Origin of the sequence: Streptococcus sp. A34 (genome assembly GCF_043674115.1) — a bacterium.
GTDB classification, from domain to species: Bacteria; Bacillota; Bacilli; order Lactobacillales; family Streptococcaceae; genus Streptococcus; species Streptococcus suis_V.
Genome location: NZ_JBIMJM010000007.1, coordinates 1 through 56771, shown reverse-complemented (window position 1 = coordinate 56771; position 56771 = coordinate 1). Strand labels below are relative to the sequence as shown.

At 43.6% G+C, this 56771-nt stretch carries 62 protein-coding genes, 3 pseudogenes and 1 other annotated feature (1 of these 66 running past the window's edge); of the genes and pseudogenes, 17 read left to right on the top strand and 48 right to left on the bottom strand.

What is annotated here, in order from left to right:
- The 13 genes from ACHBGV_RS03670 to ybeY form a co-directional block, all read right to left on the bottom strand.
- Positions 1–958, bottom strand: the 5' portion of a protein-coding gene (locus ACHBGV_RS03670) for an ABC transporter ATP-binding protein (RefSeq protein ID WP_394735655.1). Its footprint begins 674 nt before the window's first position; 958 of the gene's 1632 nt are visible here — the first part of the coding sequence; its start codon is at positions 956–958; its stop codon lies off the left edge, out of view.
- Positions 959–1149: 191 nt separating this feature from the next.
- Positions 1150–1308 carry a hypothetical protein gene (locus tag ACHBGV_RS03665; RefSeq protein ID WP_161948278.1) on the bottom strand — a complete coding sequence of 53 codons (159 nt, stop codon included), beginning with the start codon at positions 1306–1308 and terminating at the stop codon, positions 1150–1152.
- Between the two features lie 241 nt (positions 1309–1549).
- On the bottom strand, positions 1550–2017 hold the full coding sequence (gene smpB / locus ACHBGV_RS03660) for an SsrA-binding protein SmpB (RefSeq protein WP_002935771.1): 468 nt from the start codon (positions 2015–2017) through the stop codon (positions 1550–1552).
- 2 nt (positions 2018–2019) lie between these two features.
- A complete protein-coding gene (rnr, locus tag ACHBGV_RS03655) occupies positions 2020–4389 on the bottom strand; it encodes a ribonuclease R (protein WP_394735654.1) in 2370 nt (789 codons plus the stop codon).
- A 279-nt stretch (positions 4390–4668) separates the two neighbouring features.
- Positions 4669–4902 (bottom strand): preprotein translocase subunit SecG, encoded by a 234-nt coding sequence (gene secG, locus ACHBGV_RS03650; protein WP_105110659.1) that lies wholly within the window; start codon positions 4900–4902, stop codon positions 4669–4671.
- 46 nt (positions 4903–4948) lie between these two features.
- A complete protein-coding gene (rpmG, locus tag ACHBGV_RS03645; RefSeq protein WP_105122613.1) occupies positions 4949–5098 on the bottom strand; it encodes a 50S ribosomal protein L33 in 150 nt (49 codons plus the stop codon).
- Positions 5098–6303 (bottom strand): multidrug efflux MFS transporter, encoded by a 1206-nt coding sequence (locus ACHBGV_RS03640; protein WP_105122612.1) that lies wholly within the window; start codon positions 6301–6303, stop codon positions 5098–5100. The genes rpmG and ACHBGV_RS03640 overlap by 1 nt, the downstream gene beginning before the upstream one ends.
- Positions 6290–6892, bottom strand: a complete 603-nt coding sequence (coaE, locus tag ACHBGV_RS03635; protein WP_125265850.1) for a dephospho-CoA kinase — start codon at positions 6890–6892, stop codon at positions 6290–6292. The genes ACHBGV_RS03640 and coaE overlap by 14 nt, the downstream gene beginning before the upstream one ends.
- Positions 6885–7712, bottom strand: coding sequence for a DNA-formamidopyrimidine glycosylase (mutM, locus tag ACHBGV_RS03630; RefSeq protein WP_394735653.1), 828 nt, complete (start codon positions 7710–7712; stop codon positions 6885–6887). The genes coaE and mutM overlap by 8 nt, the downstream gene beginning before the upstream one ends.
- 1 nt (position 7713) lies before the next feature.
- Positions 7714–8151 (bottom strand): GNAT family N-acetyltransferase, encoded by a 438-nt coding sequence (locus ACHBGV_RS03625; RefSeq protein ID WP_394735652.1) that lies wholly within the window; start codon positions 8149–8151, stop codon positions 7714–7716.
- 459 nt (positions 8152–8610) lie between these two features.
- Positions 8611–9510, bottom strand: a complete 900-nt coding sequence (era, locus tag ACHBGV_RS03620) for a GTPase Era (RefSeq protein WP_394735651.1) — start codon at positions 9508–9510, stop codon at positions 8611–8613.
- 17 nt (positions 9511–9527) lie between these two features.
- The gene (locus ACHBGV_RS03615; protein ID WP_105110652.1) at positions 9528–9929 is read right to left on the bottom strand and encodes a diacylglycerol kinase family protein; all 402 of its coding nucleotides are present in this window, start codon (positions 9927–9929) and stop codon (positions 9528–9530) included.
- On the bottom strand, positions 9910–10407 hold the full coding sequence (gene ybeY, locus ACHBGV_RS03610; RefSeq protein WP_105110662.1) for an rRNA maturation RNase YbeY: 498 nt from the start codon (positions 10405–10407) through the stop codon (positions 9910–9912). The genes ACHBGV_RS03615 and ybeY overlap by 20 nt, the downstream gene beginning before the upstream one ends.
- 102 nt (positions 10408–10509) lie before the next feature.
- On the opposite strand from ybeY, the gene ACHBGV_RS03605 reads away from it, so the two are divergent.
- Positions 10510–11319: a MurR/RpiR family transcriptional regulator gene (locus tag ACHBGV_RS03605; RefSeq protein ID WP_125265846.1), complete on the top strand. Its 810-nt coding sequence runs from the start codon at positions 10510–10512 to the stop codon at positions 11317–11319.
- 60 nt (positions 11320–11379) lie between these two features.
- Positions 11380–13077, top strand: a complete 1698-nt coding sequence (locus ACHBGV_RS03600) for a M3 family oligoendopeptidase (protein ID WP_394735650.1) — start codon at positions 11380–11382, stop codon at positions 13075–13077.
- A gap of 28 nt (positions 13078–13105) precedes the next feature.
- Here the strand turns inward: ACHBGV_RS03600 and ACHBGV_RS03595 are convergent, their stop codons facing one another.
- Complete coding sequence (locus tag ACHBGV_RS03595; protein ID WP_125265844.1) at positions 13106–13453, bottom strand: helix-turn-helix domain-containing protein; 348 nt, start codon at positions 13451–13453, stop codon at positions 13106–13108.
- A 158-nt stretch (positions 13454–13611) separates the two neighbouring features.
- Here ACHBGV_RS03595 and ACHBGV_RS03590 point away from each other — a divergent pair, with 158 nt between their 5' ends.
- From ACHBGV_RS03590 to ACHBGV_RS03575, 4 genes and pseudogenes are all read left to right on the top strand, one after another.
- Entirely contained in the window at positions 13612–14151 is a 540-nt protein-coding gene (locus tag ACHBGV_RS03590) for an NADPH-dependent FMN reductase (RefSeq protein WP_394735649.1), read from the top strand.
- A gap of 167 nt (positions 14152–14318) precedes the next feature.
- On the top strand, positions 14319–14939 hold the full coding sequence (locus ACHBGV_RS03585; RefSeq protein ID WP_394735648.1) for a thioredoxin: 621 nt from the start codon (positions 14319–14321) through the stop codon (positions 14937–14939).
- Positions 14940–14953: 14 nt separating this feature from the next.
- The gene (locus ACHBGV_RS03580) at positions 14954–15355 is read left to right on the top strand and encodes a nuclear transport factor 2 family protein (RefSeq protein ID WP_172063209.1); all 402 of its coding nucleotides are present in this window, start codon (positions 14954–14956) and stop codon (positions 15353–15355) included.
- A 101-nt stretch (positions 15356–15456) separates the two neighbouring features.
- Positions 15457–16305 (top strand): annotated as a pseudogene (locus tag ACHBGV_RS03575) (VOC family protein).
- A 26-nt stretch (positions 16306–16331) separates the two neighbouring features.
- Here ACHBGV_RS03575 and ACHBGV_RS03570 read toward each other — a convergent pair.
- The gene (locus ACHBGV_RS03570) at positions 16332–17471 is read right to left on the bottom strand and encodes a glycoside hydrolase family 3 N-terminal domain-containing protein (protein ID WP_394735647.1); all 1140 of its coding nucleotides are present in this window, start codon (positions 17469–17471) and stop codon (positions 16332–16334) included.
- Positions 17468–18256 (bottom strand): pyruvate formate-lyase-activating protein, encoded by a 789-nt coding sequence (gene pflA / locus ACHBGV_RS03565; RefSeq protein WP_105110643.1) that lies wholly within the window; start codon positions 18254–18256, stop codon positions 17468–17470. The genes ACHBGV_RS03570 and pflA overlap by 4 nt, the downstream gene beginning before the upstream one ends.
- A 312-nt stretch (positions 18257–18568) precedes the next feature.
- Here pflA and ACHBGV_RS03560 point away from each other — a divergent pair.
- Positions 18569–19180 (top strand): annotated as a pseudogene (locus tag ACHBGV_RS03560) (helix-turn-helix domain-containing protein); the annotation flags it as partial.
- Between the two features lie 4 nt (positions 19181–19184).
- Here ACHBGV_RS03560 and ACHBGV_RS03555 read toward each other — a convergent pair.
- The 8 genes and pseudogenes from ACHBGV_RS03555 to ACHBGV_RS03520 form a co-directional block, all read right to left on the bottom strand.
- Positions 19185–19528 (bottom strand): annotated as a pseudogene (locus ACHBGV_RS03555) (transposase); the annotation flags it as partial.
- Between the two features lie 500 nt (positions 19529–20028).
- A complete protein-coding gene (gene mutY, locus ACHBGV_RS03550; RefSeq protein ID WP_172059328.1) occupies positions 20029–21180 on the bottom strand; it encodes an A/G-specific adenine glycosylase in 1152 nt (383 codons plus the stop codon).
- Between the two features lie 73 nt (positions 21181–21253).
- Positions 21254–23002, bottom strand: a complete 1749-nt coding sequence (locus tag ACHBGV_RS03545; protein ID WP_394735646.1) for an ABC transporter ATP-binding protein — start codon at positions 23000–23002, stop codon at positions 21254–21256.
- Entirely contained in the window at positions 22971–24707 is a 1737-nt protein-coding gene (locus ACHBGV_RS03540) for an ABC transporter ATP-binding protein (RefSeq protein ID WP_394735645.1), read from the bottom strand. Before ACHBGV_RS03540 ends, ACHBGV_RS03545 begins: the two co-directional genes overlap by 32 nt.
- Before the next feature lie 4 nt (positions 24708–24711).
- Positions 24712–25698, bottom strand: a complete 987-nt coding sequence (pta, locus tag ACHBGV_RS03535) for a phosphate acetyltransferase (protein ID WP_125265836.1) — start codon at positions 25696–25698, stop codon at positions 24712–24714.
- 20 nt (positions 25699–25718) lie between these two features.
- Positions 25719–26612 (bottom strand): RluA family pseudouridine synthase, encoded by an 894-nt coding sequence (locus tag ACHBGV_RS03530; RefSeq protein ID WP_394735644.1) that lies wholly within the window; start codon positions 26610–26612, stop codon positions 25719–25721.
- Positions 26612–27430, bottom strand: coding sequence for an NAD kinase (locus ACHBGV_RS03525; protein ID WP_105110661.1), 819 nt, complete (start codon positions 27428–27430; stop codon positions 26612–26614). The genes ACHBGV_RS03530 and ACHBGV_RS03525 overlap by 1 nt, the downstream gene beginning before the upstream one ends.
- Positions 27414–28085 carry a GTP pyrophosphokinase family protein gene (locus tag ACHBGV_RS03520; protein WP_105110636.1) on the bottom strand — a complete coding sequence of 224 codons (672 nt, stop codon included), beginning with the start codon at positions 28083–28085 and terminating at the stop codon, positions 27414–27416. Before ACHBGV_RS03520 ends, ACHBGV_RS03525 begins: the two co-directional genes overlap by 17 nt.
- 81 nt (positions 28086–28166) lie before the next feature.
- Between ACHBGV_RS03520 and ACHBGV_RS03515 the strand changes: the two genes are divergently transcribed.
- The 6 genes from ACHBGV_RS03515 (at position 28167) to ACHBGV_RS03490 (ending at position 32358) form a co-directional block, all read left to right on the top strand.
- Complete coding sequence (locus ACHBGV_RS03515) at positions 28167–28742, top strand: CYTH domain-containing protein (protein WP_105161139.1); 576 nt, start codon at positions 28167–28169, stop codon at positions 28740–28742.
- A gap of 112 nt (positions 28743–28854) precedes the next feature.
- Positions 28855–29826: a ribose-phosphate diphosphokinase gene (locus tag ACHBGV_RS03510; protein WP_172059332.1), complete on the top strand. Its 972-nt coding sequence runs from the start codon at positions 28855–28857 to the stop codon at positions 29824–29826.
- Positions 29827–29841: 15 nt separating this feature from the next.
- Positions 29842–30957: a cysteine desulfurase family protein gene (locus tag ACHBGV_RS03505; RefSeq protein ID WP_394735643.1), complete on the top strand. Its 1116-nt coding sequence runs from the start codon at positions 29842–29844 to the stop codon at positions 30955–30957.
- Position 30958: 1 nt separating this feature from the next.
- A complete protein-coding gene (locus ACHBGV_RS03500; RefSeq protein ID WP_105110632.1) occupies positions 30959–31303 on the top strand; it encodes a DUF1831 domain-containing protein in 345 nt (114 codons plus the stop codon).
- A 1-nt stretch (position 31304) separates the two neighbouring features.
- Positions 31305–31505 (top strand): DUF4649 family protein, encoded by a 201-nt coding sequence (locus ACHBGV_RS03495; RefSeq protein ID WP_105110631.1) that lies wholly within the window; start codon positions 31305–31307, stop codon positions 31503–31505.
- Positions 31506–31716: 211 nt separating this feature from the next.
- Positions 31717–32358: a redox-sensing transcriptional repressor Rex gene (locus ACHBGV_RS03490; protein WP_105161138.1), complete on the top strand. Its 642-nt coding sequence runs from the start codon at positions 31717–31719 to the stop codon at positions 32356–32358.
- A 44-nt stretch (positions 32359–32402) separates the two neighbouring features.
- Here the strand turns inward: ACHBGV_RS03490 and radC are convergent, their stop codons facing one another.
- The 3 genes from radC to gyrA all read right to left on the bottom strand — a co-directional run bounded on the left by radC (position 32403) and on the right by gyrA (position 36357).
- Positions 32403–33083, bottom strand: coding sequence for a DNA repair protein RadC (gene radC, locus ACHBGV_RS03485; protein WP_105122590.1), 681 nt, complete (start codon positions 33081–33083; stop codon positions 32403–32405).
- Between the two features lie 74 nt (positions 33084–33157).
- Positions 33158–33901, bottom strand: a complete 744-nt coding sequence (locus ACHBGV_RS03480) for a class A sortase (RefSeq protein ID WP_394735642.1) — start codon at positions 33899–33901, stop codon at positions 33158–33160.
- Complete coding sequence (gene gyrA / locus ACHBGV_RS03475; protein WP_394735641.1) at positions 33901–36357, bottom strand: DNA gyrase subunit A; 2457 nt, start codon at positions 36355–36357, stop codon at positions 33901–33903. The genes ACHBGV_RS03480 and gyrA overlap by 1 nt, the downstream gene beginning before the upstream one ends.
- A 192-nt stretch (positions 36358–36549) precedes the next feature.
- Between gyrA and ACHBGV_RS03470 the strand changes: the two genes are divergently transcribed.
- Positions 36550–37533: an L-lactate dehydrogenase gene (locus tag ACHBGV_RS03470; RefSeq protein ID WP_105110897.1), complete on the top strand. Its 984-nt coding sequence runs from the start codon at positions 36550–36552 to the stop codon at positions 37531–37533.
- A gap of 32 nt (positions 37534–37565) precedes the next feature.
- On the opposite strand, the gene ACHBGV_RS03465 is transcribed toward ACHBGV_RS03470, so the two are convergent.
- From ACHBGV_RS03465 to ACHBGV_RS03425, 9 genes are all read right to left on the bottom strand, one after another.
- Entirely contained in the window at positions 37566–38099 is a 534-nt protein-coding gene (locus ACHBGV_RS03465) for a dihydrofolate reductase family protein (RefSeq protein ID WP_105110898.1), read from the bottom strand.
- Positions 38100–38156: 57 nt separating this feature from the next.
- Entirely contained in the window at positions 38157–39110 is a 954-nt protein-coding gene (locus ACHBGV_RS03460; RefSeq protein WP_105110899.1) for an ABC transporter permease, read from the bottom strand.
- A gap of 1 nt (position 39111) precedes the next feature.
- Positions 39112–40173: an ABC transporter permease gene (locus ACHBGV_RS03455; RefSeq protein WP_105110900.1), complete on the bottom strand. Its 1062-nt coding sequence runs from the start codon at positions 40171–40173 to the stop codon at positions 39112–39114.
- Positions 40166–41701, bottom strand: coding sequence for an ATP-binding cassette domain-containing protein (locus ACHBGV_RS03450; RefSeq protein ID WP_172063185.1), 1536 nt, complete (start codon positions 41699–41701; stop codon positions 40166–40168). Before ACHBGV_RS03450 ends, ACHBGV_RS03455 begins: the two co-directional genes overlap by 8 nt.
- A 173-nt stretch (positions 41702–41874) precedes the next feature.
- A complete protein-coding gene (locus tag ACHBGV_RS03445) occupies positions 41875–42945 on the bottom strand; it encodes a BMP family ABC transporter substrate-binding protein (protein ID WP_172095278.1) in 1071 nt (356 codons plus the stop codon).
- A 78-nt stretch (positions 42946–43023) separates the two neighbouring features.
- Complete coding sequence (locus ACHBGV_RS03440; protein ID WP_105122586.1) at positions 43024–43413, bottom strand: cytidine deaminase; 390 nt, start codon at positions 43411–43413, stop codon at positions 43024–43026.
- Positions 43400–44062 (bottom strand): deoxyribose-phosphate aldolase, encoded by a 663-nt coding sequence (gene deoC, locus ACHBGV_RS03435; protein WP_394718062.1) that lies wholly within the window; start codon positions 44060–44062, stop codon positions 43400–43402. The genes ACHBGV_RS03440 and deoC overlap by 14 nt, the downstream gene beginning before the upstream one ends.
- Positions 44063–44078: 16 nt before the next feature.
- Entirely contained in the window at positions 44079–45356 is a 1278-nt protein-coding gene (locus ACHBGV_RS03430; RefSeq protein ID WP_394735640.1) for a pyrimidine-nucleoside phosphorylase, read from the bottom strand.
- A complete protein-coding gene (locus tag ACHBGV_RS03425) occupies positions 45353–45943 on the bottom strand; it encodes a class I SAM-dependent methyltransferase (protein WP_105122583.1) in 591 nt (196 codons plus the stop codon). The genes ACHBGV_RS03430 and ACHBGV_RS03425 overlap by 4 nt, the downstream gene beginning before the upstream one ends.
- Before the next feature lie 154 nt (positions 45944–46097).
- Between ACHBGV_RS03425 and coaA the strand changes: the two genes are divergently transcribed.
- Entirely contained in the window at positions 46098–47018 is a 921-nt protein-coding gene (gene coaA / locus ACHBGV_RS03420; RefSeq protein ID WP_394735639.1) for a type I pantothenate kinase, read from the top strand.
- Between the two features lie 58 nt (positions 47019–47076).
- Complete coding sequence (gene rpsT, locus ACHBGV_RS03415) at positions 47077–47325, top strand: 30S ribosomal protein S20 (protein WP_170239180.1); 249 nt, start codon at positions 47077–47079, stop codon at positions 47323–47325.
- 61 nt (positions 47326–47386) lie between these two features.
- Here the strand turns inward: rpsT and ACHBGV_RS03410 are convergent, their stop codons facing one another.
- From ACHBGV_RS03410 to ACHBGV_RS03380, 7 genes are all read right to left on the bottom strand, one after another.
- On the bottom strand, positions 47387–48745 hold the full coding sequence (locus ACHBGV_RS03410) for a sensor histidine kinase (RefSeq protein WP_394735638.1): 1359 nt from the start codon (positions 48743–48745) through the stop codon (positions 47387–47389).
- Complete coding sequence (locus ACHBGV_RS03405; RefSeq protein WP_105122580.1) at positions 48735–49409, bottom strand: response regulator transcription factor; 675 nt, start codon at positions 49407–49409, stop codon at positions 48735–48737. Before ACHBGV_RS03405 ends, ACHBGV_RS03410 begins: the two co-directional genes overlap by 11 nt.
- 448 nt (positions 49410–49857) lie before the next feature.
- Positions 49858–50217, bottom strand: coding sequence for a 50S ribosomal protein L20 (gene rplT, locus ACHBGV_RS03400; protein ID WP_105110910.1), 360 nt, complete (start codon positions 50215–50217; stop codon positions 49858–49860).
- A 52-nt stretch (positions 50218–50269) separates the two neighbouring features.
- Complete coding sequence (gene rpmI / locus ACHBGV_RS03395) at positions 50270–50470, bottom strand: 50S ribosomal protein L35 (RefSeq protein WP_024375714.1); 201 nt, start codon at positions 50468–50470, stop codon at positions 50270–50272.
- A gap of 27 nt (positions 50471–50497) precedes the next feature.
- Entirely contained in the window at positions 50498–51004 is a 507-nt protein-coding gene (gene infC, locus ACHBGV_RS03390) for a translation initiation factor IF-3 (protein WP_105110911.1), read from the bottom strand.
- A gap of 40 nt (positions 51005–51044) precedes the next feature.
- Positions 51045–51173, bottom strand: a sequence feature (ribosomal protein L20 leader region).
- A 26-nt stretch (positions 51174–51199) separates the two neighbouring features.
- The gene (cmk, locus tag ACHBGV_RS03385) at positions 51200–51877 is read right to left on the bottom strand and encodes a (d)CMP kinase (protein ID WP_125265821.1); all 678 of its coding nucleotides are present in this window, start codon (positions 51875–51877) and stop codon (positions 51200–51202) included.
- A gap of 8 nt (positions 51878–51885) precedes the next feature.
- Positions 51886–52416 carry an SAG1386/EF1546 family surface-associated protein gene (locus ACHBGV_RS03380; protein WP_172021670.1) on the bottom strand — a complete coding sequence of 177 codons (531 nt, stop codon included), beginning with the start codon at positions 52414–52416 and terminating at the stop codon, positions 51886–51888.
- A 48-nt stretch (positions 52417–52464) separates the two neighbouring features.
- Here ACHBGV_RS03380 and ACHBGV_RS03375 point away from each other — a divergent pair, with 48 nt between their 5' ends.
- On the top strand, positions 52465–52659 hold the full coding sequence (locus tag ACHBGV_RS03375; RefSeq protein WP_105110914.1) for a ferredoxin: 195 nt from the start codon (positions 52465–52467) through the stop codon (positions 52657–52659).
- Here ACHBGV_RS03375 and ACHBGV_RS03370 read toward each other — a convergent pair.
- From ACHBGV_RS03370 to ACHBGV_RS03350, 5 genes are all read right to left on the bottom strand, one after another.
- On the bottom strand, positions 52627–53136 hold the full coding sequence (locus ACHBGV_RS03370) for an EbsA family protein (protein ID WP_172067252.1): 510 nt from the start codon (positions 53134–53136) through the stop codon (positions 52627–52629). The two genes, ACHBGV_RS03375 and ACHBGV_RS03370, sit on opposite strands and share 33 nt — an antisense overlap.
- 146 nt (positions 53137–53282) lie before the next feature.
- A complete protein-coding gene (locus tag ACHBGV_RS03365) occupies positions 53283–53537 on the bottom strand; it encodes a hypothetical protein (RefSeq protein WP_170239173.1) in 255 nt (84 codons plus the stop codon).
- A gap of 28 nt (positions 53538–53565) precedes the next feature.
- Positions 53566–54507 (bottom strand): Rpn family recombination-promoting nuclease/putative transposase, encoded by a 942-nt coding sequence (locus ACHBGV_RS03360; RefSeq protein WP_105161123.1) that lies wholly within the window; start codon positions 54505–54507, stop codon positions 53566–53568.
- Positions 54508–54693: 186 nt separating this feature from the next.
- A complete protein-coding gene (locus ACHBGV_RS03355; protein WP_172080043.1) occupies positions 54694–55623 on the bottom strand; it encodes a glycosyltransferase family 2 protein in 930 nt (309 codons plus the stop codon).
- Positions 55589–56431, bottom strand: a complete 843-nt coding sequence (locus ACHBGV_RS03350) for a hypothetical protein (RefSeq protein ID WP_394735637.1) — start codon at positions 56429–56431, stop codon at positions 55589–55591. The genes ACHBGV_RS03355 and ACHBGV_RS03350 overlap by 35 nt, the downstream gene beginning before the upstream one ends.
- Positions 56432–56771 lie beyond the last annotated feature (340 nt).

The window sequence follows — 56771 nt, the reverse complement described above, 5'->3', positions numbered from 1 at the left end:
CTACTGACTCCTCATGCTTAAAAAATTCCTGCAATCGTGGCAAAGCGACATCAGCTTGTTGTTTTAACCGATTCAGCGTTGCGATGCTAAAAACAGGATCTAAAATCCAATGTGTATAGGACTGCAAGGTAAATAAACTGCCTAGAGTCAACTTCCCTTGTAATACTAGATAGACACCAACTCCTAGAATCGTGATGGGAATAATGGAATAAAAGAAATTCATAAATGCACTATCTAAGGACGACACTCGCAATACTTGTGTTTTTGAAACCAGATAGCGATTTAAAGAATCTTGAAAACGTCTCTTAAAAAATGTATCTTTCAGACCGAGTTTAATAGTTTCTCGACCTTGCAATAATTCGACTGTATCCTCCATTACCTTAGAATAAGATTCGCTTTCAGTCTGAATTCTGGGCTTAATACTCTTATTGAGAGCTAAATAGATATAAGTATAAGATACAAAAATACCAAAGATAATGACTGTCAGTTCAAAACTAGTTACAAAGAAAATACTATAGATGATCAGCAGGCGCGTCATAAAAATAATGATCTCTGGAATCAAATAGACCAAGTATTTTGCATAAGTCTCACTATCATTCAGAATTTTATTGAGTTTATCACCATTTTCCTGATGACTGAAGGAAGATAGAGGCTCTCCCAAAGCAGCTGACATGACATGATAACGCATAAGCATAATCCCTTTTGCCAGAGTCTGTTGAAAGAAGAAATCTTTTATATAATAGATTAAAAAATCTAAGATAGAAACTAGTACTAGTAGAAAGATTGTATGATAGATGGCATCCATTCTCTCCCCTTGATTGATTTGACTAATTTGGTCAATCAAGTAGCCAATCAAGACAGGTTGGCTAAGGGAAAAGAGAATCGATAGTAATTGAAAGAAGAAGGTTACCAATCTCTGTATCCGAATCGGCTTTAAAGTCTGTTTAAAAGTAGTCATCGCTTCCTCCTTTTGGCTCTCTAACTTAATATATCACAATTCACTCTACATTTCTACCCGATTACTCCATGAAAAAATACTGAGATTTCTCCCAGTCTTAACGACTATTGATGGCGGCAGTTGAGCATGACCTAGCTCGCTCTGTTTTGCGCTGGCGGAATCAACTCTGGGCTTTATCCCGCTCTATTTACCTATAGATTGCCCTTAACAAGAAAAATAGTTGTCCAAATAGATAAAAAATAAACAGGATCACCCCAATCCAAAAAATCCATAGCAAGACGACTAAATTGAACAAAAAAGGCTGGAGGATGAAGTTTAGAATGAGAACAAGTCCCCAGCGTTGCCCCCATGTTAGCTTTCTTTGAATAAACCATTCTAAAAAGTCTTATCTGGGATGACTTCTTGTTTCAACATAATCATTTTTTATACTTAGAAAGAATCCTTTCAAGAGTCCACTTCCTTTCCCTTTATATAGAAGTCCTCAATTTAAGTTCTATTCGTTTTTTACTACGATACCATACCAAACCTAAAATATCAAAGCGTTCTGTATTTTCTGAGAAATATCAAAAAGACCAGGATTTCTCCCAGCCTCTATCGACTATTGATCGCCTTCATGGTTCGTTTGATATCACGGTCTTGCTCACGGCGTTTGATGGACTCCCGCTTATCGTAGTCGTGCTTCCCTTTGGCAAGCCCTATCAGGACCTTTGCAAAGCCGTCCTTGATATAGACCTTGAGGGGAACCAGGGTCATCCCTGTTCCCTTGACCTCATTGCCCAAGGACTCGATTTGCTTCTTCCGCAAGAGGAGCTTGCGGGTCCGCGTTGGCTCCTGGTTCCAGATATTGCCCTCATCATAGGGAGCGATATGGACATTGACCAACCAAGCCTCGCCCTGCTTGATTTGGGCAAAGCCGTCCTTGAGGTTAATCCGCCCCGCACGAATAGACTTAATCTCCGTCCCCGTCAGGACCATCCCCGCCTCCACTGTATCGACAATGGTATAGTCGTGGCGGGCTTTTTTATTCTGTGCAATCACATTGCCCTCACCCTTGGCCATGCCTATCTCCTTTTCTTCTTGTTCTTTTTAGCCATTTCTTTGTAAAATGGTTTCTTTTTCTTGTCTTTTTTGCCACTTTTTGACTTGTGGTCTTTTCCAGACTTGTGATGTTTGCTGTCGCGACCAGCAGCTTCTTGTTTGTGGTGCTTGCCCCGTCCTCGCCCTGACCGATCATCACGGTCACGGTTGGAGTGACTGGCCGTTCTCCGCTTGGCTTTCAAAGCTTTTTCCACAATATCCAGCTCGGACGGCACGTGGGCAAAATCGATTTCCCCTGTCATCTTGTCCGCCCGCGTTAGCTTGATACGGATTGGCTGACCGACACGGAAGACCCGACCTGATTTCTCACCCTGCAAAGTCAAAGTCCTCTCGTGGAACTGGTAGTATTCGTTGAGGTTGGTGATATGAATCAGACCTTCAACCGTATTTGGTAACTCGACAAAAAGCCCAAACTTGACTACGCTAGACACCACACCGTCAAACTCTTGCCCAACAAATTCTTGCATGAATTCTGCCTTCTTCATGGCTTCGACTTCCCGCTCTGCCTCAATGGCACGGCGTTCTAAACTGGACGAAGACTTGGCAAGCTCAGGAATAACCTGCTCAAAATGCTCTGCTTTTTCCGCAGGATTGTGACCATATTCCCGCACCATGCGGTGAACCAGCAAGTCGGGATAACGGCGGATAGGACTGGTGAAGTGGGTGTAGAACTCGGCACCCAGTCCGTAGTGGCCGTGGTTGTGCTCCGAGTAGCGTGCCTGCTGCATGGAACGCAGCAACATCATGTTGAGAACATCCGCATAGGGCTGGTCCTTGACCCGCTCCATGAGGTCCTGTAGGGCATCCTGGCTGATAGAGCTAGCCGTTCCATAGACGGTCAGACCAAAGCTGGTCGCATAGTCGATGAACTTCTGCAGCTTGTCCGACTTGGGCTCCTCGTGGATCCGATAGATGAAAGGCAGGTCCAACTTAGCAAAATGCTCGGCAACGCACTCGTTGGCCGCCAACATGAAGGACTCAATCATCCGCTCGGCAATGCCCCGCTGACGCAGTTGAATATCGACTGGCAGACCGTCCTTGTTGACGATGATTTTGGCTTCTGTCGTGTCAAAATTGAGGGCACCGCGTTTGTAGCGCATGGTTTCCAGCGTCTCATGGAGTTTGACCATGAGCTCAACACTTGGCACGATTGCCTTGTATTTGTCCAGCTTTTCCTTGTTGCCTGCAATCATATCATTGACATCGGAATAGGTCATGCGGAAGGTGGTTTTAATAACTGTTTGGCCAATCCAGTGCTTGACCACCTTGCCCTTGCGGTCAATTTCCATAATAGCCGACTGGGTCAGGCGATCCACATTTGGATTAAGGGAACAGATACCGTTTGACAGGCGTTCTGGCAACATTGGCACCACACGGTCGGTCACATAGACAGAAGTCCCACGCTTAACAGCTTCCTGATCCAAGGCAGAGCCTTCGGTCACATAGTAGCTGACATCAGCGATATGAACACCCAGCTCCAGATTGCCATTCTTGAGTTGCTTGATATGGACCGCATCGTCCAAGTCCTTGGCATCTGCACCGTCGATAGTGAAGATGATTTCATCCCGCAGATCCAAGCGGCCTTCAAAGTCCTGTTCAGACGGACTTTCTGGCACCCGATTGGCCTCTGCCAAAACTTCATCAGGGAATTCCGACACGATGTCCATGGATTCCAAAACTTCCAAGACATCGATTCCCACATCGTCCTTATGCCCCACCACATCCCGAATGGTCGCGACAAAGTGGTCCCGTTTCTTATTGGGATAGGCTTCAATATCAACTTTTAGGATTTCCGTTCCGGTCAATACCAGAGGTGACTTCTTGATATAAATCTTCTGAGCGATTTTCTGGTTTTTAGACTTGATGTAGCCTGCATATTCTGACTTGTCTTCGTCAAAGACAATCAAGCCCACCGCTGTTTTCAGGCTATGTTCCAAAATATCAATGACTTCCGCTTCTGCGGCAGTTCCCTTGAGTCTGTCCGCCACTTTCTTGATAGCCACTTCCACTCGGTCGCCCTCGATAGCGAAGTTGACATCGTCACGGCTGACAAAGAGGTCATCTTCCTCTTCATCAATAGTCACAAAGCCAAAACCAGAATTGTGGGCACGAAAAATCCCCTGTAAAGTGACCTTGTTTTTGGATACTTTTGGAGCTGGGAGAGCAATTCGACCCGCATTGTCAAAGACAAGCTGACGGCTACCTTCCATGCTCGAAACCAGCTTGACCAAGTCAGTAAACGCCTTGGCTGAACTAGCCTGCAAGTGGTCCGCTAGTTGGTCCATGGTCACAGGACCTGCTTCTGTAATATAGTTTAAAATATCATTTTTCATTTGTCTTTACCAAAGTGCTAGGAATATCCCTAGCTCTACTTTTCTAAATTTGCATCTTCATTTCAGCGCAGTGGTTGATTGGAAATTTTGTTCGCATTTTATGCTCCAAAATTTCCTAATCAACTGTACAGGGTGTGAGTAAAATGATCTGGGAATAGACCGTTTTAGCCTGAACCTAGAAACACGAGAGTTCAGTTGAACTTCTTTTGATTAGTCAAATTCTGTCCCACTCCCAAAAAAATAGACCAAGAGCATTGTCCCAGTCTACATTTGATTCTATTAATTACTTGAAATGATAACCAGAACCAGCGCATTGAGCAACCAAAGGGCAACTAGAATGGCTGTAAAACGCTGCATCACTGCCTCAAACCCACGCGCCTTTGTCCGCTCAAAAAGAGCACCACTAGAAGCATCAAAGACATTACTTGATTGGTTTTTAGCTGGCTGAATAAAAATCACCGCCACAAGAATAACAGATAAAATCAACAGAATGGTTAATAATACTTGATACATACTTTTTTCACTTTCTTAAATAACTCCTGCTATTATACCACAGAATCTATTTCGTTTCAAGGTGGAGGGTTACTTTTCTCTCCTTGGGGCAGTATTTCAAGACCTGGATTTTATCCGGATGGGTCTTGGCATTCTTGCTAGTCAAATAATTCTTACTGCCACATTCAGAACATTGCAAATTGATTTTTACTCTCACTAGACTTCCCTTACTTTCAAGTAGTTTCTAAAATTCACCAAGGACCAAATCAGATTAAACAAAACCAGAGCGCTAGACACATAAAACACCCAATCATAGCCTAGATGAGCAGCAGTCGTTGACCCAATCATGGGCCCCACAACCGAACCTAGATTATTAAAAATCTGATTGTAGGAGAAAATGCGCGAAATCCCTTCTTTGGGCGTCAGCTTGGTCAAGAGGGAATTGACCGACGGCAATAGAGCTCCCGTACCAAAACCATAGAGAAAGCGCAGTACACCTAGCTGGAAAGGACTTTGGGCAAAGACGCAGAGGACATTGATCAAGAGACTGTAGGCCAAGGCCATGAGCAGCAACCTGTGATTGCCAATTCGGTCCCCCAATTTCCCCAAAGGACCTGAAGTCACCAGCGAGGCCATGCCCGGCAGGGAAATAATAAATCCAGCTACAAAAAGCAGATTGTCCGTCTGACCCAGATGCCGCACATAAAGAGTCAAAATCGGCACGACAGCCTGAGCCGCCGCAATGATAATCATGGAAGTGATAAACAGCCCCACCATCATCTGCTTGTCCTTGATTTGATGAAAGAGCTCTGCAATCATCATCTGCTGCCCCTTTTCCATCGGCTTGAAATCTTCACGAATATATAAAACGGTCAAAACCGCCACCAAGAGATAGAGCAAACCGACCAGCAGAAAGACATTGTGAATCCCCACTATTTCCGCCAAAAAACCACCCAGAGTCGGGCCAATCAAGTTACCCGCCACAGCCCCTGTTGACAAGGTCCCCAGAGCATAGCCTGTCTTGTCCTTGGGCACCTGACTGGCCACTAGAGCCGTCGCATTGGGAATATAGCCGGTAAAAATCCCATTCAGCACACGCAGGACAATCATCCAAAAAACATTTGGCACAAAAGCCATCCCACCCATGGTGAAAATCATAGCAAAAGCCGCCCGCACCATCATGGGCTTGCGACCATAACGGTCCGCCAAACTCCCCCAAATCGGCGCCATAATAGCTGCCGCCAGGGCATTGGTCGACACAGCCAGACCAGCAAAATACTCCACCTGACTGCCAATCACTCCCAACTCCTCCACAAAGACCGAGATAAAAGGCATGACCAAGGTAAAACTAACCCCCGTCAAAAAATTCCCAATCCAGGCCACCTTCAAATTCGGCTTCCAGTAACTACTACCCTCGTCCATTTCCAATCTCCTCCACCAAAGACGCCACCTGCGCCAAGGTCGCCTCCCGCGACCCACTGTTATCAATCACCTTATCTGCCCGTTCTTTTTTCTTTTCTAAAGAAAGCTGCGCTGCCAAGCGATTCTCCGCCTCCTGCAGGCTATAGCCGTTGCGAGCCATGAGCCGTGCCAACTGCTGGCGATCATCGACATAGACCAGCCAGACCTCATCGACCTCCCCGCTATAATCCAACTCGTAGAGCAGGGGAATATCCATGAAAACAACTTCTTCTATCTGTGATAGCAAATCCCGTCGTACCAACAGTTCTTGCCGAATAATCTGGTCCTGCAGTTCAGATAAGCGGGCCCGCAACTGGCTATCCGCAAAGACCTGCTGACCCAATTTTACTCGGTCCAATTGACCATCAGCTGCTAGAATTGCCGGACCAAACTCCTCCAGCAAGACCTGATAGAGCCGTCCGCCCTTTTTCTGCAAGTCATGAACCACCCCGTCTGCATCGATGACCTGATAGCCCTTCTCTCGTAAAAAAGCTGTCACTGTTGACTTACCCGACGCGATACCGCCTGTTAATCCGATTACCTTAGCCATGCTTCACCTGACACTGGGGACAGAAATGCGTGCCCCGACCGCCCAGCTGGATTTTGACAATCTCCGTCTGGCAACGCGGACAGGCCTGCCCCTGCTTTCCATAAACTTGTAAATAATCCTGCATGGTCCCATCCATGCCTAAGGCATTTTTGTAGGTCCGAATGGTCGAACCGCCCTTTTCAACTCCCAGAGCCAAAACATCAATGGTGGCTTGGCGAAGGCCCGCCACCTGTTCTGCTGTCAAGGTTGAACTTCCCTGGGCAGGATGAACCTGTGCTCGGAAAAGCACCTCATCGACATAGATATTGCCTAGACCAGCCACTAGGGTTTGGTCCAGCAGGTGCGACTTGATTGGCTTTTTGGACTTAGCTAATTTGGTCTGAAAAACAGCCACATCAAAGTCTTCTTCCGTCGGCTCAGGACCTAATTTTTTAGATAAGAAATAGGCATCCAAGTCCACTTCCCGCAACAATTCCATGGTGCCAAACTTGCGGACATCTTGGTAAACCAAGGTAGAACCGTCTGACAATGCAAAAAAGACATGAAAGTGCTTGTTGATAGGCACCACATCATAGAAGAGATTATACTTGCCCTCCATACGCAGATGGGAAATCAGCACAAAATCTGTCAGATAGAGGAGCAAATATTTACCCCGACGGTCCACCTCCATGATGGTTTGACCAACCAACTGCTCACGAAAGCTGTCCGCACCAGTCACAATCATACGAGGATAGTCCACCCGGACACGTTCAATTTTCTTACCTTTGACAAGACGATTGAGCCCACGACGAACCGTCTCAACCTCTGGAAGTTCGGGCATACTATTCCACCTCAACCTTTCTGACATAATGTATATTTCTACTTACTTCTCTGAAACCATTCTTGGTATGAAAAGCCTGACTGTGGCTATTTTCAAAATCCGTATCAGATGCCAGTTCCCGTGCTCCATGAGATTTAGCCCACGAATCTGCAAAATCGAGTAATTCGGCAGCAATCCCTTGTCCACGATAATCAGGATGAACAAAAATTCCTTCTACATAGGCAACTGGACTAAACTGACAGCCTTCCACATAATCATGACGGAGTGACAAACTTATCCATGCCACCGCTATGCCTGACGAAGAATAATAAAGAAACTCAAATGGAAGCTTACCCTCAGCAAATTGTTCCATCAAAACTTGTTTACCTGTCTGCCATACCGAACTTGCAAATGAACCCCAAACAGAAACTGTTTCTTCCGTAACAGATTTTATTGACATACTTTCTCACCTTTGCGACGTAAAACACCACTAACGTGGTGTCTAAATGTTTCTTTATATGTTTTTACATAAAAGATGTAGCAACATGGCATTATTGCGTCACTTTCGCATTTCTGGGATCGGAATATTAGAGACTATCCATAGGCTCACAGCCGTCTTCTTACTTCAAGGCTAGTGGGCTATTAAGGTCACTCCCTGACTGCCTCGCTCTCCTATTTTCAAGCTCGGGTTCAATTCGCCAAAGTTGAATGCATTAAAACGCTACTCAACTAACGGCAATTCTCTGCGGAATTGCCTAGGCGACTTACTAGTTTCTAACATCCACTGGACTGCTTCGCTCCCCCGAACCTTCCTCGCTCTCCAATTTCTAGGCTCGGGTTTTCACATGGTCACTTTCGCATTTTTAGGTGACCAGCTGAAACAGTCTATTCCCAGACTGTTTCACTCCCCCGGACGTTTTTAATACTCTTTCTCATTATAACCAAAGTCTGCCAGATCGAGTTTTTTGTCACGCCAGTTTTTCTTGACTTTGACCCAGGTTTCCAGGAAGACCTTGTCCCCCAGCATGAGTTCAATATCGCGTCGGGCCATGGAGCCGATTTTCTTGAGCATGGCTCCTTGTTTGCCAATGATAATGCCTTTTTGGCTATCGCGTTCGACCATGATGGTCGCGCGGATATGAACCTTGTCTGTAAATTCATCCCGTTTCATGGACTCGATAACCACTGCCACCGAATGCGGAATTTCCTCGCGAGTTAGGTGCAAGACCTTCTCGCGAATCATCTCGGACACCAAGAAGCGCTCTGGATGATCGGTAATCTGGTCTGCTGGGAAATATTGGAAACCTTCATCCAGATTTTCCTTGAGAATTTCCATCAAGCGATTGACATTATTGCCTTGGGTTGCAGAAATAGGCACAATTTCCTTGAAACCCATCTGCTGGCGGAAATCATCAATCTGCTCCAATAGCTGGTCCGGATGGACCTTGTCAATCTTGTTGACCACCAAAATAACCGGTACCTTGGCCTGACGCAGACGCTCCATAATCATATCATCACCCTTGCCCCGTTTTTCATCGGCAGGCACCATGAAGATGACCGTATCCACCTCACGCAAGGTGCTGTAAGCAGACTCAACCATGAAGTCTCCCAAGGCCGTCTTTGGCTTGTGAATACCTGGCGTGTCGATAAAGACAATTTGTTCCTCGTCTGTTGTATAAATCCCCATAATCTTGTTACGGGTTGTCTGAGCCTTGTCGCTCATGATAGCAATTTTTTGCCCCATTACATAGTTGAGAAAAGTCGATTTCCCCACATTTGGACGACCCAAAATCGCCACAAAACCTGACTTGAAAGTCATAGATTCTCCTTATTTTCCTAAAAAATCAAATCCCAAATCTTAGGGATAAAAATAATCAATCCTGTCAAAAGGGCAAAGCCTGAGACAAAAAGGACCGCTCCTGCCGCCATATCCTTGGCATTCTTGGCCAAAATGTGAAAATGATAGTCCGAGGCCAAATCCACCACGCTTTCAATAGCCGAATTCATGATTTCGAAGGCAATCACCAGGCTAATGCTGAGCAGGAGAAAGAGCCATTCTGTAGCCGATACCTGAAAAATCAAGCCAGCCAAGACCACCAAAAAGGCCGTTGCCGCATGCTTTTTCATATTGCGCTCTTCCTTAAAGGCCGTTATCAAGCCGGAAACCGCAAAATCCATACTGGCTACCAGATTCTGATTCTTCCAGCGTTTCTTTGAATTATTCTCTCGTAAGTCCATAAGCCGTCAAAATCTCTTCTTGCAAACCAAACATCTCCGCCTCTTCCTCAGGCGTGTAGTGATCATAGCCGTTGATATGGAGGAAGCCGTGCACAGCCAAAAAGCCCATTTCGCGGTCAAAACTATGGCCGTAGTCCTCTGCCTGCTCACGCGCCTTGTCAATGGAAATAAAGAGCTCACCGATGTAGGCATCAAAATCTTCCATCATCTCAGCCAATTCAGGATTGTCCAGCAAATCTTCCTCATCAAAGACAATCTCCTGCTCCGGCTTGTACTCTAGGCTGACTACATCCGTCGGACGGTCAATCCCCCGGTACTCTAAATTCACTTCATGGACACGCGCATTATCCACAAAGGTCACAGCCATTTCCTTGTTTTGCTTGCCGATTTTCTCCGCCGCAAATTGGAGCAAGTCTGTAATCTGCTCTTGCATCTGAGCAGAAACCTGCCCTGTTTCATCAATCATTTCAATATACATGGTCATACATTCCCTTTACTATTTAACATTATATCACAAATGGCAGAAAGAATCGTTTTTATGGTATAATAGAAATATACTATATTATTACAGGGAACTACTATGAAAGCTGAACAGAATATCATTGCGATTATCGATAACAATTTAGAGCAAATGACCAGACTGGAGAAGGACATTGCAGCCTATTTTATTGCCCTGGATACCAAAACAATGGACCTAAGATTAGAAATTGTAACCCAAAAACTACATATCTCTCCTTCAGCTCTAACCCGATTTGCCAAAAAATGTGGATTCTCAGGTTATCGTGAATTCGTCTTCGCCTTTCAAAATCAGAAACTACAATTAGACGAGCAGCTTGAACATGTAAAAAACAACTTGACCAAAAAAGTGTTGATTGATTACGATGAGATACTAACAGCAACCAACCAACTGATTGATGAAGTAAAATTACAAGAAATTGCCCACCTGATTGACCAAAGCAAGCGGGTTTATTTCTACGGCACCGGCAGTTCAGGTCTTGTTGCCATGGAGATTAAGTCCCGTTTCATGCGCCTGGGAGTTGTCTGTGATGCCATAACTGACCGCAATAATCTCATATGGACGACAAATATCTTAGACCCCAACTGTCTTGTCATCGGACTTTCTTTGTCGGGTCACACAGAAGATATTATCGATCATTTGACTTTGGCGGCAAGCCGTGGCATTCAGACAGCTCTTCTAACAACTAGAGAATTTGAAACAACACCAATTGAAACGATAATCCCTGTTGCCTCTGTTCGTAATCTAAATTATGGCAATCGTATTTCACCACAAATCCCGTTATTGATCATGTTAGATATTCTCTACGCATACTTTCACGCAATAGATCAAGAGAAAAAAGAAAGCATATTTAAACAAACAATCGTTGACTAGATTTGCCAAACGTTTTCAAAAAGAGTAAGATAGAAGGTAGCAATACAAAAGGAGAATCATATGAAATTTTCAGACTATACCTATGTCCGTCCCGATTATGAAGCCATCAAGGCTCAATTTACTGACCTGACAGACCAGTTGGCTCAGGCAAGTGACTTGGAAACAACTCGTACACTTGTGACAGACGTTACCAAATTACTCAACTTGATCGATACCCAGTACAACCTCTGGATGATCCGTCATACTATTGACATGAATGATGAGTTTTACAATGAAGAAACCAAGTTTTGGAATGAGTATTCTCCACTTTTTGAAGAATTGACCACCAACTACTACCGTGTCATTGTCCAGACCCCTTACAAGGAAGAGTTGTCAGACATCTTGCCTAAAACCTTCTTCATGCAGGCTGAGAATAAGCTCAAGACATTCTCATCAGACGTCATTCCATTACTGCAAAAAGAAAATGAATTATCTGATGAGTACAGCAAACTGATTGCGGGTGCGGAGATTGATTTCCAAGGACAGACTTACAACCTGGCACAAATGGGGTCATTTGGTCAATCAACCGACCGTGAAGTCCGCAAGGCTGCTTCTGCTGCTACAACTGCCTTCTTTGAAAGCAAGGAAGCTGATTTCGACCGCGTTTACGATGAATTGGTCAAAGTCCGCACAGAAATCGCCCACAAACTTGGCTTCAAGGACTATGTGGAATACGGTTACCTCAAGATGAACCGTTTCGATTACAATCGTGACATGGTCAAGGTGTACCGTGAGGAAATCCTCAAACACATCGTACCGATTGTACAAAATCTGCGTCAACGCCAAGCCAATCGCCTGCAAGTTCCAAGCCTCAAACACTACGACCTCAATCTTGAGTTCTTGGACGGAAATGCAGTCCCACAAGGTGACCCTGATTTTATCGTCAGCCAAGCCCAAGACATGTACCGCGAATTGTCCGCAGAAACAGGCGAATTCTTCGATTTCATGATTGAGCATGAACTCTTAGACTTGGTCGCAAAACCAGGCAAAAACAGCGGTGGCTACTGTACCTATATCCCTGACTTCAAGAGCCCATTCATCTTCTCCAACTTCAATGGAACCAGCGGTGATATTGATGTCTTGACCCACGAAGCAGGTCACGCCTTCCAAGTCTATCGTTCGCGTTGGATTCAAAGTCCAGAAGTTGTTTGGCCAACCTATGAAACCTGTGAAATCCACTCCATGTCTATGGAATTTATGACCTGGCCTTGGATGGACCGTTTCTTCAAGGAACAAGTCGATAAATATAAATTTACTCACTTGGCAAGTGCCCTTCTCTTCTTGCCTTACGGTGTCTTGGTGGATCACTTCCAGCACGAAGTCTATGAACACCCAGAGATGACTCCAGCTGAACGAAAGGCGACTTGGAAAAAACTCCAAGACCTCTACTTGCCAGACCGTGATTATTCGGAGTCAGAAGCCCTCAACCGTGGTATTTTCTGGTATCGTCAAGGGCACATCTTTGCTAGCCCATTCTACTACATTGACTACACCTTGGCCCAAGTTTGTGCCCTTCAATTCTGGAAACGCACACAGGTGGACCACGATGAAACAGCTTGGGAAGACTACATCCGCATCTGTGATTTGGGTGGCACCAAGTCCTTCTTGCAAGTGGTTGAAGCCGCAAACCTCCAATCACCGTTCAAAGAAGGTGCCCTTGAAAATACAGCCAAGGCTGCTGCTAGCTGGCTAGAAGCCGTTAAGGATGACGAACTATAAAAGACAAAAATCTGAATGAGATACGAACTCATTCAGATTTTTTTGATTTAACAAAGTTGATGTATTTATCACCAAAGACTTCAATTTGTTGAAGAACCATCTTGAATTCCTGACCAATCTCGCTCAGTTCATATTCCACTTTTGGCGGAACCTGTGCATAAACCTTCCGAATGATTAAACCATCATCTTCTAGCTGGCGCAACTGCTTGGTCAAGGTTGCTTGGGAAATCCCTGTCAATCGACGGTGCAATTCATTAAACCGAATGGGACCTTCTTCGATATGATGTAGTAATAACATACTCCATTTCCCAGATAAGACACTCTGAGTGGTCACAAAAGGACACTCCGGAACTGTATGGTGTGTGAAAGTTGCCATAATTTCTCCTTTATTTTCCCTTGATACTACACATTACTTCACAAAAAGATAGTGACTATTCAAAAAAAACGTACTTGTTTTATTTTTAGTACCTGTTACAATAATACCATAAACTGCGAGAGCAGGGAAGAAAAAATTGTTATTAGAGGTATAACATCATGAAAAACATTCTATTTATCGTCGGTTCACTACGTGAAGGTTCATTCAACCACCAAATGGCTAAACAAGCTGAAAGCATCTTAGAAGGTCAAGCAACTGTATCTTATCTTAACTATAAAGAAATCCCGCTAATGAACCAAGATCTTGAAACACCAGTCTTGCCAGCTGTCCAAGCTGCACGCGATGCGATTATGGCTGCAGATGCTATTTGGATTTTCTCACCAGTTTACAACTTTGCTATTCCAGGTACTGTGAAGAACTTGATTGACTGGCTCAGCCGTGCCCTTGACTTGTCAGATACTCGTGGTCCATCTGCCCTTCAAGACAAAATCGTTACCGTATCATCTGTTGCCAGCGCTGGTCATGACCAAATGTTCGCTAGTTATCATGCACTACTACCATTTGTTCGTATGCAAGTTGTAGGTGAGTTTACAGGTACAACTGTCAACCCAGAAGCCTGGGGAACTGGTCAGTTGGTATTGTCAGAGGAAGCCATCTCCGGTCTGCAAGCGCAAGCTCAAGCTTTGTTAGAAGCTTAGATTCTACAGGTCAATCTACATCCTTCTATGACCTTTATCGAGTTGAAGTTGATAAAATTGCAGAACTCTAGGATGTTGTTGTGCCAATCGAGGAAGATTCCAAAACTTCCAATAGCAGTGCTAAATTCTAATCAAAAACCAAGAAAATAAGATGAAAGAAGATTAAAATGAAACTATATTACATCATCGATGCTTATTGTGGTTGGACCTACGGCTTTAACCACATTTTCACAAAATTCATGCAAGACCATCCTGACATAGAAATAGAGGTCATTAACGGAGGCTTGTTTGTCGGCGATAATAAAAAGAAAATGGCTGATTTTAAGCAGGCCCAATCCATCAACAAACAAATCGAAAGCTATTACCAAATGTCTTTTGGCGATAACTACAATCAATTGTTTAAGGATACGAACTTTATCATGGATTCACTTGGTCCTGCTAGAGCCTACTCAGTCTTGAAAAACTATGTTGAGACACATAATCATACTCAGCTAACTTTAGATATTCAAGCCTTATTTTTTGAAGATGGGTTAGACCTCAGTCAAGCAGACAGTTACACCAGCCTAATCGGTAGCTATCAGCTACCTACAAAAGCTATGGAAGAACTATCAAGCATCTTGAAACAACCAGAAAATCTACACCCAGACTTTATCAAGGCTTATGAAATGGGGGTAACCTCTTTCCCAACCTTGTTACTTGAAAAAGACGGAAACTTCTTTAATCTTATTAACCAAGTTCGCACAGTAGACGATTTGGAAAAAAATTTCCAAGAGGCAGTTGCTCAATAGAAAAGAAAATACCTATGTCAAAAAATCAATTATATAAAAATATTTTAGAAGAGACTTATCTAGCTACTGCTCAAGGTCGAATAGAAGATTTCAAGAGCCATTTGGCTGCTGATATCTCTTGGACAGAAGCTGCAGGCTTTCCCTATGCTGGTACCTATATCGGTCCAGATGCAGTGATTGAAAACGTCCATGCAAGACTAGGTTCTGAATGGACCAATTATAGTGCCACACCTGTTGATTACGCCTTTTCAGGAAACCGTGTCATGGTTTATGGCTACTACAAGGGAACCTACAACCTTACTCAGAAATCCTTCCAAGCAGACTTTGTCCATATTTACGATTTTAATGCTGAAGATAGAATTACACACTTTATCCAAATCGTAGATAGCGCACTTGTTGAGAAAGCTATGAGATAAAAATCAATTTTCAAAAGTCTATTCGTCACACATTACTTCACCAAAAGATACTAAGTAACTCGAAAATTCCTATAAATTGTATCAGAAAGCTAGGTATTCCCATGTACAATTCCAAATTTGAACTGGGCTACGTCGCCCTCAACGTCCGCAATCTGGAACTCCAAAGCCTGTTTTACCAACAGGTACTGGGCCTGCAAATTTTGACGGAAAGTCAAAACCAGATTGATCTTGGTGTCGGACAGACCACCCTTGTCCGCCTGATTCAAACAGAGCAGGAAGGCGAGGTCAGCCAAAGCTACGGACTCTACCACTTGGCCATTGTTCTACCTAGCCGCGAGGACCTTGGGACCATCTTCCGCCACTTTATCGACAATAAGATTCCCCTCCAAGGCGCCAGCGACCACGGTTACAGCGAAGCCATTTACCTAGCCGACACCGAAGGCAACGGCATCGAAATTTACCGCGACCTCCCGCAAGACTCTTGGGATGTCCGCCCAGATGGATGAATTGTTGGTATCACTGAGCCTATGGATGCAGAAACGATCTATGCTTTAGGGAAAAAAGCTGACGCAGCCTATCAGGTGCCAGCTGGCAGTCGCATGGGTCATGTCCATCTATCTGTCCGAGAAAGCGCCGCTTCTAGCCGATTCTACCAAGAAGTCCTAGCTGTTGAGGATAAATTCTCGGTCCCATCTGCAGCCTGGCTAGCCTCAGGTAACTACCATCACCACCTAGCTGTCAACGAATGGGGAGGAAAAAATCTTCAAACACGAACTGAAGGCATGCCGGGACTTGCCTACTACACTCTAGTCTATACAGACATCCAAGCCTTCCAAGCCACCATTAAACGTGCCCAGACCGCAGGACTTGACCTGCACCTTGCCACCCAAGAAGTCGTCTTTGTCGATGTGGACGGCATCAGGACCCGATTGGTCTACCAAACGAAATAAGAGGTTCGACAGATACCTAACCTCTTTTATTTTATCAAACCTAAATCGTATTTCATCCCCAAAATCCGTTCCACTGATTGCTCAATGCGGTCCTCGCTTAGTTTTCCTCTTTTTACCTGGTCCAAAAGATAGGGAATCTGACTCGTAAAGTTAGAAGACAAAATCATATCAGCCCCCGCCTCGATTGCCTGAAGGGCTGCTTCATTTTGATCAAGAAATTCTGACAAACCCAATTTATCAAAATCATCTGTCAAAATAACCCCTTCAAAGCCCAGCTCCTGACGTAAAATAGCCATCACCTCAGGTGATATAGAAGACGGTTGGTCCGAAACAGCAGTCAGAATAATGTGACTGACCATGACTGAGTCCGCTCCTGCTTCAATCCCTGCCTCAAACGGTAAGAAATCCTGCTTTCTCAATTCATCTACAGGACGGTCATCATAGACCAGCCCCGTAATCGCATCACCCGTCTCACTCGAACCAGGGAAATGCTTCAAGGTAGATAGAAAATTTTCTTCCTTGAGCAATGTGACGACCTCACGAACGTAGTCAGATGTTGTCATGGCATCCTGGCCTAGTGTCCGTTCATAAATGGGTGAACTGGGATTGGTTACAACATCAGCAATCGGGAAAAAGCCCGCTGAAATACCTAAATCCTTTAGAACCGAAACCTTGGATTTTGCTCCCTCCAGGACAGCATCCAAACCTCCCTCATCATACATTTCCATCGGTGATGCAAAAGGTTCTTTCAAGATTGGACTAATTTGACTAACAGCTCCTCCCTCCTCATTGGAAGCCAAAAGCAAGGGGATATTGGAGGCTTTTTGATAGCTTGCCAAGTCTTTTTTTAGCTGACTCAGCGACTTACCTTCTACATCTTTGGATTCCAGCATATAACCTCCTAGATAATAGGCCCCAACAATCTGTTCAGCCTCTTGCTCAGGAATATGCCCTAAAAATAATTGACCAATCTTATCCTCTATAGTCATACCTTCCATCATTTGATTGATAGTCCTCTGCTTCTGTGTCAGACCACTATCAACAGCTGGGGATTCCATCTTATCAAAAACAATCCAACCACTCAGCAAGGTCATCAAAAGAAGGCTAACCACAGAAAATATAGCGAAGTTTTCTTTGTTCTGAATAAAACTATCTTTCTCAATCATCCTCTAATCCGATTCAAATAATCCTGATAAGACTCCGTCTCCATCAAGGTCTTTGCATTTTCCACACGCGCCCTAGTCGGCGGTTTTGTCCCCTCCAGCGGGTAAGGTCTCCCCAACTCTCTCCACTTAAATTCACCTAAATTGTGATAAGGCAGAACTTCAAAGCGCTCGACATTGTTCAAGGTTTTAACAAATTTGCCCAACTCAACCAGGTCCTCATCTCGGTCTGTCAATCCAGGTACCAAGACATGTCGAATCCAAACAGGCTTGCCAATATCCGATAGGTAACGAGCACACTCTAAAATAGTTTTATTACTATGACCTGTAACAATACGATGCTGGTCAGGATTGATTTCCTTGATATCTAAGAGCACCAAGTCGGTCACTTCCATGAGACGGTTGTATTTTTCCAAATAACGCTCAGTCGAACGGAAGGTCAGGGCACAGGTATCTAAAGTCGTATGGATGCCTTTTTCTTTTGCCAGGGTAAAGAGAGCAATCAAGAAATCAATCTGAATGGTCGCTTCACCACCAGACACCGTAATCCCCCCTTCCTTGCCCCAGAACATCCGAAAACGCAGAGCTTCTTTTAGGACATCCTCAGCAGTACGCTCGGTTGCTGCCGGGTTAACCAAATCCCAGGTATCAGGATTGTGACAATACTGGCAACGCATGTGACAGCCTTGCATGAAGACCACAAAGCGAACACCAGGTCCATCAACTGAACCAAAACTTTCGGTAGAATGAACTAGACCGGTAACTTTTCCATAATCAATCTCTGTCATTGGCTTTTCCTCACTTTTTACTATGATTATTATATCACAAAAAATGAAAACGCTCTATATTTTCTGAATGAATAAATTGACATCCCGTTACTACACACCAAAAACCACCCACAAAACTGGGCTCTATAAGACTGTAGTGGGTAAATCCCCTATGGAGATTATGGAGCCTTTTTGAGTATAGAAAAAAAGTCCCACATGACCTAAAATGAAAAGCGTCTAAACCATCATTAAAAAGGAATCATATGGAATAGATAAATAGTCAGGGAAGTGACTGTTTATCCCCGAGCCCAGAAATAATAAAGCGAGGATAGTATCACAAACTTACTGGGAACGAAAGACCCCAACATCACTATTTTGGATTATGAGGACTGCACTTCTCACAAGGAAATTCTTGCCAAACTGGATTATTCAGCTCCTAAATACCACTCTTGTCATGGTCAAATGACTAAATACGATTTCCAGAAAACCTCTAAAACTCCCTACTTAGAATCTGCTGGATACCCTCTGCTTATCCGCTTGAGAAAGCGCCGTTTCCGCTGTAAAAATTGCGGAAAAATGGCTGTCGCAGAAACCTCTCTGATCTAGAAAAACCACCAAATCTCAACCATTGTTCACCAGAAAATAGCTCAACCTCTCATTGAAAAACAGTCTATGACCGACATCGCTAAGCGTCTTGCCCTCTCTCTACCTCAACTGTCATTCGTAAGCTAAATGAGTTCCAATTTAAAACCGACTGGAATTGGTTGCCTGAAAATATGAGCTGGTTTCAAGAAAGGAAAAATGAGTTTCATCGCTCAGGATTTTGACTTGCTAAAGGTCATTACAATCCTTGACGGACGCACACAAGCCACAATCAGAAATCACTTCCTGCGCTATTCCAGACAAGCTAGAAATCGTGTTAAAGTCATCACTATGGACATATTTATACTCAACTAAAATCAAAAATAGCCAAACTCCAATCTCTACGTACAATTGATTTGAGTTGAGAAGGAGATAGGTTTTGAATAACCTCTTGAAGTTTATCAATAACCTCATTCAAGCTTCTAAATATCTTATTCTTGAAACCACGTTTGCGGATTTCGGCCCAGACTTGCTCAATAGGGTTCATCTCTGGTGTGTAAGGTGGAATAAAGGTAAATTCTATATTCTCAGGGATATTCAATGTCTGAGATTTATGCCAGATGGCATTGTCCATGACTAGAATAATGTAGTCATCTGATAAGCTTCTGACAATTGGTGTAGAAATTCATTCATCCAATCACTATCACAACCGCTTCTGCTCGGTCACTAACCCAATCAATGACTTGTGGTTGGAAGAACCTATAAACTCAAAAACCGAGCTTCGTTTGAAACTCGGTTAGTGGTTATTATCAGGAAGGTCCGACTCCAGAAGTTAATGATTAAAAACTAATATGCTTCGATTGCTACCCATTTTCTATTAATTTTCAATTGTCTAAAGTGTGGAGATTGCTTTATTTTTTACAGTGTTCTAAATATAATATCCGAAAATCAATCAATGACTGACGATCTTCTCTGGAAATACCAGGTCGGTATTTCCCAAGTTTGAACGGGCAGCAAGCCAATGAAAATAAGGTTGTGAATAAAGAATATCATAAATAGATGGGTGGAACTGAAGCAGACCTTCCTCTAGTTACTGCCTTAGGGGGCAATAGCTAGTTTGCGAAAGAATAAATGAAATCATCTTTCTATCTACAATGTTAATATAACACTTTTTCAAAATAAATTCAAATAATTGTGTGCAAAAAACAAACTTATTTTTTAAAATTTTTGTTAAATTCATCCCACATTTTCTGCTGTGGCTTGGCAAAGGGATAGGTATGAAAATCTTCAACCGAAACCCATTTTAATTCACGATTAGCTGGTAATTCCGACTGACTTGCCACTCCTTCTATCAACTCAATCTGCCATTTGCGGTGGCTGAAAATATGCTGAATGGTCTCAAATTCTTGCTCCTGCCAGTCAATAGTCAGACCATATTCTTCTGTAAAGCGCAGCTTCATATCAGGCTGCTCCGGCTCTTCTGCCACTTCAAACAAGGAAACTTGTTTGGCTAGGATAGCCCCTTTTTCCAAAAGCGGAAAAGACCAAAATCCTGATAAGAGTCCAGCGTCGGTATTTTTCTCAAGGAGAAATTGATTATCCTGATTGCGAATGAGAAAGCCTTGATAGGCGACTGGGACAGGCTTTTTCTTGGGTACCTTGATAGGATATTTGTCCATTGTGCCATTGAGATAGGCTGCACTAAAGTCCTTCACGGGACTTTCTTCTGGCCGTGGATTGGCAGGCGCCTCAATATCTGAACCCAAATCCATCAGGGCTTGATTAAAGTCTCCCGGTCTAGCTGGGTCAATCAAGATGTCCATCATGGCTTGAAAAATCTTGCGATTCGCAGGGAGACCAATGTCATAATCCACTTCAAACAAACGGCTGAGCACGCGCATGACGTTGCCGTCTACCGCAGGCTCCGGCAAACCGAAGGCAATGCTAGAAATAGCACCAGCTGTGTAGGGACCAATGCCTTTTAGACTGGAAATTTCTGCGTGTGTCTTGGGAAAGGAACCATCGAACCGTTCAACCATATCTTGGGCCGCTTTTTGCATATTGCGGACACGAGAATAATAGCCCAACCCTTCCCACAATTTGAGAATGACTTCTTCCGGTGCCTCTGCCAAGTCTCTGATAGTCGGCAGATGGTGGAGAAAGCGCTCATAGTAAGGAATAACCGTATCCACACGCGTCTGTTGCAACATAATCTCCGACACCCAAATGGCGTAGGGATCCGATGTTCGTCGCCAAGGCAGGTCTCGTTTGTGCTCATCATACCAATCAAGAAGAGCCTTGCGAAAGGCGACAATCTTCTCTTCTGACCACATGTCAATTCCATATTCTTTCAAATCTAACATAATTCTAGTATAGCACAAAGACAGGGAGCTAGCTGTTACTAACTCCCTGTCTGTAGAATGAAATGTTACTTACCTACTGTTCAGCAGCCTGCTGGCTCATCTGCATCTGGTAATAAAAACCTTGCGCATCCATCAATTCCCTATGATTGCCTTGTTCGACAATTTTTCCATCTACTATGACCAAAATCAAGTCAGCTGATTGGATGGTTGATAGGCGATGGGCAATGATAAAGCTGGTCCGTCCCTGCATCAATTTGGCAAAGGCTTCTTGAACCAATAACTCCGTCCGTGTGTCAATCGACGAGGTCGCCTCATCCAAAATTAAGATTTTAGGGATTTTGACAAAAACGCGCGCAATCGACAGCAATTGCCGTTGACCCTGTGATAGAGAGGCGCCACCATCTGTCAGGACAGTATCATAACCTTGGGGCAATTGACGAATAAAGAAATCCGCATTGGCTGCCTTGGCCACCTCGATAACCCATTCCCTAGTCGCATGAGGATATCCATAGGCAATATTTTCATGGATAGTTCCTGATTTTATCCAGGTTTCTTGGAGAACCATGCCAATCTGCCGCCGCAAATCCTCTCGGCTGTATTGGGAAATAGGCACACCGTCCAGGACAATCTGGCCAGCATTGACATCGTAAAAACGCATGAGCAGATTAATCATGGTCGATTTCCCTGCGCCAGTCGGACCAACGATAGCCACCTTTTGACCAGAGGTAACATCAATCGTCAGGTCCTCAATGAGCGATTTTTCAGGCTGATAAGAGAAAGATACATTTTCAAAGGAAATAGCCCCCTGCAACTGATCCGAGTCAATTGTCCGCTCTGCCCTATCCTCTTCGCTAGCTAGATTAACAAGGGCAAAGAGCCTGTCTGCACAAGCTAAAGCGCTCTGCAATTCCGATAGGACAGAAGAAATATCGTTAAAAGGCTTGCTGTACTGGCTGGCATAGTTGAGAAAGGTGGTCAGAGAGCCGACTGTAAAGGTCCCCTGCATGATGCGAAGTGCTCCAAGACCTGTCAAAAGCGCATAAATCAAGGCATTGACAAATCGGGTAGTCGGATTAACCGTAGACGAAGCAAATATTGCTTTCTGCAAATAATGAGCGTAGTCGCCATTGACCTGCTGGAACTGCTTCTTAAACTGGTCTTGGGCATTGAAGGCCTGCACCAGACTGAGCTGGCTAATGGTCTCCTCTAAGAGCTGAGCTTGCTGCCCACGCGCCTGGGTCTGGCGACTGTAGTAAGTATAGCTCTTCTTTGCAATAAAACGCGCCACAAAAAGAGACAGTGGGGTCAAGGCAACAACCAAAAGCATCATGACAAGATCCAAACCTGCCATGGTAAAAATGGTCAAGAGAATGGTCAAAATTCCAGCGAAAAACTGGTTGAAGACCATCAAAAGACCGTTAGTCAGCTGTTCACTATCACTGGAAAATCGTGCAACCAAGTCCCCCGTTGACTGCCTATCCAGATAGGAAAGGGGCAACTGGTGCAATTTGACATAGACCTGCTCCCGCAAGTCTGCCACCATTTCATAGACCAGGCGATTGGTGACCAAGGGCAGATACCACTGGACCAGGCCATTGGCCAGAATGACGACAAACATCTGCAACAGAATCTCCAGCAAGACCTGGCTATCTGCTACCAAGACCGCGTCGACTGCCTGACCGATAAGGATAGGAAGATAGACGGTCAGAAGGACCTGAGCCAGTGTCGCCAGCAAGAGCAGAGTCAGACGAATGGGCTGTTTTAGGACCAGTCCCGTCAATTGATGCAGACTAGTTTTCTTCATGGCTGCTCTCCTCTCCATGCTGGGATTGGTCAATTTCACGGTAAATAGCAGAGCTTTCTAGCAAGTCTTGATGACGACCTAGCCCCACCTGCTGTCCCTGGTCCAGCACCAAAATTTGATCCGCCGTCTTCAGGCTATTGGTCCGTTGAGACACCATAATCAAGGTTTGGTCAGGCAATTCCTCCTTGATAGCCTGCAAGAGACGGCTCTCTGTCAGATAATCCAGGGCCGACGTCGCATCATCCAAAATCAAAACAGGTGCTTCTTTCAAGAGAGCACGCGCAATGGTCAGCCGTTGCCGTTGTCCACCGGAAAAATTCTTCCCAAAGGCTGCTACAGGACTATCCAAACCGCCCTTTTCTGCCACAAATCCATCCGCCTGAGCAATCTTCAGGGCCCACCAAATGCGTTCTTCGGAACTATCAGCCAGTCCCAAGGTAAGATTTGAGCGGACTGTTCCAGCAAAGAGCTGGGCCTGCTGGGCAACGGTGGCACAATTAGCCCGCCAGGTTCTGAGATTCACAGGACTCTTTCCATCAATAAAGTGCATCAATTGACTAGCTGGCATCGGATAAAAGGCCTGTAAGAGATTGACCAAGGTCGTCTTACCAGCACCCGTACCACCGATGATGCCGATAAACTGGCCTTTCTTTATATGAATAGAAATTCCTGACAGGGCCTGTTCAGCAGCATTGGGATAGGCAAAATCCAGCTTGTATAGTGCAAAAACATCAGCTGGGTCATTGGCTTGCAGGACTGGCAGAGTGCCTTCCAGGTCTTCGGATTCTTGCTTGAAAATTTCCTGAATCCGTTGACCAGCGATATAAGACTGGTTGATAGATGAGACAACCATGACCATCTTGACCAGCTCCGCCAAGATTTGCAGGAGATAATTGATTAGGGCAACCAGCATCCCTTGCTCTAGCAGATTGTTAGAAATGGCTAGATTTCCTTGCCAAATCAAAATCATCAAGGTCGCATTAACCACCAGAAAAGTCAGTGGCGACAGCAGGCTAGACCAGTAACCAGCCTGTAACTGTCTATTTTTATAGGCCAGATTGAGGGCTTGAAAATGAGCAACTTCTCTCGCTACCTGGCCAAAGGCACGAATGACCCGCCAGCCCGTAACCGTTTCACGCACCTGCCCTACCAAGCTGTCCAAATCTCTACGAATCGATAAGAGATAGCGGCTGACAGCCGCCGTAATACCTGCCACAATCACCAGCAAAACAGCAATCATCCCCAGAAAATAGAGAGAAAGGCTAGGACTGATATAGAAGGCCATGAAGAGAGCACCAAAGACCACAATCGGAGCCCGTAGAAACAGGCGCAAGAAAATATTGATTCCTGCTTGAATCTGCAAGGTATCACTGGTCAAGCGCGTCAAAATTGATGAGCGGGACAAAGTATCCTGACTAGCTTGCGGCAAAGATAAGACTTTTTCAAACAGGTCCTCTGTCAACTGCTTGGTCACCCCAACTGCTGCCTTGGCTGAATAATATTGCCCTAAAATAGATACTAGAACTCCCACAATTGCCAACCCTGTCAGGAGTAAAAGCATAGCAACCAGGTCCCCCTGATTGCCATGTGGAATAATTGTATCAACGATATGGGCAATAGCCAAGGGAACAAGGAGTTCAAAGCAGGCCTCCAACAGTTTGAAGAGAGGAGCCAGCGTAACTTCTTTCAGGTAATCCCTGACATATCGTAGGATAAATGTCATAAGCTTACAAAGCGTCTACAGCCTGAGCTGCTGTGATGATACCTAGTTTGTAGACGTCTTCTGAACTACAACCGCGAGACAGGTCATTTACTGGTTTGTTCAAACCTTGCAAAACAGGACCAACCGCTTCGTAGCCTCCAAGACGTTCAACTACTTTGTAAGTAATGTTGCCTGCTTCAATAGCCGGGAAGACAAAGACATTGGCTTGACCTGCTACTGGACTTCCAGGTGCTTTCAAACGAGCTGTATCTGGAACCAGGGCAGCATCCATCTGCAATTCTCCATCAATCAATAGATCTGGACGAAGTTCCTGAGCCAAGCGAGTTGCTTCCACTACCTTATCAACACGTGGACCTGAACCTGACCCTTTTGTTGAGTATGAAATCATAGCCACTTTTGGATCGATTCCAAATGTCTTAGCCGTTTCTGCTGATTGGATGGCAATCTCAGCCAAGGTTTCTGCATCTGGTTCAATGTTAATTGCACAGTCTCCAAAGACAAACTTGTGCTGGTCTTTAACCATCAAGAAGACACCTGAAGTACGTTTTACACCTGGTTTTGTCTTAATAATTTGAAGGGCAGGACGTACAGTATCTGCTGTTGAGTGGATCGCACCAGAAACCATCCCTTCTGCTAACCCCATTTGCACCAACATCACACCAAAGTAGTTGACATCACGCAAAATTTCATCGGCCTGTTCTTCGTCAACTTTACCTTTACGAAGAGTAACAAATTCATGCTTCATGGCATCGAAGTTTGCGTAATTGTTAGGATCAATAACTGTGATCCCAGGGTTTGAGAAACCAAAGTCTGTCAACAAAGTATGAACATCTTCCGGCACACCAAGGATGATAGGCTCTACCAAACCTTCAAATTTCAAACGAGCTGCTGCACGCACGACGCGCTCATCTGTACCTTCTGGGAAAACAATACGTAGTTTTTTACCTACAATTTTTTGCTTCATTTCACCAAATAAATTCCGAATTTCCATTTAAATTCTCCTTTTAAATATTATTTATTAGTTAACGATGTAATAACAGCCTGAAAATCGTCTGGAAGTGGAGCTTCCAAGTCAATCCTTTGGGCTGAGAAAGGATTGTCAAAAGCCAAATTGTGACAATGCAAGGCCTGACGTTGAATACCACATTCTAAACTGCCACCATACATATCATCCCCAAGCAAAGGAAATCCAATGTGGGAAAAATGGACACGAATCTGGTGGGTTCGACCAGTGTGCAACTGAATGTCTACCAGGTGAATGTCTCCCCAGGACTGGACCACCTTATAGGAAGTGTGGGCATATTTACCCGTCTTAGTCACACAACGGGTAATAATACTATCTTCCGGTCGACCAATCGGAGCAATAATATCCCCTTCCTGTTCCAAAACACCTCCCCCCTTAACTAGGGCATAATAGCGTTTGTGAATCAGCTTGGCCTGCAACTGCTTGTCTAGGCGGGCATGGGCATAGCCGTGCTTAGCAAAGAGCATGACCCCAGACGTATCCCTATCCAGACGAGTCACTATGTGGACCTGCTTGTTTTCATAGTCCTGCTCGACCAAGTAACCCTTGACAAAGTTGGCAATGGTCGACGAATGAAGACTGCTAGGAATGGAGGCATAGCCAACCGGCTTATTGATAGCTAAAAAATGGTCATCCTCGTAGACAATGTCCAGGGGAAAGGAAATAGGTTCCAAACTACCTGTCAAATCCGCTTCAGCTGGTATATCAATTGTAACTCTATCGCCAATATCAAGCAAGTAAGTAGCATTCTGTGGCTGGTCGTTAACCAAAATAGCACCACCAGTGTACTTGATTTTAGCCAGCAATCCCTTGGACACCCCGTGTTTCTTCAGGAAGGTCTTGATTTTGGTGTGCTGGTCGGCTATAAATTCAAACCGCATTACTCCACCTCGCCGATAAAGGCATCTTTGACCCGATTCCAAAAGCTAGTATGGCTGGGCGATGCGACAAAATGGATTTTACTATTGTCAATCTGGTATTCAATGCTCTTAATATTGTCGTAGACATAGGTCTTATTGTCCACTGCAATAGAATAGCGGTCATCATGCTGGGGCTCGATAACAATCTTGTCCTTTTTCGGTACTACGACTGATGACCCCAGCGTCCGGTAGACCCGATTGTTCAGACTGGCCACTTCTGCAATCTGCAGAGCCTCAATAGTCGGATGAAGGACAGCGCCCCCCAGCGACTTATTGTAGGCCGTTGAGCCAGTCGGTGTCGATACCGATATGCCATCCCCACGAAAACGCTCGAAGGGAACATGGTTGATGATAATATCAGCCACCATGGTCTTGGTCAGGCGCTTTATAGTCGCCTCATTGAGGGCGCGCGCCGTGATTACCCGGCCATCATTGAGTTTGACCTTGACATTAAGAATGGGATAGGAAACACGAGCTCCCCTGTCCAACTTCAAATTCTCTACTAGCTTGTCCACTTCAAAATCCCGATAATCCGTGTAAAAACCCAGATGCCCCGTATGAATACCGACAAAGCGGACCCTATCGATGAGTTTCTCATACTTATGAAAGGCCGACAGGAGCATGCCATCTCCACCAATAGAAATGACAATATCTGGATTCTTGGGTGTCAGGATAAAATTCGCCTCTTTGAGCTTGGTCCAAAGTTCCTTGGACACCGCCTCACTCTTGGGATTTCGGCTGGCGAGCAGAGCGATTTTTTTTCTATCTGTATTCTTCATCTGAATCATCACTATTTCCGACACCGTCATTCAACTTGCGGTGGGCAGGGTCAAAAAGAGCCTGAGCCTCCTGAATGTCGTTGCGGATTTTACGCATCTCCTCGTCTAGTTCGTAGGCAATCTTGGCTGTAATTTCCAGCCGTTTCTTGATTTCCTCAGGGAAATTTCCCTTATACTTGTAATTAAGCGAATGTTCAATAGTCGCCCAAAAGTTCATAGAAAGTGTTCGAATCTGGATTTCTGCTAGGACGGTCTTGCTGCCATTGATCGTATCCACCGGATACTCAACGACCACATGATAGGAACGATAGCCCGATGCTTTCATGTACTTGATATAGTCCCGCTCATGGACAATCTGCATGTCCTTGCGCTTGCGCAAAATAGCCAAGACCTCCTCAATGTCATCCACAAACTGGACCATGATCCTCAGACCGGCAATATCCTGCATGTCCTGGGCCAGATTTTCTAGCTTGATATGCCGCAGAGCCATCTTTTCCTGAATAGACTCGATAGGCTTGACCCGCCCCGTCACAAATTCAATGGGAGAATGGCGGTTAAACTTGCGGTACTGCTTTCGAATACCACGCAGCTTAATTTTCAACTCCCCGACAGTCTGAATATAGGGGTCTAAAAATTCTTCCCAATTAAACTCCATACGGCTCCTTTCTTGTCAAATCCTATAAATTGTATTAGAATAACACAAAGATTATTATACCATATGAAAGGGGTTTACAGTATGAAAAACCATCTGGAAATTGAGTACAAAACATTATTAACCAAATCTGAATATCTTCGACTGCTACCCGATTTCGCAGATATCCAGCCTGTCATGCAGACCAATCACTACATAGACACGCCGGATTTAGATATGAAAAGTAACCGATTTTCCCTCCGTATTCGGACCTTTGAGGACATGGCAGAGCTGACCCTAAAAATTCCCCAGGAGATTGGCAATCAGGAATACAATCAAGCTCTAGACATCGATACTGCACGACAATTGCTGACCAATTTTCAACTGCCAAAAGGACAGATTACTGACATCATTTCAGCCACCGATGTCCCTCTTGATAACCTAGCCGTCTGGGGTAGCTTGACCACCAAACGCTATGAAAAAGAGACCTCTATCGGTCTCATGGCCCTGGATGAAAATGACTATGCCGGCATTCATGATTATGAACTAGAGGTTGAAGTAGCCGATGCCGAAGAAGGCAAAATCCTCTTTGACGACTACCTAAAAAAACAATCCATCCAATTCAAATACGCCAGCAGCAAGGTCGCCCGCACCGCAGCCCAGATAAAATCAGCCCAATAAGGCTGATTTTTGACTTTACTACTGAAAATTGTCCGTTTTTTTGGTAAAATAAATCTATCTATGTTTCATTGCTTTTATGAAAAAGTAGGGTTATAAAAAGGAGTTAGTCAAAATGGTACAACCACTTGGTGAACATAACATTAAATTATTCTCGCTCAACAGTAACCGTGATATCGCTGAAAAAATTGCAGAATCAGCCGGTATTCCTCTTGGAAAAATGTCTTCACGTCAATTTTCTGACGGTGAAATCCAGATTAACATTGAGGAATCAGTCCGTGGTGTTGATGTCTATATCATCCAATCAACTAGCTACCCAGTCAACAATCACTTGTGGGAACTCTTGATTATGATTGACGCTTGTAAGCGTGCCTCTGCCAACACCATCACCGCTGTCATGCCGTATTTTGGCTACGCTCGTCAAGACCGCACAGCCTCTCCACGCGAACCAATCACTGCTAAACTAGTAGCAAATATGTTGGTAAAAGCCGGTGTCGACCGCGTTCTGACCCTGGACCTACACGCATCACAGATTCAAGGTTTCTTTGATATTCCAGTGGATAATCTCCTGACAGAGCCACTCTTTGCGTCCTACTACATGGAAAAAGGCCTCTGCAACGACGATGTGGTCATCGTTAGTCCCAAAAATTCAGGAATCAAGCGCGCTCGTAACATCGCAGAATTTTTGAATGCACCGATTGCTATCATTGACTACGCCCAAGACGATTCGGAACGTGCCGAAGGCTATATCATCGGTGATGTTGCTGGGAAGAAAGCCATCCTGGTCGACGATATTCTAAATACAGGCCGCACTTTCTCTCAAGCATCCAAAATTGTTCAAGACGGTGGTGCAACTGAAATTTACGCCGTTGCCAGTCATGGACTTTTCGCTGGGACTGCTGCGGAACTCTTGGACAACTCTCCTATCAAGGAAATTTTGGTCACAGACTCTGTTGCCAGCAAGGAACAACATCCTAATAATATTGCTTTCATCACGGCTAGCAACTTGATTGCTGACGCTATCCACCGCATTCAAGAACACCAGCCATTGAGCCCACTTTTCAAATTTAACAGCCCACTTAAATAAAACTAGGAGTTACACTTGATTTATTTAGATAATGCAGCTACGACTGCCCTGTCACCGGCTGCCCTAGAACGGATGACGGAAGTCGCTGCAGACATCTATGGCAATCCGTCTAGCATCCACGGTGCTGGTCGCAAGGCTAATCAGGTTCTCAGACAGGCACGACAGGATATAGCTGATATCTTGTCGGTCCGTCCTGATAACTTAATCTTCACATCTGGAGGCTCTGAGGCCAATAATTTAGCCATTCAAGGCTATGCTCTGGCCCATCAGGACAAGGGCAAACACCTTATCACTACTGCCATTGAACACCATGCAGTCCTCCATACCATGCAGTATCTGGAGGAACGCTTTGGCTTTGAAGTGACCTATATCCAGCCAATCGACCAAATCATCACAGCCCAGCAGATCAAAGATGCACTTAGACCAGACACCATTCTGGTTAGCAGCATGTTTGCCAATAATGAAACTGGCCAACTGCTCCCTATCCAAGAAATTGGACAGTTACTAGCAGACCACCAGGCAGTTTTCCATGTTGATGCAGTGCAGGTCATGGGAAAATTGCCTGTTCAGCCTGAAAAACTGGGAATTGATTTCCTATCTGCTGCTGCCCATAAATTTCATGGCCCAAAAGGTATTGGTTTCCTCTATTCAAGATTGCCTAAATTTGATGCACTCATACATGGCGGTAAGCAAGAAAATCAACATCGTGCAGGAACAGAAAACCTCCCTGCCATTGTAGCGATGGCCACAGCCCTCAAAGAGCAAACTGCTAAAAGGGACCAAGATCTTCAATACATCACTTCCCTAAAAGAACACCTCATCCACCACCTGGCCGACACCGACTACTACATCAATCAAACTGGCGACCACCTTCCTCATATCATCAATCTTGGCTTTCCTGGTCAACTCAATGAGCAGGTGCTCATGCGCCTAGATCTAGCCGGAATCGCAGTTTCAAGTGGTTCTGCCTGCACAGCAGGTGTTGTACAAAACAGTCATGTCCTTGAGGCTATGTATGGAAAAGATTCTCCACGACTGAAAGAATCCATCCGCATCAGTTTCTCAGAAAGCAATACGACTGCTGATATTGATGCACTCATCACTGAATTACACAAGATAATAGGAGGATAAAATGGCATTTGAAAAAACTGTACGCTTAAAAGATTGTAACTTTACCTATCATATCAGCTCGGGTATCAAAAAATACACCCTGCGTGACAATACCTTTGAGCAAACCAAGGCTGGCCACTATCAGCTGGAACGCCTACTAGAAGAAGTTCCCAATTCTGGGCAAGGTTTCCTCTTGAAAATTATCATCAACCAAGATTTGACTGGTTTCAAAATCAACATCACAGACAAGTCTGGTCTTCGTTTGATTAACATTTTCAAACCAGGCAGCAATCCAGTTATTCAGGAAAAATTCTACTTCCTCATGGATAGCCTGGTCGACCGAGATATATTTACAAAAGAGGCCTAAGATGATTGAAATCTACTACACTGATGCCTACAAACTAGAACGGGTTCAACAATTTGATAATCTGGATGAGGCTAAATTGGCCTTTGCAGGCTGTGTCACCCTACCAGATTATTACCCTGTTACCCGCATTCTCAAGGACGGACAAGCTCTTGACTTCCAAGGCACTGTCGGAGATCTCTATCGCTATTTTCAAACCCTATAGAAAGACCAAGTTGTTTGGTCTTTTTTTCAAATCAATCTGTTGATTTTTTCACAAACATAGACTAAAATATAAGAAAGAAGTGAACTAACAAACAAGCTGATAGTGATGTTATCGATTTTGCAATCCCTTGCAAATTTTTGATACGATTTACAAAAGATTGTGAAATCAATCTGACCAGTAACCGGTGTCCTACAGCTAGAAGGAGAAAAGAGTGAAGAACATTAAAAACACTGACATCCCCCGGGCCACGGCCAAGCGACTTTCCTTATATTACCGCATTTTCAAGCGATTCCACGCTAGCAATATTGAAAAGGCTAGCTCAAAAGATATTGCAGAAGCTATCGGAATTGACTCTGCAACTGTCCGCCGTGATTTTTCTTATTTCGGTGAACTAGGTCGCCGTGGTTTTGGCTATGACGTCCAAAAATTGATGGAATTTTTTGCTGAAATTTTAAATGACAATTCCATCACCAACGTTATGCTAATAGGGGTTGGTAACATGGGACGTGCCCTACTCCACTATAAATTCCACGAGCGAAACAAAATGAAGATTGTTATGGCTTTTGAAGCAGATGATAATCCAGCTGTGGGCACAGTTGATGAATCTATTCCAATCTATGCCATTTCTGAATTGAAGGAACGGATTGCCGAAGCTGATTCACAAACTGCCATCTTGACCGTCCCAAGTGTTAAAGCCCAGGAAGTAGCTGATGTGCTAGTTGAGTCCGGTGTCAAAGGAATCCTCAGCTTCTCACCAGTTAACCTCTCTGTACCAAAAGATGTGGTTGTCCAATATGTGGATTTGACCAGCGAACTGCAAACACTCCTGTATTTTATGAGAAAAGGCGAATAAGAGAGCAAAACAGAGTTAGTTTCGACTAACCCTGTTTTTTGATACTAAAATAATTCACTCTCTTCCCTGAAAGAATAATAGTCCTTCTGCCCGACAATCAGATGATCCAAGAGAACCAGACCCAAAGTCTCACAAGAATCCTTCAAATTTTCAGTAAAGAGCAAATCGTTTTTACTCGGCTGTACAGAGCCTGACGGATGATTGTGAACGATGATAATCGAGGTCGCCATACACTTGACTGCATAGTGCAAAATCTCCCTGGGCTCTGCAATACTGCGATTGACACTGCCGATAAAGACTGTTTTTTGGTGGATGACCTGATTCTGAGTGTTGAGATAGAGGGCGACCAGATGCTCCTGCTTCTGCTGTCCAATCTCCTGAATCATTTTACGCCCCAGTTTTTCACTACCCAAAATACGATCGTTGAGCAAAATCTCAGACTGATTGATGCGCTTACCAAGCTCAATCATGGCCTTTATCTCAATCGCCTTGACCCGACCAATCCCAGTCAAGCTCTGCAATTCCTCAATAGACAAATCCTTTAGAGCCGCCAGATTTTCCAGCTGATTGTGTAGATTGTTGGACAAGATTGAAACCGGCTCCTTTTTTGTACCCGTACGGATGAAAATAGCCAGGAGTTCCTGGTTACTCAGGCGTTCCGGCCCCAATTCTAACAAGCGTTCACGGGGCATCAGTGCTTCTTCCTTAAAATCAATTTGATACATAAAATCCTCCTCACCTATCTGTTCGTAAAAAAATTGAAAAAAGGATAGAAATTCTACCCTTTTGACAAATCAATTTATAGTTGAACCTGATTATATGTTTGCTCAAAATATTTCAGTGTTTCTGATGGTGCATCATCATAAGCTATTACAGACTCTAGATCACCTTGAACAATCGTTCTCATAGTAGCAGCTGCATCTTCACAGGTTACAAGTGTAATCTCATTTTTTCCTTCTGTATCTTCAATTACATAGACACTTTCTGGTGTGACTGACTGAACACTCCTAACGTTATAAATGTAGATATTTTCTTTATCTGTCACATAAATCTTCATACCCTCTTTAGCATTTTCAAGAGGAGAAAAGAGAGTTTCACTGGCTCCAGCCATACCAAAAATATGGTGGCTGGCTAGCGAATAGTTGCCTTTACCCATTTCTTGCGTTTCTTTCATGGTGCCCGCTCCATACATGAGGGCAACGTTTGAAAGACCTTTGAAAATTGGCAAGTTAATCTTTAAATCTGGGATAGCAATCCCTCCAATAACTGGCAGCTGCTGCGCTTCCCACTGGGCCTTCATAACAGCTTCAGTAGAGATAGATTCTACTTGAGCAAAATCAAATGTAGTGTCCACCTCTTTATTGCTAGCAATTTCTTCCTTGGATACTTTGGTTACCTGATACTTATTACTGTTCCAGGCAATCATCATATTGCGGATAGATGTGTTGAAAATCAAGGCTAGCGAGATGAGCATTAGGAGACCTATTGCAAGATTTCTCAACCATGACCCCCGTCTTGCTTTCCTTTTCTTATCCTTTGTCATTACTTATCCTCTTCTTCCGTATTTTCTTCGCCTTCTGCGGCATCAACCAGTGCAAAGGTCATGATTTTCGCTTCCTGATCCAGTCTCATTACCTTGACACCCATAGTCGAACGACCTGTTTGCGAAATATTGGCAACGCTGGTCCGAATAATGACACCTGTATCAGTAATCACCATGATGTCCTCAGTGCCTGACACCGTAATCAATCCAGCCAATGGACCATTCTTTTCTGCCACTTTCATGGTGATAATTCCCTTACCACCACGACCTTTTGTCGGATATTCACTCGCAGGCGTCCGTTTACCAAAGCCCTTCTCGGATAACACCAGAACTTCCTGGTCATCGGAAATCATGGTCGCTCCGACCACCTGGTCACCGTCTCGCAGGGTAATCCCTTTGACACCCGTTGCAATACGGCTCATACCGCGGACAGCTGTCTCCGTAAAACGTACAGTATAGCCAAACTTGGTTCCCATAATGACGTCTGCCTGACCATCTGTCAAGAAAACATTGATGAGTTCATCATCTTCTTTCAAATTCAGAGCCTTGAGACCATTTTGACGGATATTGCCAAATTCGGACACGCTGGTACGTTTGACAATCCCCTGACGAGTCGCAAAGAAGAGATAATGGCCATCTTCCTGCTCCTTGGTCACATTGATAATGGTCTGGATGGACTCATTTTCCTCCAGTTTGAGGAGATTGACCACTGGCAAGCCCTTGGCGGTCCGACCGTATTCAGGAATTTCGTAACCTTTCAGACGGTAAACACGGCCTTTGTTGGTAAAGAAGAGCAGACGGTCATGGGTGCTGGTTGACACCAGTTCACGGACAAAGTCGTCGTCCTTGACACCTGTCCCCTGAACACCGCGTCCACCACGTTTCTGAGCATGGAATTCATCCTGGGCCAAACGCTTGATATAGCCCTGGTTTGACAAGGTAATCAAGACATCTGCCTCTTCAATCAAGTCCTCGTCTTCTAGTGACAAGACCTCACCGACCATCAATTCTGTCCGACGTTCATCCGCATACTTGCGCTTCACTTCGTCCAGCTCTTCCTTGATGATGAGAATCACACGCTCTGGCTTGGCCAAAATATCCGCCAAATCAGCAATCAAAGCTATCAATTCATCATATTCAGACTGAATCTTATCACGTTCCAATCCTGTCAGACGACGGAGACGCATATCCAGAATAGCCTGGCTCTGACGCTCTGAAAGATTGAATTTGGCCATCAATTCTGCTTGGGCAATAGCATCCGTTTCCGAATTGCGGATGATACGAATAACCTCGTCAATATGATCCAGCGCAATCAGCAAGCCTTCTAAAATATGGGCACGTGCCTCAGCCTTCTCCTTGTCAAACTGGGTCCGACGGGTTACTACTTCTTTTTGATGCTCGATATAGGATTCCAAAATCTGACGAACAGAAAGGATTTTCGGAACACCATTTTGAATAGCCAACATGTTGAAACTAAAGTTGGTTTGGAGCTGGGTCTGCTTGAAGAGATTGTTCAAAATCACGTTGGCAGAGGCATCACGACGCACCTCAATGACGAATCGAACACCCTCACGGTTGGACTCATCACGGACCGCGGTAATACCATCAATCCGTTTTTCCTGCACCAAGCGAACGATATGTTCTTGAACCTTGGATTTATTGACCATATAAGGAAATTCCGTTACGACAATCCGCTCACGGCCATTGCCATATTCTTCAATCTCCGTGCGCGAGCGCAGGGTAATCGATCCCTTACCAGTCTCGTAAGCACGGTGAATACCTGATTTACCCATAACCAGGGCTCCCGTTGGAAAGTCAGGCCCCGGTAAAACCTCCATAATTTCACGAGTGGTGACTTCTGGATTGTCCATAACCAGCTTGACCGCGTCAATGGTTTCACCCAGATTATGCGGCGGAATATTGGTCGCCATACCAACGGCGATACCTGTCGTCCCGTTGACCAAAAGGTTGGGGAATCGTGCTGGCAATACCTCTGGCTCACGCTCGCTGGAATCATAGTTGTCCGCGAAATTAACGGTATTTTTGTTAATATCACGCAGCATTTCTAACGCAATCTTGCTCATCCGAGCTTCAGTGTAACGCTGGGCAGCGGCACCGTCCCCGTCCATGGAACCAAAGTTCCCGTGACCATCAACCAGCATGTGACGATAGCTCCACCACTGGGCCATACGGACCATGGCCTCATAGATGGCAGCATCCCCATGCGGATGGTATTTACCCATAACATCACCCGTGATACGGGCAGATTTCTTATGGGGCTTGTCAGGAGTGATTCCCAATTCATTCATTCCATACAAAATACGGCGATGAACCGGCTTAAGACCGTCACGCACATCTGGCAGTGCACGAGAAACAATGACACTCATCGCATAGTCAATGAATGAGCTTTTCATTTCGTTGGTCAGATTCACCGTCACTAAGTTTTTATCTTGCATTCTATGCCTCATTTCAACTGCATTCTTACTACTATTATACCATATTCTGGGGCTCTTTTCTGACTTGGGAATTGCTATGTAAACATTTTCAAGTCCCTATTTCCAAGTGACAAACCACAGGAAAAGTGCTAGAATGGAATGTGGTCAGGGGACAACATGCCCCCTAAATAAAACTAAGGAGATGTTTAGAAGATGACTGCAACTAAACAACACAAAAAAGTGATCCTTGTCGGTGATGGTGCCGTAGGTTCAGCTTATGCTTATGCCCTTGTCAACCAAGGTATTGGTCAAGAATTGGGTATCATTGATATCAATAAGGACCGTACACAAGGTGACGCGGAAGATTTGAGCCACGCTTTGGCCTTCACTTCACCAAAGAAAATTTATTCTGCTGAGTACTCTGATGCTCACGATGCTGACCTTGTTGTCTTGACAGCAGGTTTGCCACAAAAACCAGGTGAAACTCGCCTTGAATTGGTAGAGAAAAACCTCCGTATCAACCAACAAATCGTTTCTGAAATCGTTAAGTCTGGTTTCGACGGTATCTTCCTCGTCGCTGCTAACCCAGTTGATATCTTGACTTACTCAACTTGGAAATTCTCAGGCTTCCCTAAAGAGCGCGTTATCGGTTCAGGTACTTCACTTGACTCAGCTCGTTTCCGTCAAGCATTGGCTGATAAGATTGGTATCGACGCTCGTTCCGTCCACGCCTACATCATGGGTGAGCACGGTGACTCTGAGTTCGCTGTGTGGTCACACGCTAACGTTGCTGGTGTGAAATTGTACGACTGGTTGCAAGACAACCGCGATATCGATGAGCAAGGTCTTGTTGACTTGTTTGTATCCGTTCGTGATGCTGCTTACTCAATCATCAACAAAAAAGGTGCTACTTACTACGGTATCGGTGTTGCCCTTGCCCGTATCACTAAAGCAATCTTTGATGATGAAAATGCTGTACTTCCATTGTCAGTTTACCAAGCTGGTCAATACGAAGGTGTTGAAGATGTCTTCATCGGTCAACCAGCTATCATCGGCGCACATGGTATCGTTCGTCCAGTAAACATCCCATTGAACGAAGCTGAATTGCAAAAAATGCAAGCTTCTGCAAAACAGTTGAAAGATATCATGGACGACGCATTTGCTAACCCTGAAATCGCAGCTGCAATCAAAAACTAAGATAAAAAAGATGAGTTGATTTAGCTCATCTTTTATTTATCTCGCACGTCATAACGGAGCATGGCGATGCCATCTGTCACAGTTGATTCGACCAAAGTCAATGTCTGCTCTTCTGCTAAAAAATCAAAGAGACGAATGCCATTTCCTAAAATAGTTGGTATAATCCCGATAATAAAATGATCAATCAATCTTTCCTTAAGACAAATTTGAACGAGTTGAGCGCCACCAAACAACCAGATATCTGAACCATCTTCTCCTTTCAACTTTTTGATTACATCAACAATATTTGAAACAAAGCGGACATTGTCATAGCTGGGCTGTTGATGGCGACTAGCAATGATAAACTCCTTCTCCTCATATCCGGCAATCATTTCCAGAGGACAATCTTCTAGTGATTTTCTGCCCATAATAACCGTATCACACGATTTGAAAAAAGCTTCATTATCAAACTGCAGGCTCGTATCATAGTCAGTTGTTCCATGCCCTTGTATCCAATCGTAAGAACCATCCGTTCTGGCGATGTAGCCGTCTAAACTCATGGCAATATTTAGTACTAACCGACGCATAAATCTCCTTTCAAAAGGCAGAACCCCCAACAAATGCTGAGGGTTCTTGTTGTATAGCTATTTTGATTTGATATAGTTGATACCGTCGGCTTTTGGTGCCACAGCTTTACCAAAGAAGGCAGACAGGGCAATAACGGTAATCAAGTAAGGTGCAATTTGCAGGTAAACGGTCGGAATATCTTTCAAGCCTGGCAACTGGCTACCGATAACCGCCAAACTTTGTGACAAACCAAAGAAGAGACTGGCTAACATAGCACCAAGCGGATTCCATTTACCAAAGATAACAGCGGCCAGGGCAATGAAACCTGAACCAACGATGGTTGTCGCTGAAAAATTGATGTTTACCGATTGAGCACTTACTGCTCCTCCAACACCGCCAAGGAAACCGGCAATCAATACACCCGCGTAACGCATAGCATAAACGTTAATCCCCAGTGTATCAGCCGCTTGTGGGTGCTCACCAACTGAACGGAGACGCAAACCGAATTTCGTTTTATACAGGACAAACCAAGATAGGAAGGCTGTTGCAATCGCGACATAGCCCATCAAACTGGTGTTCTTGAAGAAGAGGTCCCCCAAGACCGGAATATCTGCCAACACTGGGAAGGAGAATTTACCAAATGATTGACGAATACTATCTGTCTGACCTTTATTGTAAATAACCTTAACCAGGAAGACACCGAGAGCTGGTGCTAATAGGTTGAGTACCGTTCCTGACACGACGTGGTCCGCGCGGAAGTTAATGGTCGCCATGGCATGGATTGCTGCAAAGATAACTCCAGCCAAACCACCAACAATCACTGCTAATAGTGGGGTAGCTTTACCAAAGGTCTCAGCAAATTCAATATTGAAGACAACTCCAGCAAAGGCACCAATAACCATGATCCCTTCCAGACCGACGTTGACAATACCACCACGCTCAGAGAACACACCACCTAGACTGGTGAAAATCAATGGCGCTGAATAAATCAGCATTTGCGAAATGAGTAGCGTTAAAATAGTCAAGTTCATCTTATTTTACCCCTTTCGCTTTCTTTTTTGAGTTGAGTAACTGCTCAAAGATAAATTTCACACCGATGAAGAAGATGATAGACGCTGTTACAACGTTGATCAATTCTGGTGGAATCTGAGCACGAACCATACCTGGAGCACCTACAGATAGGGCACCGAAGAGGAAGGCCGCAAATGGAATACCAAGCGGTGAGTTAGTTGCTAGAAGAGCAACAGACATACCGTTGAAACCAATATCCAGGTTACCACTTTGAATATAGACATTCTGGAAGGTACCCAAACCTTGGATAGCTCCACCCAGGCCAGCAAGTGCTCCTGAAATAATCATAGACAAGATGATAGTCCGTTTTGCCGACATACCTGCATAATCAGACGCTGTCGGGTTGATACCAACCGAACGGATTTCAAAACCAAGTGTCGTCTTGGTCAAGAGGAACCAGATAACAATAACAGCGATAATGGCAAAGAAGATACCGATATTCATACGCGAATTGTCTGTCAAAGCCCGCAACCACTCTGTTTGATAGGAAGCATTGGCCGAAACGTTGATAGACGAGTCCGTATTTTTCATCAAATCATCTGAGAAAATATCACGGATAATGTAGTTCCCAGAATAGAGTAAGATGTAGTTCATCATGATGGTCACGATGACCTCACTGGTTCCCAGATAGGCACGGAGAACACCAGGAATGGCTCCAGCAATACCACCAGCTAACATAGCAATGATTACCGTTGCCAAAATCAAGACTGGACGAGGTAAATCTGGATTAGCCAAGGCAAACCAGCCTGCAAAAATCCAGCCCACATAAGCTTGACCTGACAAACCGACGTTGAAGAAACCAGCACGACTCGCCACCGCAAAACCAAGGGCAGTGAAAATCAGCGGTGCCATAGCACGGAAAATTTCACCGACAGACTTGATAGTACCGAAGGCTGAGTAGAACAATTCCTCATAGCCCCAGATTGGGTCATAGCCAAAAATCAACATGACAATTGATCCCAATACAAGACCGCTCACAACAGCAAGTAAAGGAAGGATCAGATTTTGATATTTCTTAAGCATGTTCTTCTCCTTTCTCAATGTGACCACCTGCCATCAACACACCGAGCTCTTGCTTGTTGGTCTTAGCAGGGTCAACGATACCGTGGATGACACCATCATGGATAACTGCAATACGGTCTGAAACATCCAAGATTTCATCCAATTCAAAGCTGACAACCAAAACAGCTTTCCCTTTATCACGCTCGGCAATGAGACGCTTACGGATGTATTCAATGGCACCAACGTCCAAACCACGGGTCGGTTGGCTAACAATCAAGAGATCAGGATTACGGTCCACTTCACGAGCGATAATAGCTTTCTGCTGGTTACCACCAGAAAGTGCCTTGGCAGGTACCAATTCACTGGCGCCGCGAACATCGAATTCTTGCATCAATTGACGGGCTTTTTCATTGATAACGTTGTAGTTCAAAATACCATTCTTAGAAACGGGTTCTTTGTAGTAGGTCTGTAGAGAAATATTTTCGGCTACCGTCATTGGAAGGACCAAACCATCGCGGTGACGGTCTTCTGGTACGTGGCTGACCTGCATCTCTGTAATCTTACGAGGGGTCTTACCAACCACTTCTTCACCCTTAATCTTGATAGAACCAGATTTGACCTTACGGAGACCTGTAATGGCCTGAATGAGCTCACTCTGACCATTTCCATCGATACCTGCGATACCGACGACTTCGCCAGCACGGACTTCCAAATTCAAGCCCTTAACAGCTGGAATTCCACGGTTCTCATTAACAACCAGATCCTTAATAGACAAAATGACTTCTTTTGGATTGGCAGGAATTTTCTCTGTTTTAAAGGAAACAGAACGGCCTACCATCCACTCAGCCAAGTCTTGGTTGGTTGCATCTCCGACAGGAACTGTCTCGATTGATTTACCACGACGGATAACCGTTACCGTATCAGCAACCGCACGAATCTCATCCAGCTTATGGGTAATCAAGATGATGGATTTGCCTTCTGAAACCAGGGTCTTCATAATCTTCAAGAGCTCTGCAATTTCCGCGGGAGTCAAAACAGCCGTAGGTTCGTCGAAAATGAGCAAGTCAGCTCCGCGATAGAGAGTTTTCAAGATTTCAACACGCTGTTGAGCACCGACCGAAATATCCGCAACCTTGGCAGTTGGGTCAACTTCCAAACCATATTTCTGGGAAAGCTCTTTAATCTCAACAATAGCCTTCTTGAGGTCGATCACACCGCCCTTGGTTGTCTCGCTACCGAGGATAATATTTTCCGCAACTGTAAAGGCATCCACCAACATAAAGTGCTGGTGAACCATCCCGATACCCAAGTGGGCTGCCCTAGAAGGTGAATCAATGTTAACTGATTGACCATTGATAACAATTTCACCGCTAGTCGGTTCCAAGAGACCAGCCAGCATGTTCATCAATGTTGATTTACCGGCACCATTCTCACCGAGCAGGGCATGGATTTCACCACGTCTGACATTCAAATTGATGTGGTCATTCGCAACAAACTCACCAAAAATTTTGGTGATTTCGCGCATCTCAATGACATAATCCTTAGTCATAATCTATTTCCTTTCTGACTACAATCGCTAAACGAAAAATCGTTTTCACATAACTATTGTACCATTTTTGTCAGTAAAACCTACCACCATTTGATAGGCTTTACTGAGAAAAATCTCAGCTCCGAAAAGGGCGACCGATAGGCCGCCACTTCGGAAAACTAACATTATTCAGCTTATTTTTCTGGTGTTTCTGGAACTTCAACTTTACCATCCAAGATTGCTTGTTTAGCGTCTGCGACAGCTTTAGAAGCATCTTCAGAAAGGTTTGTTTCAGCCAATTCTACACCTTTGTCAGCAAGTGAGAATTGAACAACTGTACCACCAGGGAAATCACCTTTAACTGCTTTTTCAGTGATGTCTTTAACTGAAGTACCAACTTCTTTGATGGTTGATGCCAATACGAAGTTAGATTCTTTACCGTCTTTAGAAGTGTAAACACCTTCAGCAGATTGGTCACGGTCAACACCGATTACCCAAACTTTATCTGCTTCATCACGAGTTTCGTTTTCAGCTTTAGCAGCAGCAAATACACCATTACCAGTACCACCAGATGCGTGGAAGATAATGTCTGCCCCTGCAGCGTATTGAGCAGCAGCGATTGTTTGACCTTTAGCAGCATCACCGAATGAACCTGCATAATCGATTGTGATTTTGATGTCTGGGTTTACAGACTTAGCACCAGCTACGAAACCAGCTTCAAAGCGGTCGATAACGACACCTTCCATACCACCGATGAAACCAACGTGGTTTGTTTTAGTAGATTTAGCAGCTGCAACACCTGCCAAGTAAGAAGCTTGGTGGTCTGCAAATCCAACGCTGACTACGTTCTCTTGATCTGGAACAACTGAGTCAACGATTACAAAGTGAGTTTCTGGGTTATTTGGAGCTGCTTCAGCAATCGCAGTTTCCAAGGCGAAACCAATACCGAATACAAGGTTGTAACCACCAGCAACAGCTGAGTCAAGGTTTGTTACGTAGTCTGATTCACTTTGTGATTGAATGTAGTCATAGCCGCTACCTTTTGACAAACCATTTTCGTCACCCCAAGCAGTCAAACCTTCCCAAGCTGACTGGTTAAATGAACGGTCATCAACACCACCGATGTCTGTTACGATCATTGGCTTAACTGATATTTCTGATGAGTCTGTTGAGGCTGCTTCTTTGTTTGCAGTACGGCTTCCACAGGCAGCCAATGTAAGAGCTGCAACAGTAGCTAGACCAAATCCGACAAGTTTCTTGTTCATTTCTGAACCCTCCTAAAAAATTCTTTTTGCAACTTTCGTTGCGGTGATGATACTACAGTCTAACGACTGTCTTACAGACTAGTTCAGGTCTGTAAAAGAATATGGAAGTAATTCCCCGACTGTCATCTCGACTGTCGATAGATCTTTGGCAACAAGTGTTACCTTTAAATCCTTATCAAAAAATTCAGCCATGACCTGGCGACAAGCACCACATGGTGAAACTGGTTTCTCTGTCTGACCATAAACAATCAGCTCAGAAAAATCCAAGACGCCCTCTGAAACAGCTTTGAAAATAGCTGTTCGTTCGCCACAGTTGGTCAAGCCAAAGCTGGCGTTTTCAATGTTAACACCTGTAAAGACTTGCCCATCCTTGGCAACCAAGACAGCTCCAATTGGAAAATGAGAATAGGGAACGTAGGCTTTCTTACTCACTTCCTCAGATAATTTTATCAACTCAGTAGTCGCCATCTGCTACAGCTCCGTTCATAATCGCTACACCTGAAGATGCACCAATACGGGTTGCACCAGCTTCGATAAAGGCAAGGGCGTCCTCATAGGTACGCGCACCACCAGATGCTTTGACACCCATATCTGGTCCTACTGTTTGGCGCATCAAGGCAACATCAACCACCGTCGCACCACCTGTAGAAAATCCAGTAGAAGTCTTAACAAAATCAGCACCGGCCTCTTGAGACAATTGACAAGCCTTTACCTTTTCCTCATCGGTCAAAAGACAGGTTTCGATAATGACTTTGACCAATTTATCGCCACTGGCTTCCACAACCGCCTGTATATCTTCCAATACTAGGTCATAGTTCTGAGATTTGAGGGCACCAATATTGATGACCATATCAATCTCGTCTGCACCATTTGCAATCGCATCCTTGGTCTCAAAAGCCTTGACAGCTGGCGTGTTAGCTCCCAGAGGAAAACCAATCACTGTACAAACCTTGACCTCCGTTCCAGCTAACCTCTTTGCAGCGTAGGCAACCCAAGTTGGATTAACACAGACGCTAGCAAAGTCGTATTCTTTTGCCTCTTCGATAATCTTTGCAACCTGTTGCTCAGTTGATTCAGGTTTCAAAATGGTATGGTCGATATATTTATTTAATTTCATAAGTTTTCTCCGTACATTAAGAAATGATTTCAATGATTTCCTTCGTATTTACACTTACATCATCTATTTTAACATTTTTTTGGAAATTTGTAAGCATATTTTCCGAAATATTTTCATTTGCATAGATGGTTGCAATCGGCTGATCTTTTTCGACTGCATCCCCCACTTTTTTGTGGAAAACAATACCAGTCTCATAGTCCAGTTCATCTGTTTTTACCGCTCGACCTGCTCCTAGTTTCATGGCAAATAGACCAAATTCTAGAGCTGGCAAACCAACAATATAGCCATCTCGCTCTGCCAATACGTCCACCTTGTGGGAAACATTTGCCGGACGGTAGAGGTCTTCTAAATCGCCTCCTTGAGCCTGAACCATTTCCTCAAATTTCTTAAGGGCAGCTCCATTTTCAATATGCTGACGAACTTCCGCAACCGTCTTTTCAACATCAGCAAGTCCCAACATGATTTGAGCCAATTCACAGATAAACTCTGTCACGTCTTCCCTACCCTTGCCTTGTAAAATTTCCAAGGCCTCAAGGATTTCCAGGCGATTACCAATGCTGGTTCCCACCGGCTGAGACATATTTGTCAAAACTGCAACAGTCTTACGTCCGACAGCCTTACCAAGGTCCACCATGGTCTGAGCCAGCACACGCGCCTCTTCTACTGTCTTCATGAAGGCACCTTCGCCCACCGTGACATCAAGGAGAATGGCATCTGCACCAGCCGCAATCTTTTTAGACATAACCGAGCTTGCAATCAAGGGAATAATGTCCACCGTCGCTGTCACATCGCGCAGAGCATAGAGCAACTTATCAGCCTTGACCAAATTATCTGATTGGCCAATAACCGCAACTCCCGTCTCCTGAACCTGCTTGATAAAGTCTTCCTGAGTCACCTCAATCTGATACCCTTTAATGGACTCCAATTTGTCCAGAGTGCCACCTGTGTGACCCAAACCGCGTCCGCTCATCTTGGCAACTGGCACTTCAAAACTAGCTACCAAAGGAGCTAAAATCAAAGTTACCTTGTCACCCACACCACCAGTCGAGTGCTTGTCTACCTTGATACCAGGAATAGCAGATAAGTCAATCTGGTCACCTGATGCTACCATATTCATAGTTAAATCAGAAATCTCTCGCGTTGACATGCCTTTAAAGTAAATGGCCATCGCCAGGGCTGACATTTGGTAGTCAGGCACTGTTCCAGCAACGTAGCCCTCAATCAACCATTTAATTTCCTCAGAAGACAATTCCAAACCATCTCGTTTTTTCTGAATTAAATCAACTGCTCTCATTCTTTCACACTTTCTAAAATATAGTATCCCTTATCCTTTTTCTTTATTTGACAATTGCCAAACACTTCTTCCATCTTGGTCTTGGCACTTGGTGCGCCCTGCTTTTTCTGGATAACAATTGTCAGTCGTCCACCTGATTTCAAGTGCTCTTTTGCTCCTGTGATAACCTGGTGAACTACAGCTTTACCTGCTCGAATCGGTGGATTAGAAATAACAGCATCAAACTGTCCTTGAACTGCTTGATAGAGATCCGATTGAAAGATTGTTGCTTGGACTCCATTTTTTTCTGCGTTCCATTTTGCCAATTCAATCGCACGGTTATTGATATCCACCATTGTGACTTCCAGTTGGTAGACCTTTGCCAAACTAATCCCCAATGGTCCGTAGCCACATCCTACATCCAATAATCTCGCCTCATTTTCGATAGAAAGAGCGTTTAAAAGCACTTGACTTCCATAATCAACCATTTTCTTACTAAAGACACCTGCATCAGTTCGGAAACTGAAATTCTGTCCCAGTAGACGGACTTGGAGTTCATGAATATCATGTGCTAAATCTGGATTATTTTCGAAATACATTGTAGACATACTTACATTATACCATAGTATTAAAACGTTTTCAATTTGTTTTACTTAATTTACATTCTATGTTAGAATGAATGGTAAAATGATAGAGGTATACTGATCTGAATCAATTGAGTTTTTCTAACTCTTACCATCTCACAACAACAAGGATAACAAAATGAAACATGAATTTTTAAATTTTGAAGAAATCGATCGCTCCACCTGGCAGCAACTTCACCGTAAAACCATCATCCCCTTGACTCAGAGTGAACTCAATTCCATCAAAAGTTTCAATGATAAGATCCAACTTCATGAGGTATCAGACGTCTACCTCCCCTTGGTCAACCTCATTCACATCTATCGCAAGGCCAGAAAAGATTTAACCTTTACAAAGAGTCTCTTCCTCCAGAAATCCATCAAGTCTCAACCATTTATCATCGGTATTTCCGGAAGTGTTGCTGTTGGCAAATCCACTACCAGTCGCTTGCTCCAGATTTTGATTGCCCGCACTTTCAAGCATTCAACTGTAGAACTGGTTACCACCGACGGTTTTCTTTACCCCAATGCTACCCTAGAGGAAATGAATCTATTGGACAAAAAAGGCTTTCCTGAGTCTTATGATATGGAAAAACTGATTGGATTCTTAGACAATATCAAAAATGGCATCAATTGTGAAATTCCTGTCTATTCTCACGAAACCTACGATATTGTCCCTGATAAAAGTCAAAAAATTCAGGTCCCTGATTTTCTAATTGTCGAGGGAATCAATGTCTTCCAGAACCCTCAAAACCAGCGACTCTATGTCAGCGATTATTTTGATGTGTCTATCTATGTGGATGCCGAGGTGGAGAATATCGAAACCTGGTACTTAGAACGCTTCCAAAAATTGCTGAAGCTTGCAAAAAATGACCCTAGCAACTACTACCATCGTTACACCCGGCTCACCTATCCAGAAATCATCGCAGTCGCTCAAAATACTTGGAAAAATATCAACCTTGCCAACCTCGAAAAATACATCGAGCCGACGCGCAATCGGGCGGATATTATCTTGCACAAGGCTGAAAACCATGAAATTGATAAAATTTATCTAAAAAAATAAATAACACTTGTCAAAACCAGTCTTTTCAGATATAATGGTATGGTTAGTACAAGAAAGGGTGGAGGTGAAACCATTGGCAAACATTAAGTCAGCTATCAAACGCGCTGAATTGAACGTTAAACAAAACGCTAAAAACTCAGCACAAAAATCAGCTATGCGTACTGCAATCAAAGCATTTGAAGCTAACCCATCTGAAGAGCTTTACCGCGCTGCTAGCTCAGCAATCGATAAGGCAGAAACTAAAGGTTTGATTCACAAAAACAAAGCAAGCCGCGACAAAGCACGTCTTGCAGCAAAACTTGCGTAATAAAATCGAAGTCGTCAAGACTTCTTTTTTTATTTTAAAAATAGGACTGGCGCTGCCAATCCTATCTCGGTATCTTGATTTCAAAAATAGTTCCTGTTGGCTGGTTATCATGAATTGAAATTTCCCCCTTCAAGGAATCACTAATCTGTTTAGCCAAGGACAAGCCGAGTCCAAAACCACCTTTTTGTCGCGTTCTAGCCTTATCTACCCGATAAAAACGATCGAAGACCTTGGTCTTATCATCCTGACTAATTCCTATTCCATTGTCCGCAACTGTAAAGTACGCAAATTTATCCTTTACTCTTGCCTGAATGCTAATTTGTCCATCGTCTCCTGTATATTTCAAGGCATTATCAAAAATAATGGTCAGGAGTTGTTTTAGCAGGGCCTTATCTGTCCGAATAGGCTGCTTAATATGATTCGTAACAAGTAAATCCTTGCCACTCTCTTCAGCGATAATGTTAAAATTGTCAAAGATTTCCTCGAGATATTGTGGATCCAAATCATCCATCACAATCTGGAAACCATCATCTCGCCGAGCCAGATTCAGCAAATTACTGGTTAAAATCCGCATGTTCCGCACTTCAGCAAGACTGGAGGCAATGCTTTCACTGGATTCAATGATGGTCGCATTGGGATGACGGAAGAGCCCCTCTAGGCGATTCTGTAGGACAGTCAGTGGTGTCCTGAGCTCATGACTAGCATTCTCCACAAAATCCTTCTGCTTTTGATAGCTCAGCAAAATTGGCCGCATACTGAGTTGAGCTAAATAAAGACTGGCAAACAGCGAAATAAACCAGAAGGAGACCATGACAATCGCCACTGTTCGCTCATAGGTCTGAATAGACATTTTAATCTGACTGACATTGACACAGATAGTCGCGTATTTCAAGTCTAGCGACGAATATTTTTCCATTACCTCACTCGGCAACTCCAGGGTGGTATAACGGAAATCATCGTCACCAAATGACCCTTCGACGCTGACTTCCTTTACATTTTTCAAACTTTCCTTATCAAAAGCCAATTCAGACAAACCGCTGAAGACATCAGAATTGACTAGCTCACCCGCAGAATTATACAAGAGTACGTGGAAATTGGTTCCCAAACGAATGGGCTCACCGGGACCACCATCAGTATCATCTGGGAGAGTATTCGCACTTGCATTACCTTGATTGCTCTGGTCCTGAAGAATAATTTCCGAATCTGGATTCAGCATCCTAGCTGCCGCAAAATTCAAAACCAAGTCAGGATGTTGCTTGATTTTGTCAAACTGGATATCTGTACTACGATACATGGTAGACCGCATCAGTTGAAAAATAATGGCCGTCATGGATATGAAAATCAGCGTAAATACGGCAAAATAGCGGATAAAGTAGGAAAAATTGTCCGACTTGGTGAGCTTTCTCATCTTATTGATCATTTTTCAAAATATACCCTACACTTCTCAAGGTCTGTAAGCGGTCTGCGAAAACCGTTCCCTTTAATTTCTTTCGGACTTTTGAAACATAGACCTCTACTACTGAGATGGTCGTATCGCTGTCAAAGCCCCAAATACGGTCAAAAATTTGAGTTTTAGGAAGAATAACGTTCTGGTTTTGCAAGAAATACACCAGTAAATCAAATTCTTTTCCTAGTAACTCAATTTCACTGCCGTCCACATAGGTCATATTGGTAGACAAATCAACAGTCACATTGCCAAATTCTAGCTGATTATCATTGAATTTACCAGCTCGCTTCAAAAGCGCCTGAATACGCATCTTCAACTCCTCTAGATAAAATGGCTTGGTCAGGTAATCATCCGCCCCCAATTCAAAACCGTGGCCCTTATCATCCAAGCTTTCTTTAGCCGTCGTAATCAAGACTGGAGTAGAAATTCCTTTTTCGCGGATTTCTTTTAAGACCTGAAATCCATCCTTCTCTGGCAACATCAGATCCAAGAGAATCAGATCATAGACACCTGATTCCGCCTCATAGAGGCCCTCATCGCCATCAAAAACCTGCATAACATCAGCAAAATCATCTAGAAAGTCGAACACCGAATTAGATAGGCTTAGATCGTCTTCAACAAGCAATATTTTAATCATATCGTCTCCTTTTTTACTCATTATAACATCTTCACATTCATATTTCTATTTAGAAAAAGCCAAACTAGCAACAATTCCTACTATTAAATACAGCAGGTCACGAATAGATGTTAGAACCTGTAGTTACAAGTGCGATACATTTCGATAAGGGATAGTTTCTTGCTAATCAAGGCCGCTTGAGATGGAATACTGACTGTATTTCGTGAAAAACTAGAACCTATAGTCGCAAAGAGGAAGTTTTCAGATTTGCTCTGATTTTTGTAGCAATCTGAGAATTTAACCTGTGACTGTAGGTTCTACCAATGAGTGGCAGAAAAATATCCTTAGCTCAGGTTCTGAGCTGTGAAGGCAGGTTCTTATACTCCTAGCTTGACCTCTCTAGTATAAACGATGTAACTTAAAAGAAACTAAAACACAAAAAGACTTCCAAAAGGAAGCCTCCTGATAATTACTTACCAAGTTTTGCTTTTGCAGCGTCTGCAAGAGCTGTGAAACCTGCTGCATCGTTTACTGCGATATCTGCAAGCATTTTACGGTTCACTTCGATTTCAGCCAATTTCAAACCGTGCATCAATTGTGAGTATGACAAACCGTTCATACGAGCTGCCGCATTGATACGAGTGATCCACAATTTACGGAAATCACGTTTTTTCTGACGGCGGTCACGGTATGCATAGTAGTAAGAGTTCATTACTTGTTCTTTCGCAGTGCGGAACAAGAGGTGCTTAGCACCGTAGTAACCTTTAGCTAATTTTAAAATACGTTTACGGCGTTTACGAGAAACAACGCCACCTTTAACACGTGCCATTTAATTTTCCTCCAAATAATTCAAATAGTAATTATGCAATACTGATGCGAGATTAGCGCATTTGTGTAAGCATTGACTTGATACGCTTAAAGTCACCAGCATGTACCATACCTGCTTTACGAAGGTGACGACGTTGTTTTTTAGTTTTACCGTGGAAACGGTGTGAAGTATAAGCGCGGAAGCGTTTCAATCCACCAGAACCTGTACGTTTAAAACGTTTAGCTGATGCGCGGTGAGTTTTTTGTTTTGGCATTTTAATTCTCCTTTTAGCGTAAAAAGCTTATTTTTTATCTGAAGCTGGGGCCAACTGCATAAACATTTGACGACCGTCCATCTTAGCGCGTTGTTCGATAATGGCAATATCTTGGGTTGCTTCGGCGAACTCAGCTAATACTTTCGCGCCAACTTCTTTGTGGGTAATCATACGACCCTTGAAACGGATCGAAACCTTGACCTTATTTCCTTTTTCAAGGAATTTACGGGCATTACGAAGTTTCGTCTCGAAATCCCCTTTGTCAATAACTGGACTTAGACGCACTTCTTTGACAGTGACAACACTTTGTTTCTTGCGTTGTTCTTTCTGTTTCTTCTGATACTCAAATTTGAACTTACCGTAGTCCATAATTTTAGCAACTGGCGGTTTAGCTTGCGGTTGAATCAATACTAAATCCACATTTGCCTGATCAGCGATGGCCTGAGCCTCATTGAGCGGTTTGATTCCCAACTGTTCACCCTCAAGACCGATAAGACGAACTTCACGCACTCGAATTTCATCATTGATGAACAAATCTTGCTTTGCTATGGCTTTTCACCTCATTTTATTTTTTTCGAGAAAAACGAAACGGACTTGCTACACAAGTCCGCACTACACCATTATTCTTTCCGAAGAAATCTTAATCCGTAGGGCCAGACAACGTTAGTCGCAAGGCGAGAAGCTCTCACTTCTGCTTTTCTCAATACGACCATTCTATCATGTCCTACACTACTTGTCAAGGATTTCTTTCGCTTTTTCTGAAATAAATTGCACAACACCTTCAATAGAAACACCAGTTGTATCAAAGGTAATGGCATCTTCTGCTGCTTTGAGTGGTGAAACTGCTCGTGTACTATCTTTCAAGTCACGGGCCGCAATCTCCTCTTTCAAGGTTTCCAAATCCGTCTCAATGCCTCGCGCCTTATTTTCCTTAAAACGGCGAAGGGCCCGCTCTTCAACAGAAGCAATCAGAAAAATTTTCAACTCTGCCTGAGGCAAAACAACTGTGCCAATATCACGACCATCCATGACAATGCCACCTGCCTGGGCAATTTCTTGCTGGAGTTCGACCAATCTTTCACGAATAGGAGCCAATGCTGCCACCCAAGAAACATTGTTGGTCACGTCGTTATCACGAATGGCTAGACTGACATCCCGTTGACCGAGGAACACCAGTTGCTGGCCGTCTTCCGAACGGCCGAATGAAATCGGATGCTGAGCCAAGAGAGCTAAAATATCGTCAACCTTGTCAGCTGTCAGTTTATTTTCCAGGGCTAACAGTGTAACGGCACGATACATAGCTCCAGTGTCCAAATAGGTATAGCCAAAATTTTTCGCAATAATTTTTGCCACAGTCGACTTTCCGCTCGAAGCAGGTCCGTCGATGGCGATTTGAATTGATTTCATAATTCCTCTTATCTAATACGTACTACATCTCCTGGGTTGGCCCACCAAGTACCACCAGGTCCCACCATTTTTTCTGGATTCAAGCGTTCCAACTCAGCCATAGAAATCCCTGCTCGGTTGGCAATACTTGCAAGACCTTCGCCAGGTTGGACAGTTGTGGTTGTACCATCTCCACGATCTACCAAATCGGCAGCGGAGCTTGCCTCTGTTGATGATTCCTCAGTGGCTGCTTCTGTAGTCTCAGTCGTTTCAGTTGCGTTTGAATCTTGCTCAGATGAACTCGAAGCTGCAACCTGGGCATTTTCAGCATTATAAAAACCTTCTGTCGAGTCAGTATTACTGCCACCTGTAGACAGGTAAATAGCCAAAATGATAATGGCCAAAAGGAAGAAAACAAAGATTGAAGCTAAAATAGTAAACAAGCGACTACTCGCCATCATACCTACTTTTCGATTTCTACGACTTACTGACACTTGCTCATCCTCAACTTCTTCCAATTCTTCTTCAAAAAGTTCATCATTCCATGGTTCTTGTGACATTGATAGCTTCTCCTTGTATTTTTTTCCTATTATGTTTACAATTATTCTATGAATATTAGACTGATTCCTGAAAAATGTATCGCCTGTGGTCTATGTCAGACCTACTCGCCCTTGTTTGACTATGATGATGACGGTATCGTTATTTTTAGCCATACTGAGGCTTTAGAAACAAGCATTCCAGCTGATAATCAGGCTCTCCTGGCTGCAAAATCATGCCCCACCAAGGCTATTCTTGCGGAGTGATTTCGCTTCATCTGAATAGTAGACTTCAAAATAATCCTGCTTGACCAAATGGTCGACAAGCTCTATTTCGCCTTGAAATTTGGGATGAAGGGCTAAGGCATTGATGAAGTATTTCTTAGGCCACTTCCTCATGCAGAATGTTAGCTCCTCGGCTTCATCTCTCCTACAGATACTGATAGATAAATAATTGACCTTGACCTTGCTGATGGAAGCAATGTCAATTTTTTTATTCTTAAATAGATTTGCTGATGCGATATATAGATTTTCATCTTCAATGAGAAAGTACCGATGACTGCCTAAAATCGCTAAGACAATCGTCGCAAACAGCAAGAGAAAAATGATAAATACCTGACGACTTCTCTCCAAAATGAGGGATAGCCCTAGAAAGAGAGGAACCAAGGACAGGGACCAATAGATCATCGAGGTCGCAAAATCCGGTTGCCAATGGTATCTTAATTTTCCAAATAGTCGGATCATTTTATACCTCCTTTTTCTATTTTAGCACAAAAATGAGGATTTTCCTATGGAAAATCCTTAAATTGTGTAAAATTATTACAAAGAGATTGCGATTGTGTTACAGAACGGATGACGTTGTTAAGGGAAACACACCTGGCCAGCTCAGATTAACTGTGACTCGTCGCCAAGTTCAAAATATCGGCAACGGACAGACCTGTTCCTTGAGACATCTGGTCAACTGGGACTCCCATAGATAAAAGGTTTTGTTCAATCTCCATATTACGGATGATAACTCCCTGTTCGATTCCTTGCTCAATCCCCTCCTGCAAAGCCTTTTCACGCACGGCCTCCTCATGGCGGGTGATACCTGAATGAATTTCCCAAAAATGGTTGGATGCGTTGCGGCTCCACTGGTCTATCATGTCTACTTCCTCCTTGGTCATGGTAATCTCAAGACAGCTGTTGAGTAAGTTTTTGAACCAAACTCAAGTCCAAACCAACGAAGTCAGCTATCTGCATAGGACTACGACCTTGCTGTAACATACGACCGATCATACTCAATTGCCCTTGTTCGATTCCTTGTTCAATTCCTTGCTCAATACCAAGTTCAATCCCCTCTTTCAAGGCTTTCTCACGAACAGCCTCTTCATGGCGGGTAATACCGGAATGAATTTCCCAAAAATGGTTAGATGCATTGCGATTCCATTGGTCTATCATGTCTATTTCCTCCTTGGTCATTGCATTTCTGTCGAGCAACTGCTCGGCCTTATCAATAATAGGTGTCGGTCGTTGGCTAAAGCCTCGGTTGGAGAAAAACTCCAGCCAGAGTCGTTGTTTGTCGTCCAGCATGCTGTCACGGAACTTTTTCAGCTCGATAATCACCATTTCAAACGGTTTCTTGTACTGTCCAGTTTCACCGAAGGGCTGTTCCAGTACTTCGCCCGTCTGACTGTCCGTAATGATAAAAGAATGAATGGGACGATTGTCATCAAAATAACGGCTGGCAACAAGCGCTATCGAATAGACCGGCATGATTTTTTCATACATATCGTGGGTCTTGTAAACCTTCTTGCGAACATTGGGCAAATCCTTAACCAAATGCTGGCAAGAATAGGTCCAGAGCCGCTTGATGAAGTTCTTCTGGTAGGCCACCTGAATCTCGATAATGACCTGGGTCTGGTCCTCCATGAGAGCCAGAATATCCACTGTGGTGCTGAAAAATCCCTTCCGTTCGCGCTTGAGGTCTGCGATAGTACCATTCAAAATCTCAACAGACTGGGGGCGAAAGCCCAGAAAAGTTTCGATAAAATCAATGGTAATCTCATGGTCGCTAAAAATTTTCTTAGCAACAATATCAGCTAAGGGATTAATCTTGTGGCGGCGTTTTGACAAATCAGTATCCTCCGAATTTAGTTCTACTACTTACTTAATTCGAAAAATACTGGCAGTTTCTAAAATTATTTTATCATAAATGGAAGAAAATGTAAAAAATGAGAAAGTAAATAATAATAGTTCTTTCTCATTACATATACTTTGAAATTACCTAAGAGAGCTAGTTTTTGACAGGTACAACAAATACTATAAATTTTGTTCCTTGATAATATATATGGGACGTTTTTTAGTTTCTAAAAATATTTTTGCAATATATTTTCCTATTATCCCAATAGCTAACAGTTGAATTCCACCAATAAATAATATAATTGAAACGGTGCTTGCCCAACCTGTGATACTGCCACCAATAGTGACTTTGCGAACGACAACAAATAAAATACCCAAAATCGACATTAAGAACGATGATATTCCAGCCCAGACTGATAAATTTAAAGGTGCCTCCGAAAAATTAATGAATCCCTCCAAAGAATAATTTAATAAACTCCAAAAACTCCATGACGTTTCACCAGCGATTCTTTCCCTGTTCTCATAACTGATATAGTCTACTTCAAACCCTACCCAGGAAAATAATCCTTTTGAAAAACGGTTGACTTCTTGAAGTTCTAAGATACTATCAACTACCTGTCTTGTCATCAGACGAAAGTCTCTGGCTCCATCGATCATCTCTGTATCCGAAACTTTATTAATTAATTTATAGAATAATTTCGAGAAAAAGGAGCGAATCGGTGGTTCACCTGAGCGATCTGCACGACGAGTTCCCACAACGTCACAACCACCCTTTATTTTCTCATACATTTGGATGAGTAATTCTGGCGGATCTTGTAAGTCCACATCCATCACCGTAATGAAATCTCCCTTGGCGTGTTCTAAGCCAGCCAAAAGGCCTGCTTCTTTCCCAAAATTTCTCGAAAAAGAAAGATAATGAACATTGTCGAAATCCTTTGAAACCTCTCTGAGGATTCTTAGAGTCGCATCCTTAGAGCCATCATTAACAAATAAATATTCAAAAATTAGCTCATTAGACAATTCTTTTTCAACTTCTTGGGTAGCTGCTAGAAATGGACGGATTGTTTCTTCCTCATTATAGCAAGGGACGATGATTGTCAGTTTTTTCATGAATTCTATACCTCTTCTTATTGGTTAAACTATAAAAGAATATGGCAAGACTGGATAGAATCTGGATTGCATAGCCAATCCATTGTACAGTAGTTTTTTTATATTGAATAGAAACATGCCCACTAGATGAAACGTTTATTACAGCCCTACCATCATAAAGAACTTTATGTGTGGCTTCCGGCTTCCCCAGAGCCTCCGCTTCTGCAACCTCTGAATATGATTTCTTTACATAAGAAAGCTCCGGTTGGGTACCGTTCGCTCCCTGTGAATAATTTGCAATATAGCCTTTGTACCAGATTCTAGGAATAACTACGAATTGCTCCCCTATACCTTCTAATAATTCAATATCGAAATCCAGCCTATTGTATCCATGCTGAATATTTGTAATCTGAACTTTCTCTGAGTCAAATTCAAATAACTTAATTGTACCATTCCTAATATTGTCGTGTACAATGTCAATATTTAAATATTCATCGCCTGAGGTATCATATGTTTTTTCTGTTGAACTATAGAATGCATTATAGGCATCTCTATTAGTATTATCCATTATCTTTTTTGCATTATCTTTGTATCCCCGTTCAGAATATGGAATAGTATCAAATGTAAATTTCATTGGAAAACTATAAAGATAGATACCCACTTGCAAAACTGTCACCAATAAAACTATTTTTTGGGGTGCAGTTTTCATAATCGCCATTAAAACAAAGACTGGCAATAGATAAATCAATCTTTCCGTATATTGGAAAACTGATAAAAATGTCTGGCGTAGCATCCCCCATGGCAAAATGTTTGATGAGAAAATAAACATTATGATGACTGTACCAATTAACTGCCTTGAATAAGTATCAAAATATTTAAAACAAAATACACTTAATATTAAGAATATAAAAATAATTGGCCAATAATAGTTCGATAGTATGGAAATTATACTTCCTGGAGCCATTAGAGCATCTGAAGGAAATGGAAAATCACGAAGTTTCCAACTAACAAAAAATGTTTGGGAACTATTTTGTTCAAGATACTGTAAAATAAATCCCCGCGTTGTAAAATGAAGTGCAAGAAAAAAGACAAGTTCGTCTGATATACTAGAATTCCCCAACTCAGTATAGAAAGCAGATGAACATGTCCAACACTCATTCTACCAGAAA

Excerpts from the sequence above, each read along its gene's own strand:
- ACHBGV_RS03365 (WP_170239173.1), bottom strand. The coding sequence starts at position 53,537 with ATGATAGACCAGTGGAGCCGCAACGCATCCAACCATTTTTGGGAAATT.
- ACHBGV_RS03410 (WP_394735638.1), bottom strand. The coding sequence starts at position 48,745 with ATGATCAATAAGATGAGAAAGCTCACCAAGTCGGACAATTTTTCCTAC.
- ACHBGV_RS03470 (WP_105110897.1), top strand. The coding sequence starts at position 36,550 with ATGACTGCAACTAAACAACACAAAAAAGTGATCCTTGTCGGTGATGGT.
- rpmI (WP_024375714.1), bottom strand. The coding sequence starts at position 50,470 with ATGCCAAAACAAAAAACTCACCGCGCATCAGCTAAACGTTTTAAACGT.
- mutY (WP_172059328.1), bottom strand. The coding sequence starts at position 21,180 with ATGTTAGATTTGAAAGAATATGGAATTGACATGTGGTCAGAAGAGAAG.
- ACHBGV_RS03665 (WP_161948278.1), bottom strand. The coding sequence starts at position 1,308 with ATGGGGGCAACGCTGGGGACTTGTTCTCATTCTAAACTTCATCCTCCA.
- ACHBGV_RS03380 (WP_172021670.1), bottom strand. The coding sequence starts at position 52,416 with ATGTCACAAGAACCATGGAATGATGAACTTTTTGAAGAAGAATTGGAA.
- ACHBGV_RS03520 (WP_105110636.1), bottom strand. The coding sequence starts at position 28,085 with ATGGAGTTTAATTGGGAAGAATTTTTAGACCCCTATATTCAGACTGTC.
- ACHBGV_RS03480 (WP_394735642.1), bottom strand. The coding sequence starts at position 33,901 with ATGACAAAGGATAAGAAAAGGAAAGCAAGACGGGGGTCATGGTTGAGA.
- ACHBGV_RS03605 (WP_125265846.1), top strand. The coding sequence starts at position 10,510 with ATGAAAGCTGAACAGAATATCATTGCGATTATCGATAACAATTTAGAG.
- secG (WP_105110659.1), bottom strand. The coding sequence starts at position 4,902 with ATGTATCAAGTATTATTAACCATTCTGTTGATTTTATCTGTTATTCTT.
- ACHBGV_RS03460 (WP_105110899.1), bottom strand. The coding sequence starts at position 39,110 with ATGAACTTGACTATTTTAACGCTACTCATTTCGCAAATGCTGATTTAT.
- ACHBGV_RS03495 (WP_105110631.1), top strand. The coding sequence starts at position 31,305 with ATGATTGAAATCTACTACACTGATGCCTACAAACTAGAACGGGTTCAA.
- ACHBGV_RS03375 (WP_105110914.1), top strand. The coding sequence starts at position 52,465 with ATGAATATTAGACTGATTCCTGAAAAATGTATCGCCTGTGGTCTATGT.
- ACHBGV_RS03580 (WP_172063209.1), top strand. The coding sequence starts at position 14,954 with ATGTCAAAAAATCAATTATATAAAAATATTTTAGAAGAGACTTATCTA.
- ACHBGV_RS03515 (WP_105161139.1), top strand. The coding sequence starts at position 28,167 with ATGAAAAACCATCTGGAAATTGAGTACAAAACATTATTAACCAAATCT.
- ACHBGV_RS03465 (WP_105110898.1), bottom strand. The coding sequence starts at position 38,099 with ATGCGTCGGTTAGTACTAAATATTGCCATGAGTTTAGACGGCTACATC.
- rnr (WP_394735654.1), bottom strand. The coding sequence starts at position 4,389 with ATGAAAAATGATATTTTAAACTATATTACAGAAGCAGGTCCTGTGACC.
- ACHBGV_RS03430 (WP_394735640.1), bottom strand. The coding sequence starts at position 45,356 with ATGAGAGCAGTTGATTTAATTCAGAAAAAACGAGATGGTTTGGAATTG.
- ACHBGV_RS03600 (WP_394735650.1), top strand. The coding sequence starts at position 11,380 with ATGAAATTTTCAGACTATACCTATGTCCGTCCCGATTATGAAGCCATC.
- ACHBGV_RS03615 (WP_105110652.1), bottom strand. The coding sequence starts at position 9,929 with ATGGACTTACGAGAGAATAATTCAAAGAAACGCTGGAAGAATCAGAAT.
- era (WP_394735651.1), bottom strand. The coding sequence starts at position 9,510 with ATGACTTTCAAGTCAGGTTTTGTGGCGATTTTGGGTCGTCCAAATGTG.
- ACHBGV_RS03585 (WP_394735648.1), top strand. The coding sequence starts at position 14,319 with ATGAAACTATATTACATCATCGATGCTTATTGTGGTTGGACCTACGGC.
- ACHBGV_RS03510 (WP_172059332.1), top strand. The coding sequence starts at position 28,855 with ATGGTACAACCACTTGGTGAACATAACATTAAATTATTCTCGCTCAAC.
- ACHBGV_RS03595 (WP_125265844.1), bottom strand. The coding sequence starts at position 13,453 with ATGGCAACTTTCACACACCATACAGTTCCGGAGTGTCCTTTTGTGACC.
- ACHBGV_RS03590 (WP_394735649.1), top strand. The coding sequence starts at position 13,612 with ATGAAAAACATTCTATTTATCGTCGGTTCACTACGTGAAGGTTCATTC.
- mutM (WP_394735653.1), bottom strand. The coding sequence starts at position 7,712 with ATGCCCGAACTTCCAGAGGTTGAGACGGTTCGTCGTGGGCTCAATCGT.
- ACHBGV_RS03570 (WP_394735647.1), bottom strand. The coding sequence starts at position 17,471 with ATGATTGAGAAAGATAGTTTTATTCAGAACAAAGAAAACTTCGCTATA.
- ACHBGV_RS03545 (WP_394735646.1), bottom strand. The coding sequence starts at position 23,002 with ATGGAGAGGAGAGCAGCCATGAAGAAAACTAGTCTGCATCAATTGACG.
- ACHBGV_RS03500 (WP_105110632.1), top strand. The coding sequence starts at position 30,959 with ATGGCATTTGAAAAAACTGTACGCTTAAAAGATTGTAACTTTACCTAT.
- coaE (WP_125265850.1), bottom strand. The coding sequence starts at position 6,892 with ATGGCTAAGGTAATCGGATTAACAGGCGGTATCGCGTCGGGTAAGTCA.
- pflA (WP_105110643.1), bottom strand. The coding sequence starts at position 18,256 with ATGACAGAGATTGATTATGGAAAAGTTACCGGTCTAGTTCATTCTACC.
- cmk (WP_125265821.1), bottom strand. The coding sequence starts at position 51,877 with ATGAAATCAATTCAAATCGCCATCGACGGACCTGCTTCGAGCGGAAAG.
- ybeY (WP_105110662.1), bottom strand. The coding sequence starts at position 10,407 with ATGTATATTGAAATGATTGATGAAACAGGGCAGGTTTCTGCTCAGATG.
- ACHBGV_RS03530 (WP_394735644.1), bottom strand. The coding sequence starts at position 26,612 with ATGCGGTTTGAATTTATAGCCGACCAGCACACCAAAATCAAGACCTTC.
- ACHBGV_RS03640 (WP_105122612.1), bottom strand. The coding sequence starts at position 6,303 with ATGGACGAGGGTAGTAGTTACTGGAAGCCGAATTTGAAGGTGGCCTGG.
- ACHBGV_RS03370 (WP_172067252.1), bottom strand. The coding sequence starts at position 53,136 with ATGATCCGACTATTTGGAAAATTAAGATACCATTGGCAACCGGATTTT.
- ACHBGV_RS03355 (WP_172080043.1), bottom strand. The coding sequence starts at position 55,623 with ATGAAAAAACTGACAATCATCGTCCCTTGCTATAATGAGGAAGAAACA.
- gyrA (WP_394735641.1), bottom strand. The coding sequence starts at position 36,357 with ATGCAAGATAAAAACTTAGTGACGGTGAATCTGACCAACGAAATGAAA.
- ACHBGV_RS03445 (WP_172095278.1), bottom strand. The coding sequence starts at position 42,945 with ATGAACAAGAAACTTGTCGGATTTGGTCTAGCTACTGTTGCAGCTCTT.
- rplT (WP_105110910.1), bottom strand. The coding sequence starts at position 50,217 with ATGGCACGTGTTAAAGGTGGCGTTGTTTCTCGTAAACGCCGTAAACGT.
- ACHBGV_RS03540 (WP_394735645.1), bottom strand. The coding sequence starts at position 24,707 with ATGACATTTATCCTACGATATGTCAGGGATTACCTGAAAGAAGTTACG.
- deoC (WP_394718062.1), bottom strand. The coding sequence starts at position 44,062 with ATGAAATTAAATAAATATATCGACCATACCATTTTGAAACCTGAATCA.
- coaA (WP_394735639.1), top strand. The coding sequence starts at position 46,098 with ATGAAACATGAATTTTTAAATTTTGAAGAAATCGATCGCTCCACCTGG.
- ACHBGV_RS03350 (WP_394735637.1), bottom strand. The coding sequence starts at position 56,431 with ATGTTTATTTTCTCATCAAACATTTTGCCATGGGGGATGCTACGCCAG.
- ACHBGV_RS03450 (WP_172063185.1), bottom strand. The coding sequence starts at position 41,701 with ATGACTAAGGATTATGTCATTGAGATGCGCGAAATCACCAAAATTTTT.
- ACHBGV_RS03405 (WP_105122580.1), bottom strand. The coding sequence starts at position 49,409 with ATGATTAAAATATTGCTTGTTGAAGACGATCTAAGCCTATCTAATTCG.
- ACHBGV_RS03455 (WP_105110900.1), bottom strand. The coding sequence starts at position 40,173 with ATGCTTAAGAAATATCAAAATCTGATCCTTCCTTTACTTGCTGTTGTG.
- ACHBGV_RS03625 (WP_394735652.1), bottom strand. The coding sequence starts at position 8,151 with ATGTCAATAAAATCTGTTACGGAAGAAACAGTTTCTGTTTGGGGTTCA.
- ACHBGV_RS03525 (WP_105110661.1), bottom strand. The coding sequence starts at position 27,430 with ATGAAGAATACAGATAGAAAAAAAATCGCTCTGCTCGCCAGCCGAAAT.
- ACHBGV_RS03425 (WP_105122583.1), bottom strand. The coding sequence starts at position 45,943 with ATGTCTACAATGTATTTCGAAAATAATCCAGATTTAGCACATGATATT.
- radC (WP_105122590.1), bottom strand. The coding sequence starts at position 33,083 with ATGTATCAAATTGATTTTAAGGAAGAAGCACTGATGCCCCGTGAACGC.
- smpB (WP_002935771.1), bottom strand. The coding sequence starts at position 2,017 with ATGGCCAAGGGTGAGGGCAATGTGATTGCACAGAATAAAAAAGCCCGC.
- ACHBGV_RS03440 (WP_105122586.1), bottom strand. The coding sequence starts at position 43,413 with ATGGCGACTACTGAGTTGATAAAATTATCTGAGGAAGTGAGTAAGAAA.
- pta (WP_125265836.1), bottom strand. The coding sequence starts at position 25,698 with ATGGAAATTCGGAATTTATTTGGTGAAATGAAGCAAAAAATTGTAGGT.